Consider the following 57671-nt stretch of genomic DNA (forward strand, 5'->3'; position numbering starts at 1 on the left):
ACGTTGTTACCACAGTTCCGGCTTCAGGTACATTTAACGGAATAACATTGTATCCGGTTGTTCCGGGACATTTGCTGTAAGCTACCTGGTAGGTTCCATCTTCGAGCTTATAAAATTCATAAGTGAACTGCCCGATGAAATTACTTCCAATCGATCGGATCGCATCGATATCCCAGGTTACCAAGTGAGCCGCAGCATCGTACAGTTCAGCATTCATATCATCAACCGACATGCTGTTTATGCGCATGTATGCCTCAATCGGATCTTCCGGCCCTTTGGCTTCACGCCACAATTTTCCGATAAAATCGATCCCGTGTTTATCGGTCCAGTAGCAATGCAGCCAGTAACTTGCATAGCGTTGCCATTCGTGATTAAAATGACGGTGATAGTTATCCATGTATACCCCAAAATTGTAGGAGGTAAAAGCTTCATTAGGATAAGATTGAAACGACTGCCACTGAGCACACTGCTCCCAGAATCCGTTTCCGCCATTCCCGCCAAAACCATATCGGAAGCCACGCGTGAAGTCATTCTCAATTCCTCCGTAAGCCAACAAATCGGCGTACACCTGGTACTGAAAACTGTGACCAATTTCGTGTGCGATGGTAGATCCAACGGGTTTACATGTACTCGGATTTACCCAAAGGGCACCGATGACGTCATCGTAACCACTTCCGGTAGCTAACCACTCGGTTTGATACAAGAGGTAGATTTCCATTTTGTACTTGTCGAGGTTCGATTTTCCGGCGCCGACTTCGGCAAAGCTAAGTGTATTCACGTTCACGTTGTAAAACTCTTCGGCTTTCACCAAAAGGTCATCAACATCAACACGGAGTGCCTGTGGCAAGCTGTCGGCATTAGGATTTAATCCAAAGCCGGGTTCCCAGAATACAACGAAATGTTCGGATTGCCTGCTTCGAAAAAACGACCACTTACTGTCGGCACGCAGGAAATCCATGTTATTGAATTCCCTAGGTTTATAAATTTTTTCAAAGTCAACAACATCATCTTCCGTTAAAACATTAAGGTCAGGTGTTTTTGTAGTGTCCTCAACCGGGTCCGGATCGGGCTCAGGATCGGGTTCAGGAGTTACTTCATCGTTTCCGCATGCAGCAAAAACCAGTGTTGACACGAGTAAAAAAATAAACGGAAATAAAAAGTGGCATAAGCCGGGTTTCCCCGGCTTATGCTCTTTCAACTGTGATTTAAAACTATTCATTAATCAAGTTAATCTATGCTACTATATATAAGTAGTATTAAAAGAATTCTTTAATCGATGGTAACGTTAAAGACAAAGGTTACCAGATATTCTACACCGTCTTTGGTATAAACAAATGCTTCTTTAATGGTGTATGTATCTCCGGCAGTGCTCTTACCCGGGAACTGACCAATATTGAATGTAAAGTCAGTTGCCGTGAATTCAGAGAACAACTTGCTGTCGTTATCTCCTCCCCAACCGATTACAGCGCCATTGCTATCGAACCAGAAACCAAGTCCGTTTGCGGTAGTCGCATAATTTAATGTCTCGTCGGGTTCAACCGCTGCAAAAGCAATCATACCTTCCTGCGGTGTTTCCTGCGCTGCCAGCAAAGCTCCTTCAATAGCTGATGCATCCAGCATTAACGCTTCTGCTACCTGGTCGATATCACCATTGGCAGTCAAACTAACTGATGTGCCCGAATAATTTATTGAATCGGCAGGGAACGAAATATCGTAGGTCAGCGTAAGATCCTGAGGACCTTCAGTACTTTCCCCTTCAACTTTAAAGGTAAGGTTGATCGTTACCGAACCTCCGTTGCATGTTGCAATGTAAGTTGTTGTAACCGTCGAACCTGCAGCAGCATTATCAGGATGATTACCACCGTACAACCACAAAGCAGTTTCGCTGTGGCCAACACTTGTCCAAACAACGCCGTCAGCCCAACCAACAGCAGTACCGTCGCCATCCAGCCAGTAACCCGGTGCATCCGCGGTATACTCAGGATCAGTCTCACTAATCGCTCCCTGGTACAGTTTGAAAGTACCGTCACCAATTGCCTGATGAATCTGGTAAGTCGTCATTTTAAAGGCCTGACGGAATGTTTCCTGGATATCAGCTGTTACATTGGCGTAATCGTCGCTGTATGGTTTACTTAACTCAATATCGATCGTTACATCTTCAGGATCACCTTCTGGTGCTGTTTCCGGATCGATATATCCTGCTACCGTAATGGTAATGTTCAACATTACAATTTTATTGTTAGCCATAATACCATACTTGATATTATAGGTTTCACCGGCAGCTAAGTGATCGGGATATTGACCGATACCAATATAACCATCTGCAAACACTCCATAGTTTGTATAAACGCTTGCATTATCACCCCATCCACCAACAAAACCGTTCAAGTCGTACCAGTATCCCGGAGGATCAGCAGTGTACTCAGTAGCGTAGCTACCATCTTCATTTACACCTATGAAAGTAACTTCATCCATTGAACCAACACCAAGATCAGTAAGTGCCTGAGCAAGGTCAAACTGCAATGAATCAGCATCGTACGAACTTTTCGCAGTTACTTCAATAGACAGATCCTGTGTACTAACTACTGTTGCAGTAATCTCTCCGGCAGCTATAGCATTTACTGTAATTTTTACAGCAACGCGAATTTCGTTGTATTTTAAGGCTTCTATGAAAGTTACCTCCTGACCGGCAGTCAGGTGACCCGGATACTGCCCAATTGTAAAGTAACCATTATCGGGATAGAATTCAGCAAATACCATGGCTGAGTCGCCCCATTCGGTTAAGTCTCCACGGCGATCCCACCAGTGTCCCCAGGGGGCATTGGTGTTCGATGCACCGGCAATATCGGCATGAGTACTTCCGGCAATGGCAAATCCTTTTACTTCAGGTGCTCCGCTTTCACCGGCGATACCGGCAATCAGTTCTTCTTCGGTGATGCCAAAGATCTCGGCAATCTTATCCAGTTCAATTTCCAGGCTTCCACCATCGTACGAGGCTGCACTAATGGTAACATCCAAAGAATATTCAAGAACCAGATCGGCATTGATTCTTTCTTTTTGTGCTTGCGCGATCGAATCCTGACGAGCGATCTCTGCAATCTCGTCTTCGGTGAGATCATGCATGTTGCTAAAACCTTCGTTGTCTTTGCAACTGAATAATCCAACCGTAATGATCAGCGACAGAATTAATAATATACTTATCTTTTTCATTTGTCTAAATTTTAATTTTCAGCAGTAAACAACTTCTTAGTTTGAAGCACTTTGATAACCTTCATTTTGTACTAATGAAATGTTGGCATCCAAAGCAGCCTTCGGAATCGGGTATACATCCCAATGTGTTTCGGTAGTTGCATCTTTACAGAACCACGATTTTCCGTTGAACACGTTTCTTCCGTCTTCCATTTTAAAGCGAATCAGGTCCTGACGACGATGATGTTCTCCAACAAATTCCCAAGCCAGGTCATCGAGTAATCCACCCAAAATAATGTCGTCGCCACCTTCGTTTGTTACAATATACGAAGCCGGATCGAAATTGGCGAATCCTTCGCTGGTATATTCACGGTGTCCGTAATCATATACACTTCCACCTTTAAGGTCTTCAACCGAGCGAATGGCAGCTTGTGCCGATTCGAAAGAACGGCTGCGAACTTCGCTGATCAGATCGGCAGCGGTTTGCTCATCCTGTCCAAGACGCAATAAACATTCTGCCTTAATAAACATGGCATCTGCCAAACGGAAGAAAGCCACATCGTTTCCGTAAGTTCCGTAGTCTCCTGCTTCAATTTCACTTTTTACAAAACGGTAACCTTCCTGCTGATAAGCACCCGGATTATCGATAGAGTGGACGCGCAAAGAATAATTCAGGTATCCTTCGCCGGCCCAGTCGTCGGTACTAAAAGGAATCGGGTCGCCAGACTGAGGAATTACATTACCATTGGCATCTTCGGTAGCAAAACGTTGTACGCCACCTGTCCATGTATCAGTCAAACGCTGGTCGCCTTCCTGGTAACTTTCAATAAACTGCGGTACAGCACAACTTCCGTTCCAGGGCGAACCGTTGTAACCGTATGCGGCAGCACCGGCACCTACCAGACATTTATTTACTAGATAATTGTGTCTGGCATTGGTTTTATCCAAAGGAAGTGCAAAAATTACTTCAGGAGACGAAGCAATGCTCACCCTGAAATTATCGAGGTAATTCGGTGCTAAGGAGTAACCTCCATTGGTAAGAATATCATCAACCTCAGCCAACGCCTTTGTGTAATAGCTGTCGTCATTGGTTCTGAAATAGGCATTGTAATTCAGGTACATTTTTGCCAGTACCATATCAGCGGCAAAACGGTTGGGGTAACCAAAAACCTTGTCGGTTCCCAACTCATCCTTAATGGCTTGCAATTCTGTTTCGCAGAAATTGAAAATTTCCTGAGCCGATTTTTGTTCAGGCAAATAACCTGCTTCCACATCCTGGGTCGTTTCCAGGGGTACATTACGGAATGCATCAAGCAGCACATAATAGTTAAGGGCACGCATAAAACGCATTTGTGCTTGTTCCTGACCTGTTTCAGGCAGTACATCAAGCGTTTTATTGGCATATCCAATTCCAACATAAGCGTAGTACCATAGTGGATCGATATGGCCCTGAGTTTCATTCCAGGCATGCTTGTGCATCGGTATGTACAGGTCTCCCCATCCAATTCCAAGACGTTTTGGAGTCATGTAAGTATCTGCACACTCTTCATTTACATCAAAATAACCGTTCCACCCCCAATACAGGAATCGGAACTGGGCATAAACCTCACCCATCATGTATCCCAAAATCTCGGGATCGTTTACATCAATAGTTGAGTCCGTCAGACCGGAGTACATTGTTTCGTCCAGGTCGGTACATGCTCCGAACAACAACATGGTTGTTACAGCAAGACTAAGTATAGAGTTTTTAATGAATTTCATAATCCTCAAATTTTAAAAGTTAACAGAAAGTCCAAACGTGTATGAACGAATCGTTGGATACTTATCGCGGTCGTCGATACCCGGTGCCAGGAAGTAGTTTGATACTTCAGGATCCAGACCGGAGTAACCAGTAATACAGAAGAGGTTCTGTCCACTTACATAGAAACGCATATTTTTAATGTATTTCTCGAAGTTGCCCGAAATTGGTACGGTGTACCCCAGTGTTGCGTTAGTCAGCTTCACAAAATCGCCATTTTCGATATGATCGCTCCAAACACCCTGCGGCATCGATCCCGACAAACGGACCATCATTTGCTCGCCGGTAGCTTCGTCAATAACCGGAGCACCTGATGCGTCAATCGCTGGATGCAGGTCACCGGCAGTTTTCAGACGGTTATAGGCAATTGAATTGTTTTCGTAGAAACTGCGCTGAACATTTAATATTTTGTAGCCAAACTGGCCGGTAAACATCAGGCTCAAATCAAAATTATTATAGCGGAAGGTATTGTTCCACCCTGCATAAACCTTTGGAAGTCCGTTTCCTACACGCTGACGGTTAGGTTCCAGGTTGTAACTGGTATCAAATTCTTTGTACGACCATGTATCTGTTGCATCGTCGTATACTTCTACCCAAACAAATCCGTCTTTGCTTACACCTCGCGATTTCAATACCCAGAAATCACCCAAACGGTGACCAACTTCCATGGCGTGAGTTGGTACAGAGATAGGATCGCTTACACCACCAACTTGCCTGAAGTTATCGGTTTCGTAAAGATCGTTTGATAAGGTAAGCAGTTTGTTCGCATTGTGTGATAAGGTTAAGGTCGATTCCCATTCGAAGTTTCCGGTTTTTACCGGAGATCCGGAAACCATTACTTCAATACCCTTGTTTTCCATTTCGCCAACGTTAGCGAGTGTGTTTCCGTACATGTTTGGTGGAACCGGAACGGCATAGTTATACAAAAGATCGGAAGTTTTTTTGGAATAAAGATCAATGGCTCCACTCAAACGTGAGTTAAATAAGGTATAGTCAATTCCAACATTAATCTCGCTGGTTGTTTCCCATTTCAGGTTGGGGTTTGGATTCTGCGCCACCCTTAACGATGGCTCCCATTTACCGTCCTGGCTCAGATGTTTTCCGTAAGCATCGTAATCAAATGTTGTTAACGATTGGTAGGAACCTGTCGGAATAACACCGGTAACACCATAACCTGCGCGCAACTTCAAATTATCGATCCAGGTAGTGGTATTCATAAATTCTTCGTTGCTGATGGTCCATCCCAACGAAACTGATGGGAAAGTACCCCACTTGTAATTCTCACCAAATTTTGAAGATCCCTCGCGGCGCACACTTACCATGGCATTAAAGCGGTTATCGTAACCATATGAAGCACGACCAAAGAAACCAATAAGTTTATCATCACCTTTATAAGATCCCATACTTGCCGTATGGTCTTCATCAGTAAGATACAATCCCTGAGCAAGGTTATTGTACAAATACGACTCTGAGGGGAATTCGGAGTTTCCTGCACTAAAATTATCATTTACATTATACAAGTAACTGTAACCTACCAATGCTGTTACCCTGCTTCTTTCAATCGTAAAATTGTATTTCGAAGTCAGTTCCAGGTTGTCGCTTTTGCTGTTGCTCGAATATTTCGAAGCACTACCTCTGACCTTTGGAATCGTACGAAACTGATCTTCCGGATCAACTACACTTTGTGAATAGTGTTTGCTGGTGTAGTAATTTTGCGATGTATTGCTGATCTCTTTGCGAGATAACATCAGGTTGGTTTGCCATCCTTTAATTGGCTCTAATGTGATATTACCGATTACACGGGCGTATTTTGAACGGTAATCACCAATTTGCTCGTCCTGAATTTCGCGTGGGTTATAATACTGAAAACGGTTAAATTCTTCGTAATAAGCTCCATCTTCGTGATACACAGGTGATGAAGGATTGTGTATAAGCGCCTGACGATACACGTAATTGTTGTTGTTATTTGTATTCTGATTGGTTGAATACAACACATTCAGATTCAGTTTAACGATATCGTTTAATGCATACTGACTAAAATCGAGTTGTGCTTTCAGGTTCTCCCTGTCGCTTTTACGCATAATTCCTTCTTCGTCGGAATAAGTAACGTTGGCTGAATAGGACGATTTCTGAGAACCGCCTTCGAAACTCAGCGAGTGGTTTTGCGTGTAACCGGCTTCGCGTGTTACTGCAGCTAACCAGTCGGTGTCGTAACCTTCGTAATCAAAATTAGTTAAACCGTAGATCACATCGTGTGTGTCCATAAATTCGGCTGTTTTGTACCAGTCCGACAATGATGCGTAAGCAGAATACGTAGCGTTTGAATACGAACCGCGTTGTCCTGATTTAGTAGTGATAAGGATAACGCCGTTGGCACCACGTGTACCGTAAATGGCAGCTGCTGAAGCGTCTTTCAGTACATCGATCGACTCGATATTTTCGGGAGCCACAGTTGTTAACGAACCTTCGATACCGTCAACCAGTACCAGTGGTTCAACACTTCCATAAATTGTGGTGATACCACGCAGCATGATGCTTGAAGTTGCATTCGGGTCACCCGATGCTTTGGTGATGCTTAACCCGGCAATTTTACCTTTTACCAGTTCGGCCGCATCGTTGATTTTACCAACACTAAAATCTTCCGATTTAACACTGGCAATCGCACTGGTTACATCGCCTTTTCGCTGGGTACCGTAACCAATGGCAACCACTTCATCGATACCGATGGTTGCAACTTCCATAGTAACGTCAATAGTAGTTTGGTCTGCCACCTCAATTTCCTGGGTGGTGAAACCAATGTAAGAGAACTGTAAAGCGCCGCCGGCATCGACACTGATGGCATATTTACCATCCATATCGGTAGTGGTACCAGTTATTGTACCTACCACCATTACCGTAACGCCTGGTAAAGTTACTCCTTGTTCGTCATAAACAGTTCCGGTAATTCTTTTACTTTGACCGAATACTGTAAACGGAACGATAAGGAGAAACAAAACATAGCAAAACATTTGTGTTTTTCTTGATTGAATAGATTTCATTTCACATCGTTTTTAATTTAGTAACTGTTACTGTCAGGTTAATTATGACTTTCTTGACAGATGGTGATTTTCATTTTTCTTTCTGGGATATTACCCGGGTAGCTGAAGGCTACCGTGATAGATTCTGTGGAGATTTGGAAGTACTAGTTTTCTGTTACGTTTCTTTCATATGCACTAATTTTAGTCAGGTTATTCGTATAAAATTGAATTTGAATTGATGATCTTTATCTTCCTTAAGTTTACTCAGAGCAAGTAATTGCAATTTCACAAAACTTACGATAACGGATGTTCAAAAAACTTATACGAATGTCAAGGTGTTCGTTGGATATCAGTATTTTAGACATATTCTAAACGAACATGCAAAGTACATTCCCTTATCTAACAGAGAATTACCTAGTTTGAATACAGCAATTGCACAAAGTGCAATACCGTTTACCTGAATAACTAGTGACTAAAATATTCCTTGGGTGAAACCCCAAAATATTCTTTAAACCTTCGGCTAAAATAAGCCGGGCTCGAGAATCCTGTTCTGAAAGCTGCCTCCGAGATGTTGCATTTTCCGTCGGCAATAAGTTTTACTGCCTCCTTTAAACGAATAGAACGAATGTATTCGGTAGCCGAGCAGTCAGTAAGTTTTTTTAGTTTGGTATGCAGCAACGATCGACTGATTCCAACCTCCTTAACCAGGAAAGACACATCCAGTTTTTCGTGATCGATATTTTCCTGGATCAGTTTGGTTATTTTATGAATCAGATCTTTATCCGACTCAGAGAAGGCAATATCGGTCGGTAACATGTTCGCATCCGATTTAAAACGCTGAATCAGGTTTTTGCGGGTGTTCAGGATGTTCTGAATCTGCTTTTGCAAAATGTGCGGCAAAAACGGCTTTTCGATGTAATAATCGGCTCCACTCTGCAAACCCTCGTATTCGTTTTCCTGACCACTTTTTGCGGTTAAAAGAACTATCGGGATGTGCGAAGTATTGATTTCGTTCTTTAACTTTCGGGTCAGTTCAAAGCCATCTATTCCGGGCATCATCACGTCGCTGATAATAAGATCGGGTGTGGTTTTTGTGAGAATTTCGAGCGCCTTATCACCGTCGAGTGCGGTGAGCACTTTATATTCTTCTGAAAGTGTTTCTGAAATAAAATCAAGCAACTCACGGTTGTCGTCAACCACTAGAACTATCGGCTGCTTGCTCAATCGTTCCCCCTCATTATTGAAGAGCGGATAAAACCTGGTGTCTTCCACCGGATCGAGATGCGGCAAATACTGGCCATCGCCAAGCACGAGTTCTTTATCCTTATAATCGTTGCGTGAAACCGGAATTGAAACCGTAAATACCGATCCTTTGCCTGGCTTGCTCTCGGCCTTTATTGTTCCTTTGTGCAGTTTAACGAGGCTTTTTACAAAGGCCAACCCAATTCCCGATCCCGTATTACTGCTGGTTTCGGAAGTATCGGCACTGTAAAACCTGTCGAATATTTTATTAAGTTTCGATTGTTCGATGCCAATTCCGGTATCGGAGATTTTGGTTACAAATGTTTTTTTGTTGCCTGAATCGTCGGTAATCAGTTCGGTCCTCACTTTAACCGAACCACCTTTGGGAGTGAACTTGAGTGCATTCGATAAAATATTTACAAAAATGTACTCATATTTTCGGCAATCCAGCCAGATTGATTCCTCCATATTTATTTTTTCGAACTCCAGATCAACCTCCTTTAATCCTGCCGATTCAGAAAACGATTCTTCAATGTCTTCCAGGAAGTGCGTAAGATTCTGGTGGCTCACCTGCAATTTTTCTTTACCGCTTTCAATTTTTCTGAATTCGAGCAACTGGTTGATCAGGCCCAACAAACGCTGGGCATTGCTTTTAATGCCCCGCATTTTTTTACTTAGTGCCGGAGTTAGTTTTTCCTCCTGCATAATTCGTGCAATTGGACCTAAAATCAGGGTTAACGGTGTGCGCAGCTCGTGTGAAATGTTGGTAAAAAACTCGAGCTTAAAATTATTTATTTCGTTGAGGTATTCCTTTTCACGTCGTTCCATCTCAGCCAGAGCTTTTGATTTCTGAATACGGGTGGATACCATAAATAAGGTGAACAACAGCAGAAGGACCAGAATAAAATAAATCAGAAAACCCCATTTTGACAACCAAAACGGCGGCTCGATGACGATCTTAACGGTTTTGAAATCATCTCCCCATTGGGTATTGTCGATGGAGGCTTTTACGTGAAAATAATACTCTCCCGGACTCAGGTTGGTATAAGTGGCGAAATCGCGCGTGCCTACATAGTTCCAGCCTTCTTCAAAATTTTCGAGGTAATAGGCGTACTGGCAATTTCCCCTGTTCTGAAAATACAAGCCCGAATACTCAATGGTAAAAACATTTTGCTTGTATTTAAACTTTACTTCCGGGTTGACGTTAAGCGATTGTTTGAGTGCTGATTTTTCGCCGGGAACAAGCGGTTGATTAAAAAGTTGCATTCCCCTGAAAACCACTTCAAGCGACTTGTTCTCATTTTGATGCCTGTTCTCGTTGAACGAAACAAACCCGTTGTTACTTCCAAAATAAATATTGCCTTTTCGGTCTTTGTACGATGCTCTGTAATTAAATTGCTCGAAAGGAAGTCCCGATTCACGGTTGTACCAAACCTGTTCGCCGGTTTCGGGTATTAAACGTACCAGTCCTTTATCTCCGCTTACCCACAGCGCACCGTCTTTTCCTTCTTCCAGGCTAAATATCCACGAAAAAGGAAAACCGTTATTTTCGTTAAAATGGATCAGTGAATCGCTTTCGAAATCATAGCCCCACAATCCTTGAAGACAGTCTCCCGCCCAGATTCTACCTTTCGAATCAGGTTTCACAAAATTAATGTTCTTCAGGTGAAGAAACTGATCAAATTGGCCAAATCGATTCTGATTCTTGTCGTAATAATAAGTTCCCAAATACGATGAAAACCAGATCTTGTTTTTACCCTCATACATGTAATCCACCGGCATTCCGGCCAGGGTTTGTTCACTAACCCTCGTGATTTTGTCGTTTGCCGGATTATAAATTGCCACTCCCGACGAACTGGCAATAAAAATGGAATCGCCAACCATCAACAGATTGTAAATGTCGTTGGAGGGAAGATCGGGATGATTTTCCTGGTTAATGTATCTAAACGATTTGGTTTTAAGGTTGTATACATTTATACCTCCTGTATATGTTGCAATCCAAAGCAGGTTCGGAGTTTCAAATAACAGGTCGTGCACATTGTTAAACGACAGTCCGTTTTCTTCGTTTATAACTTTGGTGATGGTTCCTGTTTCACCATCGATGCAGTTAACTCCCATGTCCTCCATCCCAATCCAAATGTTCCCGTTCTGGTTTTGGGTGATGCAGCTAACGGCGCTCCCGGTAATGTGATCTTTACTCGTACCTGTTTGCCAAACGTTAAAAAAACTGCTTGAACTACTCCACAGGTTGATTCCGCCGAAATAAGTTCCCAACCACATATTTCCTTGCCTGTCGCAAAAAATATCGTAGATAGGATTTGTATTCAGTCCCTCCGGGTTGTTGATGTCGTATTGATAATAATCGAACGATTCGGTGTAAGGCGACCAAACACAGAGACCATCTTCCGTTCCTATCCAAACCCTGTTTAACTGATCCTCGCTTATGGTATGTACCAAATTATGCAGCAACCTGTATTTAGCGTTTTGCTGAACCGAAAAACGTTGTGCTTTCCCGTGAGTCAGATTTATCCGATAGAGGCCATTCCCAGTTGTGCCCAACCAAAGATTTTTATTGTTATCGAGGTAGAAATGTTCCAGAGTAACTCCCTGCAAACCTTCAGGATACGCTATCTCGCGTTGTAGTTTTTGTTTCAAATCGAACACGATCAAAAGTCTGTCGGAAGTAAGTGCAACAAGAAAATCATCTTTTTCACTGACATTAATTATGTTGGTAGTATTGTCAATCTGCGAAAATGATACTTTCTCCTGAAAGCTTTGCAGCTCATTTTTCCCCGAACTCAGAAATTGAACATTACCATCGCCAAATATCCACAAGCCATCTTCCGAAGGAATAGCATTCAAAACAGTGTCCAAGGCGGCAAGCACCGGATCGAGTTCAAAACGCTCCAGTTTATAGTTAAATGAATAAAACTCATTCGTGGTAGACTGCGCAATGAGAACCGAATCCTGCGTTAAAAATATGTTCTTGCTCCAAATGTCGAAGGTATTCCCCTGGCCATCAACTGTCTTAAACGTTTCGAAATACTTGCCATCGAAACGACAAACAGAACTTCTGGTTGCTGCCCACATAAATCCGTACTGGTCCTGGCAAATACTTTTTATGTAGGATGAAGGAAGACCGTCTTCGTTGGTATATTGTACAAAGGTTAATCTTTCAGAATTGGCGTATCCCGAAGAATAGTGAAAGAAGAAAACGACGAGTAAAATCCACTTAAATGTTAACCTCATTTAATATTCCGTTTAACTGTTTCGACCCGGCATCATGTAAAACCTGCTTGTGCAAACAAATATATTCTTTTGAAATTAATATTTGCTATCTGAATAGAGGAACTGTCCGAGTCAATAACATTTAATTACCCCAGACAAGCCGGATAATATCCGCAAAATATTTCAGATAATTGTCACTAAAAAGAATGAAAACTGTATGATTTGGGATTACCTTTTGCCCAAAAAACGAATTTTATAATGAAGGAAGGACGTCGCAAACCCCGTCTTCCATTAAATCAAAAAACAACATCGATAAGGAAATGACAGGGAGGTTTAACCTCCCTGTCTTTTTACATGCGCTCGGGCATTTCTATTCCCAACAGGTTCATTCCGCTTTTTACTACTTTACCAACTGCCGAGGCAATTACCAGTCGGAAGTTCATTACAGCAGGATCATCGACACCCAATATTGAATGATCGTGATAAAACTGGTTAAATTCTTTAACTAACTCATAACAATAGTTAGCAATGACAGCCGGACTGTAATTTTCGCCCGCCTCTTTAACCACTGCAGGATATAAGGATAAACGTTTTAGCAATTCTTTCTCCTTTTCCGAGACAGTTTCGATTTCAAGTTTGCTATCGATCGCAATTTGTTTGTCGGCTGCTTTGCGCAATACCGATTGGATACGGGCATAGGTGTATTGAATGAAAGGACCGGTATTCCCGTTAAAATCTATGGATTCTTCAGGATTGAACATCATATTTTTACGAGGATCAACTTTCAAAATGAAGTACTTCAAGGCCCCTAATGCAATCATTCTGAATGTTTTCTCGGCTTCTTCGCCCGAAAGTGATTCGAGTTTACCAAGTTCTTCCGACATTTTCCGGGCCACTTCCGTCATTTGATCCATCAGGTCGTCGGCATCAACAACGGTACCTTCCCTCGATTTCATTTTCCCCGATGGCAGTTCGACCATTCCGTAAGAAAAATGATACAGGTCTTTTCCCCAGCTGAATCCCAATTTATCCAATAAAATGGCCAACACCTGGAAATGGTAGTTCTGTTCATTCCCTACCACATACACCATTTTATCGATGGAGTAATCGTTAAAACGCATTTTTGCCGTACCAATATCCTGTGTCATGTATACCGAAGTGCCATCGCTGCGCAACAGGATTTTCTGATCCAATCCATCTGCACTCAAATCGGCCCAAACCGAGTTATCCTCTTTTTTATAAAAAACACCTTCAGCCAGTCCTCTTAGTACTTCTTCTTTTCCAACCAGATAAGTCTCCGATTCGTAGTAAATTTTATCGAAATCAACTCCCAGGTTTTTATAGGTTACATCAAAGCCTTCGTAAACCCAGCTGTTCATGGTTTTCCACAACTCAACGGTTTCGGGATCTTTAGCTTCCCATTTTCTTAACAATTCACGGGCAGCAACAATCGACGGTGCCTTGTTTTCAGCTTCCTCTTTTGATAAACCTTTCTCCAACAGCTCGGCAATTTCAGCTTTATAATGTTTGTCGAACTCCACATAAAATTCGCCAACCAGGTGGTCGCCTTTCATTCCCGAGCTTTCCGGAGTTTTTCCGTTTCCCCATTGCTGCCAGGCGTACATCGATTTGCAGATATGAATACCGCGGTCGTTTACGATATTGGTTTTTACTACTTTTTTCCCGTTGGCCTTTGCAATTTCAGCTATGGAATAACCAAGCAAATTGTTTCTGATGTGCCCCAGGTGCAAAGGTTTATTGGTGTTTGGCGATGAGTATTCCACCATTACTAATTCCGAGTTTTCTTCAGCAAGGGCAGTTCCAAATTTACCGTCGGTATACACTTCCGAAAGCGTATTGAGCCAATAATCCTTATTAATCACCAAATTCAGAAAACCTTTTATCACATTAAAAGCTTCAACAACATCAACATGTTCTTGCAGATAATTTCCGATTTCCTCAGCAGTAATTTCCGGCGATTTCCGGGAGAGTCTCAGAAACGGAAAAACAACAAGTGTTACATCTCCGTCAAAGTCTTTCCGTGTGTTTTGAAGTTGCACCTGCAATGGATTCAATTCGGCATCGTATAATGCTTTTATGGCTTCTAAGACTGCTTCCTGTATAATGCTTTCAATTCTCATATCAACTCGGTTTTAGGCCGCAAATATAATACTTTACACCTTAAGAATTGGGTACATCAATCCACAAAAAAAGCCCTGCCTTCCGACAGAGCTTTTTCCTGATTATTTTAATTATACTATTTTCTAGCTTTTGCTACTTCGAATTCAACCCTACGGTTTTTCTGTCTGTTGTCTCTTGAATCGTTAGGTACAACTGGTTTAGATTCACCATAATTGTTTGATCCAACATAAGCATTGTTTACACCTTTTTGCAACAAGTACTTAACAACAGCCTGAGCGCGTCTTTCTGAAAGTCCCATGTTATAGGCTTCGGTACCAATATTATCGGTATGACCACCAACAACAATTTCGTATTCTTTAGAAGCATCCAATGTTTGAACCAGTTTATCCAATTCAGCCTTAGCTTCAGGTCTCAAAGCAGATTTGTCAAAGTCGAAGAGGATGTTTGAAAGATCAAGTTCTACCCAGTCAGGACATCCGTTGTTCGATGCAGGACCAGCTTCCTGAGGACAATTATCTTCACAGTCGATTACACCGTCACCGTCTGAATCAAGCGGACATCCATCAGCATCAACCGGGCAACCTTTTGGTGTATTCGGACATTTGTCTTTTGGATCCGGTACGCCGTCTTCGTCAGAGTCAGGACAACCGTTGAATTTTGCTAAACCGGCAACATCCGGACACTCATCGTCTTTGTCAGCAATTCCGTCACCATCTCTATCAGGGCAACCGGCCAGAGAAGCAGGACCAGCTTCATCAGGACATTCGTCTTTGTAATCCGGTACACCATCACCATCGCGATCAAGCGGACAACCTTTTTCATCCACCTGAACTCCCGGAGGTGTGTCAGGACATTCGTCTTTTTTATCTTTTACTCCGTCACCGTCAGAATCTTTGGCAGCTCCCAAAGCGAACTCAAGAATACTTGTTACCATGATATGGTCGTCAGTTACTTGCGGTTCACCAGCTCTTTCTCCTTCGATTCCTTTGACATAAAATCCGGAAACGAATAAAGAAGTACTTGGACTAACCGGAAATTTCAGACCGGCACCACCATCAAAGTTTACGCCGGATTCCTGGTTGTCCCACATGTATCCAACACCACCAATCAGATAGGGTTGAATCGCCATATCTTCATTAAACAATTTCAGACGCAGGTTCAACAAGGTATTGAAAACGTCGATTCCCGGCTCATCGAATGACATTCTGTTGTCCAACATCAAGTCGAATCTAGGACTCAGATAGCGGCTAATGTATAAATCAGCCAGAATGCCGGTATTTTCACTTTCCAGATTGTAGTCAATTCCAGGTCCAAGACCTATTGCCCACTTCTTATCTGAATTTTGCGCTAAAGCAGCTCCTGCTGTTAATACCAACGCGAAAAAGAATAGAGTAAATTTTCTCATAATGTAAAGTTTATTTTTGTTTTCTTAGATTCTAGAGGCAATTTAAAAATTAATTTTCATCTTTCAAAACAGCTTTATTGCTGGAAAATGTAATTTTACAAAAACTTTTTTAACAAAATTAAACAATTCTATCAATTAAATTCAATTTACCTTAATTTTTGTTTTCAATAATTGACATAGAAACAACAGGCAACCGGTTTAAGTACGGAAAAATTACGGAAATAGCTATATACCAGCATAACGGCCAACGTATTACCGACTCTTACTCTACACTTATAAATCCTGAAATAGATATCCCATTTTTTATTACCGAGCTTACCGGTATTAACAACGACATGGTGAAAAATGCCCCGAAGTTCTACGAAGTAGCCAAAACCATTGTTGAAATGACCATGGGACGCACATTCGTTGCGCACAACGCACAGTTCGATTACAAGTTCATTCGCGAAGAATTCGCACGCCTGGGCTACAATTACCACCGAAAAACCATGTGTACTGTGCAACTCTCGCGTCGATTACTCCCCGGTCATAAATCTTATTCACTGGGACGCTTATGTTCCGACCTGGGCATTGTTATTGATGGCCGTCACCGGGCTGCAGGCGATGCGCTGGCTACAACAAAACTGTTTGATATATTAATAAAGAATAATGAACAAAACGGAAGGCCGGAGAACCGGGACAACCTAAAACTGTTTTAGGCTCTATTTTTCCTTATCTGCCGACTGATCTTCATCTGTTTCTTCCTCTTCGGAAAAATCAAGCATTTGGTTTTCCTGAAGTGTATTGTACCATAACAACACCTTTTTGATGTCGGAAGTATAAACCCTGTCCTGATCGTAATCGGGAAGCACTTTTTCGAAATATGATTTTAATTCGGCACCTGAGGCTTTGTGTGAAATGGCCGGGCCACCCTCTTCTTCCTCCGAAATGGCTTTAAAGATTTCTTTTAAAGGGGTATCACCCTCGTACGTATAAATGGCTATATCTTCCAGGGCCGATACCTTTGCAGTGGAGTACACCGGTAATCTTTTTTTGGTTTCGATCGATTCTACTATGATATTATTTTTGCTTTCGGCAACTAATTTGAATAGTCCCGATTGTCCTGAAATTGCTAATATTCCTTTTAACATGACTTATTCTGAAGTTTGATAAATGTTTTGACAAATCCCTTCATAAAACAAACCTAAAAACAACAGGTTTATTTTTCGCGAAGATACAACTTTTGCAAATATTAAAAAGCCGGAAGTAAAAAGACTGCGAACTTGCTGAATTTCTTCTTCCGGCCATAATATTGTTTAATGCATTTATTTACTGAAATCGATTTCCCAGGCAACGCCGGCTTTTAACCATCTGCCGGGTTGAATAACGTTACCGATGTCGTTGTATTCTTGATCGAAAATATTGTTAACCGAAGCAAAAATTGTCATTCCCTTATTCTTATACGACAATTTCGCATCCATCAGCCAAAACGGATCATACGGCACTTCGCCTATCGGGTTGGTATCTTCGAAACGGGTATAACTTCCTTCACGATCCTGAAATACAAGTTTAACATCGAAATAAAAGTTACCAAGAAACTGTTGGTTGGCGGATATCACCAGTTTATGCCTCAGGTTATCAAGCACATAATTCGAAATAAAATCAGACTCACCTTTTTCAACATTATTAAATAGATAATTTAGCTGAAGATTGGGATAGCTTATCCCGTAGTATTTCCGAAATAGAAACTGCGTCTGCGCTTCAAAACCGATACTATTAATTTCAGTGAGATTTTTTGGTTGCCAGACTTCATCATCCACATCTGTTTTTACCCAGTCGATAATATCCGTTCCATTTCGGTGGAAAACAACCAACTGTCCTTTTAAAAGTTTTCCGTTTAATTTGACTCCACCTTCGAGTGTTGCCGATTTTTCAGGTTTCAGATTGGGATTTCCGATGTTGGTTGGCCCCTCATAGTGCAGGTCGGTAAATGTTGGCATGCGCAATGAAGTGTTATAACTGGCAAACAGTTTCACCGGTTCATTCACATGATAACTTACATCGATTCCGGGAAAAATATGTAATCCGATATCGCTATCCGAAATGTAGTTAACCATCAATCCCGTTGTAATTGTCCAATCATTAAAATATGCGGCATGCTCAATAAACCCTGAAAAAATATTTCTTTGGTCCGATTTGGTGAACCGGGCATCTTCACCGGGTACATCTTTGGGATTATCCAATGGCTCGCCCAAAACATTACTTAATATGTTTTCTGAGCGATGTTCAATGCCAAAAGCGGTCCTTCCCCAGTTCCATTTAAACCAGGAATTTATATTGGTTCCATAAACGTTTGTTAAGTGATAATTGTGTCCGGAATACCACGAAGCCGGATCGCTCCGGAACAGCTCAAACCTGTCCTGATGTCGGCGATAATAAAACACCGGAGTAATATGTAAAGGACCTTTCCCCTCCCATTTTATTGAAGAAAAAAGTGTTTTAGTGGCTTCATACTGGTTGGGATATTTAGGCGTATAAAAACTATTTGCTCCAAATCCTTTTTTAGAAGCGCCCAACTGAAATTTAAAAGTTCCCCGTTTCGCATCAAGCTGATTGGAGTAAAACCCATTAAATTCCTTAAAGTCGGTGTTGTTAATATAGCCATCGGAACGTTTTCCGCTAAACGCAAGCAAATGGCTCATCTTGCCGGTTTTCATGGTACCGGCTGCATTTCCGTCGAAATACCCAAAACTTCCGCCCGATGCCAAAAGACTCAAGGTGTTTTTTGGGTCCTGTCGGGTAACAATATTAATGGCCCCTGAAAATGCATTCGGACCATACACCCGAGCTGCGGGTCCTTCAAGGATCTCGATGCGTTGAATTTGGGATAAACTAAGGGGAAGATTTAAATTGTGATGACCGGTTTGAGGGTCGGTGATGTTGATACCATTTAGCAGAATCAGGGTTTGATCGAAGGTTCCGCCGCGGATACTAACATCGGCCTGAACACCTTCGGCGCCTCTTTGTCGTACGTCGACTCCCGCAACATACTCCAAAAGGTCTTGTACACTCTGGGCCGCTACCGCCTCAATTTCTTTTCTCTCAATCACGGATAAAATCCGTGCCACCTGTGAATACATCACAGGCGATCGTTGTGCACTAACCTCGATCTCATCAAGGTCGAACTCCATTTTAACTTCAGAAGTATCCTGTTCAATTGCCAGTGAAACTACAGGTGTGGCAAGAAAATACACCACACTGAGCACGCCAATTACAACAGTTCTTTTTAATGCCAGGAACAAAGAATAATTTTTGTTCCCCCATTTTCTGAAAGTTAAAACAGATTGTGCATCTTGTTTAAACTTATTTGAATTCATAATATAAAAATCGTCCAGCAAAGATAACATTACTCCCTTATCAGCCACGTCCTATTGCAAAATCAGGTGGTACCAAGGGTTTCGTAAAACCTGCTCTAACAAAAACGAAATCAACGGCATACGACCAATAAAGAATCTTTATTGTGCATAGACAAAATCAACTGACATTTGTCATGCTATATTTGTTTTTGGACGCTGGTTTTCGTTAAATTTGTTTAGACAAATTAAAAATAAGCGCCATGACTCAAGTTCAATTTACCAACGCATTACTCGGTTTAAGTGAAAAACTGCATTATTATGCACTAAGTTTAACTTCTGATTCTGAACGGGCAGATGACCTGCTCCAGGAAACATTCTTGAAAGCGTTAACTTATCGTGAAAAATTTACTCAGAATACCAATTTCAAGGCTTGGATCTACACGATAATGAAAAATACCTTCATTAATGATTACCGTAGAAAAGTTAAAACTAAGAATACATTCGAAGGTTCAAACAACGACTTTCACTTAATGTTTACAAAAGATAAAGTTTATCCGGCACCGGATTCATTTTACAGCTCAAAAGAGATCAACAAAAGCATTGATGCGTTGGAAGATGAATACAAAGTTCCTTTCACCATGTTTTTGGAAGGATACAAATACAAAGAAATTGCCGAAGAGCTCGACCTCCCTTTGGGAACAGTAAAGAGCCGCATTTTCTTTACCCGCAAGAAACTCGAAAAAGCGTTGCATGAATACGCTGAGAATTAATGATAAGAAAGATTAGGTAGTAAAAGGTTTTCATTTTTTGAAGACCTTTTTTTATTTTTAGTCAAAAAGCAAATCATGAAGAATATTGCAGTGCACTTAGCCGAAGGTTTTGAAGAAATTGAAGCGATTAGTATTATCGATGTTTTGCGCCGTGCCGAATTTGAGGTGACTATTGTATCGGTGATTGATGATCTTGTGATCACCGGATCACATAATATAAAAGTTACGGCCGATAGTCTGTTTGAAGAAATGGATTACTCCACCATCGATATGATCGTTTTACCCGGAGGAATGCCCGGTGCAGCCAATTTGAAAGCGCACAGCGGATTACGCGAACAGATTTTAAATTTTAGCGACAGTAACAAAGCACTTGGTGCCATTTGTGCTGCACCGATGGTATTGGGTAACCTCGGCTTATTAAAGAACAAAAATGCCACCTGCTACCCGGGTTTCGAAGATGAATTGCATGGTGCCATAATCACAGGCAATAATGTGGAGGCGGTTGATAATATTATAACCGGGAAAGGGGCTGGAGTCGCCATTGATTTTGCACTTAAAATTGTAGAACTGTACAAAGGTGAAAAAGCGGCTTTAAAACTGGCGAAAAAAATGATTGCAGAACAGGAATAAATCCCGTTGCAAATCATAAAAAACCGCAAACCAATCGATTTGCGGCCATGAATAATTCAAATTATTCTCTTATTTCGTTTTCTCTGCGATCCAGTTTTTCGCATTTACAAAAGCCTGTATCCAAGGTGCCAGTTCATCGGCTTTTCTGTTGGCCGGATAAATGCCCCAATGCCATGGTTTGAAAGCACGTTCGAGGTGTGGCATCATCACCAGGTGGCGGCCATCATCAGAACAAAGTGAAGCGGCACTAAAATGCGAACCGTTTGGATTACCGGGATAACCTTCGTATGAATATTTCATCGGGATGTTATACTGGTTCTCGTTGAAAGGCAGGTAAAATTTGCCTTCGCCATGTGCCACCCAAATCCCGAGCTTCATTCCAGTCATATTTCCGAGCATCACTGAATCGTTCTCCAGAATATCAACATTCAGGAACGAAGATTCGAATTTATGCGATTCGTTGTGCAACATCTTCGGTTGAATGCTGTGTTCGGGAACAACTACACCAAGTTCCACCATAACCTGGCAACCGTTACAAACACCAAGGCTTAACGTATCATTGCGACGGTAAAATTTCTCCAGCGCAACTCTGGCTTTTTCATTGTATTTGAAAGCACCGGCCCAGCCTTTTGCCGACCCCAGTACATCGGAATTTGAAAAACCTCCTACAAAAACGATCATGTTCACATCTTCCAGGGTTTCCCTTCCTGCGATCAGGTCAGTCATATGAACGTCTTTTACGTCCATTCCTGCCAAATACATGACATAAGCCATTTCACGGTCCCCGTTCACACCTTTCTCGCGGATAATGGCAGCCTTGATCCCTGAAGTTGTACGACGTTTCAGGTCGATACCCAGATCTTCAGCTTTTCCTGAGAAGTCTTTAAAATCGAACTTCAGATCGCAATTTTTGTAGTTCTGGAAACGCTCAAGGGCTTTTTTCTCACCACTCTGTTTGCGATCGAGCAAGTAGGAAGTTTTGAACCACATGTCGCGCAACGAATTGATATCAAAATCGGCTTCAACAGTGTTGTTTATTACTCTCACTTTACGGTACGGAACCGGGAATCCAAGAGCAATAAAATCTACTCCGGCTGCTTCCAACTGTTTCTTCACCTCATCATTATCGGCACATTGAATAACAATTCCGGGATTTTCTGCCAACAGGATTTTAGCCATATCCTCTTCTTTAAAAGCAGTGACATCGACTTTCATACCCCACCTTGGATTGCTAAAACACATTTCGAGCAATGAAGTGATCAAACCTCCGGAACCAACATCATGTCCGGCCAGAATTAAATCCTGCTCAATAAGTTTCTGAACGGTATTAAATGCGTTGATGAATTTATCGGGATCGGCAACTGTTGGTGCTGTTTTTCCGATTTTGTTAACCGACTGCGCAAATGCACTTCCTCCTAACGCCCGCTCCATAAATGACATATCGATGAAAAGAATTTCCTTGCTCTCGTCGTTTACAAGCACCGGCTCCACCACTTTTTTCACATCCGAAACTTCGCCCGATGCAGAAATAATAACCGTTCCCGGAGCATAAACCACATCACCTTTGTATTTCTGTGTCATCGACATGGAGTCTTTACCTGTCGGAATATTGATTCCTAATGCACAGGCAAAATCACTTGCAGCTTTAACTGCGTTGTAAATACGCGCGTTCTCTCCGGCGTTTTTAGCCGGCCACATCCAGTTGGCACTCAATGAAACACTGCGCAAATGATCAGTCATTGGTGCCCAGATAATGTTAGTCAGCGATTCGGCAATTGAAAGCACCGAACCTCTTTCTGCATCAATTAGCGAAGCAACGGGTGCATGACCAATCGAGGTTGCCAGTCCGGCTTTTCCCTGGTAATCAAGTGTGATCACCCCAACATTATTTAGCGGCAATTGTAGTGGCCCGGCAGTTTGCTGCTTGGCGATGCGTCCAGTTACCGAACGGTCGACTTTGCTGGTTAACCAATCCTTACAAGCCACCGACTCCAATTGTATAGTTTGTTCAACCAGGTCGTATATTTCTTCCCAGTTGTATTCCAGTTCATCAAAATCAGGAACTACCGTCTCGTCTTCCAAAACTGTTTTTGGCGGATTTCCGAACATGTAGCCCAATTGCCAGTCGATCGGTTTTTCGCCGGATTCTGAATTTTCAAAAGTAAACTGCATGTCTCCGGTAGTCTCTCCAATCTCATAAATCGGTGCACGCTCGCGTTCTGCAATTTTCTTCAGCAATTCCACATGTTCAGGTTTCATGACGAGCCCCATTCTTTCCTGCGACTCGTTACCAATAATTTCCTTTTGAGAAAGCGTTGGATCGCCCACCGGCAATTTAGCTGTATCGATTTTTCCACCGGTAACTTCCACCAGTTCAGATAAACAATTTAAATGACCACCGGCACCATGGTCGTGAATGGAAATGATGGGATTATCATCAACTTCGCTGAGTGCACGAATGGCATTGTAAACACGTTTCTGCATTTCAGGATTGGCACGTTGAACGGCATTCAGTTCAATGGAGTTTTCAAATTCACCGGTCGCTACTGATGATACGGCACCTCCGCCCATCCCGATGCGATAATTATCACCACCGAGAAGAACAACTTTGTCGCCTTTTCCCGGATCGTCTTTTAAACTATGTTTCTTATTTCCAAAACCGATACCACCGGCCAGCATGATCACTTTATCGTAACCGTATTTCATAAAACTCTCGAAATGTTCGAAAGTTAAAACGGAACCGGTGATCAGTGGCTGACCGAATTTATTTCCAAAATCGCTGGCACCATTTGAGGCTTTAATCAGAATTTCCTCGGGTGTTTGATACAACCAATCACGTTCTTTTGTGGCTTGCTCCCACGAGCGCATAGCCTCGGTGCGCGGGTATGATGTCATGTAAACGGCTGTTCCGGCAATTGGCAGTGCGCCTTTTCCTCCGGCAATACGGTCGCGAATCTCGCCACCGGTACCTGTCGATGCTCCGTTAAATGGCTCAACAGTTGTTGGGAAGTTGTGCGTTTCAGCTTTTAGCGAAAGTACCGTCTCAATATCATTAATTTCGAAAAAATCGGGTTTATCCTGTGTTTTCGGCGCGAATTGTTCTACAACCGGTCCCTGCACAAACGAGCAGTTATCCTTATATGCCGATATGATCTTATTTGGATTTTGCTGTGACGTTTTTTTGATCATCTGGAAAAGCGATGATTCCATTTCCTTACCGTCGATCACAAAAGTTCCATTAAAAATTTTATGTCGACAGTGCTCCGAGTTCACCTGGGCAAAACCATAAACTTCGCTATCGGTTAGCGGCCGTCCCATTTCTTTGGAAACCCAATTCAGGTATTCAATCTCATCGGCGCTCAGTGCCAAACCTTCCTGCTCGTTATAGACTGAAATATCTTCAATGTTAATTATTGGATCCGGTTGCTTGTCAATCGCAAATATCTGTTGATCCAATCCCTCATAAATGGCTTGCAACATTGGATCGTAATCTGCCGTTTCATCTTTCACTTCAAAAAATTCCTCCATCCTGCGAATTCCTTCGATCCCCATATTCTGGGCAATCTCAACAGCATTCGTACTCCATGGTGTCAGCATTTCTTTTCGTGGCCCAACAAACCATCCTTGCAGCGTTTGAGTCTTCAGATACTCAGCATCGGAAAACAGCCAAACCAATTTATCAATGTTTTCCTGGTCAAGTGATTTTGCAGCGTATACTGCGATAATACTATTACTTTGAGTTTTAAAGAATTGAATCATTTTGCAGTGAAATTATTTTAACGAGCATGTTTTATAACACGCCACAAAGATAAAAAATTATATGGGGTGCTAATTATTAGTTTTCACCATACAATTGGAGTTTTCAACAGCAAAAGCGTTAAACTCTCTAAAATTAGAGTCGTTTTCAATAATTCTGATTTACTTTGGCAAAAATTTACAATTAATGTATCGGGTAATTCTTGCAGTTCTTTTAATTTTTCTTTTGAGTTGCAGCGCACAAAGAAAACTTCAGCGAACCTATATAGGGCAACCTTTATCGAGTTTTGAAGCAGATTTTGGTAAACCGGTTGCCATACTGGAAAGATCGGAAGGGAAGGTTTATGTTTATGAGAAAGTTGAAAAACTGAGAAGTACCGAAATAGGTCAGGCTAAAGTAACGCTCGATCCAATGGTATCGCCGGAAGTAACAAAAACTGAAAAATACTATGTTCGGCTTAAAAATGACCGGATAAGTCAAGTTAAACTAGAAAACGAATACAAACGCTAACGATATTTTCCGGAAGCGTATGCAGGTTAAAAAAATTTTATAGTTTTGCACTCACAAAATTTCAGGGTAACCTGAAAAACGTTCTAAACAAGCCCAGGTGGTGGAATTGGTAGACACGCAAGGTTGAGGGCCTTGTGGGAAAATTTTCCCGTGCAAGTTCGAGTCTTGTTCTGGGCACCTAAATAAAAAGCAACAATCTCAATTTCAGGTTGTTGCTTTTTTATTTTTACATATTTTTATAATTACAGCAAATTGATAAGGAGTGTAGAAAAAACTCAAAAAAACAAGATACGCAATTTCCTGAGAATCCATAAAAATTCACCATTTCAAGCTTATTATGCTTTGGTAACTTGAAGCCCTACGTTCGTTACCAATACACAACGACAACGGGATTAATAATCGAATTAAATTGAGTGCCCCTTTTGTTTGCAGCTAAAATTGCAACTTCAATATTTAATTACTTAACAAAAGAGGACAAAGCGGTAAGCTATCATCATTTTAAATACACCGGAACGACTTTATCCCTGATGCTCCTTCTTTAACAGATCGAGAACCGTTTTTACCGGGTTAAACGTGGTCATCGGAACTTCCACAAATACCGTATTCCAGTTACTCATGGCACCGTTCCATAGACCGGGCAGTTCCATGGCTTTTAAAGTTTTTCCTCCAGCTGATTTTTCAGCAATAAATCCGGTATCGGGATCACGAAACTGCATTAAATCAAATGCTTCACCCTGATAATTTTTAACGCCACACACCAGATCGGTAATATTTGCATAACAGGAGGCATTTAAAATAGCTACCTGATCTTCCTTCTTAAGATTTACCTGCGCCGTCTCCACCAATTGCAAAGTTTGAGTGCCATCTTTGTGCAACACCCAAAACGGACCGCCACCTGTACCGGAACTCTCCACCACACCGCAAATACGAATTGGTCGATTCAATATTTTAAACAGTAACTTCGGCTTCTCCATGTGTGTTTTCTCGGCAAAGGATTCAGGCATCTTGTATCCTAACTGCTCTTCAATGAATACAAGAAGTTCCTGCTCCATATCCTCATCTATAGTGTTTACATTTTCCAACAGTTTACAGTATTCAAAAACTTTGTTTTGCGCTTCAACCAGAACACCGCCTAATGCCTTTTTATAATCGATGGTATCCTTTATGAGCCATTGAGCCGCCACATTGTCAATATTTTTTATGAAAACGATATCACCTTTAATGGCATTAAGGTTTTTCAGCAAAGCACCATGCCCACCCGGACGAAAAAGAAGTTCACCATTTTCTTTACGGAATGGAGCATTATTTAAATCCACTGCAAGTGTATCTGTAGCTTTATCCTGAATTGAATAAGTTATTTCATATCTCTTGCCAAATTCTACTTTATAAACCGGCTTAACCCTGGCAATATGTTCTTTTATTAAATCCATATGCTCGCTTGAAACCGTAAAATGAAGTTTAACCACTCCATCTTCATCTGCTCCATAAAAAGCACCTTCAATTAAATGTTCATCAATCGCTTTGGTAACTTTACCATCGGCATATTTGTGAAAAGTTAAAAGCGCTTTGGGCAAAAAACCGTAGTTCAAACCTTTTTCCGTCAGCAAAGCCGTCACAACTTTTTTATCCCTAACCTCAACAGCGTTATTTGCTTCTGAACCTAAAGATTCAAGCAACTCATCGTAAAACGCAAAATTGCTTAATCCGTCATAAAATTGCTTCACATCGTTATCATCAACAGAAATTGCTCCTTCTAAGAAATTATACAGCATTTTAAACATCCGGCTGGCGGCACCTGAGGCAGGAACAAATTTAACCAACTCATTTTTTATGCCTTGCTCTTCAAAAAGGCTAATATATGCATCCACTTCTTTCGGTGTTAGCTTTCTCAATCCATTGCCCGGTTCAACCGGAGCAAATAAATTTAAATCGGGAAAGCCATTTATATAACGGCAAATCTGACTTTCTACTTCTTCAACCGATATTCCCAGTTCTGCGATTTGGTGTAAATCCTTATGATTGAAATCCATTGATTTTTGTTTATGAGTTGCAAAATACAACTTTTAGTAAATCTCCATTAGTCAACATCATCTGAGCTAACAGGAATTAAACTTACCGGCCCGATCAACCCTGATTTAAACGGCTCCCAGTTGGCTGCCGTAAAGAGTCCGTCCGGCCCAACATTTTGCCGTTCATGTGCCGCAAAGTTGATGTTGTAGAATTTTTTGTATACCACCCCGTTTCTGTCCATATCAATGATACGGTTGGCCATCAGATTCGAAACTTTAACTTCCAGCTGATTTGTTTGTTTCAACTTGCCAGTATTGATCACGACTTGATAAGTTGGTCCAAGCAGTGTTGCCACTTTTTCACCGTTTAAATACACAGCTGCTGATTCATGTACCTCACCAAGATTAAGAAGATAGGCATCTGCTTCATTTTCCGGTTTATCAAATGAAATGGAATAGCTCGCTGTTCCTGAGAATTTCTTTAGTTCATCCGATTTTTCGGTCCACGAGTTTAATGCGATTGTTGTAAAAGTAGCAGGCAATGTTGGTCCGCCTTTTTCAAAGTTTACCACCCACTCTCCTTCCAATTCTATTTTCTCATCAGTAGGTTTCAAAAGCGGGTATTCTTCCAAGTCGATCTCAGTTTTATAAAACTGTAAAATCATGCTTTCGCCCGGTTTCAATTGCACATAAACTTTTGACTGATTTTCAGTTTCAGTTTTCATATTTGCCTTGCCTTTTTCGCGGTTCATGGGATTGAACCAGCCTGCACTTTTCCCGAGGCTTTGAAGATTCACCCACTGGTCAATAGTTTTGTTGGTCCAATTACTGATAAAATAACAGGTTCCGTTTTCGCGATTTACCCGGTTGAACCAAAGGCCGGATTCTGCCAAAGCTTCAGGATATACATTCACTTTTGCCAGCATCTCCTCAACATTCTCCCCTACCATTATTCTTTCATTTTCGGTTTGAGTTGCAAGCAAATCCCGGTATTTCTGCTGGCGTTCTTCCAGGTCAAACATTCCGGGAACGCTTTCCGGCAGCTGATCCTCAAAAATAACTGTCGCTCCATTTTGCGACAACTGCACCAGCTTTTCCATCGTTTTAAGCGGAATAAATGTACAAGCCGGAACGAGGATCGTTTTGTAAGTTGCTCCGGGAGCAATTACCGTTACACCTTTGTTTTCAAGCTGCTGAATTTGTTTGTCGGAAATGTAATCGAAAGTGTATCCCTGGCTTAACAGGAATACACTGATTTCCTGCGTCAGTGATTCTCTCGACGCTCCAAAATGCCGCAACATTTCTCTACCTCTCTCCGACCATGCATCATAGATGGGGAAATACAGCAAAATATCGTTATCAGGAGTAGAGTTCTGCATAAACGACTGGCAGTTGGCCACATAGTCGTTCAAAGCTTTCATATCGGGCCACAAACTGTTGGTAGGCGCAAAATGAACCGCAGCATAAAACATCCAGCCCGGCCATTCGGATTCAACCGGAGAATATGGTGTTCCGTGATAAACAATGTGATTGACGCCATGCGACAGATAGCGGTCGAAATTTTGTTTGGCATCAGCCAGATTTGCTTTAAAATGCTCATCGAGCCAGGTGGCGGCTTCACAGGCGATCAGCGGTTTACCGGTAACATGCCCGGCCGAAGTGGCCATTTTGATGCGCATCGGATTGGTTCCTTCCGTCTCGGGAATGTGGCTGGCAGCATACAAATCCAGAATATTTGCAGGTGAACCATGTGCCTGGTTGCGAATAACTGCATTGTGCGATTCGGACCAATCGGCCCACACTTCGGTAAATTTTTCAAGCAATAAATCAGAAATCGTTTCGCGGTAATCGCACAATACACGGTCGTTTGTTTCTTCGGTATCGTTTCCAAACAGGGCCGGTAAATAATTTCGCAGATCATAACCACGACGTGTTTTGAATTCTTCAAAAAAGTGCGGTGTCCAATTGGCCTGTCCAGAAGCGTCGTCCACTTCGTACGAATCGTTGAAAAAGGCTCTTAATCCCGACAAATCGATGTTTCCGACATTATCATCAAAATCTTTTAAAAATGTTTGGGTTGCTTCTTCCGAGAAATGATCGATCACATTCCCTTCTCCCCCGTCGCCGGCACGTTCCACCATTTTTCCGTGCCAGCCCTGAAACATGGCATAAATTTTCCAGTTTCCTTCCGGAGCCGTCCAGTTTAGGGTTCCATCTTCTTCAACTTTGTTCGTAAGATCCAGAATTTCATTTTTATCGCTGTAAGCCATCAGCGTTTGAAGCGGCAAAGGTTTTTCAAAGCGCACCTGATCGAGTGCCAGTTCGCGCAAATCGGAATTACTGCTCACAGGAAATTCAACTTCAGAGACATCCACCCGATGACCAACAGCTCGTACAAGTGGTCTCTGAATAAACTCTATTTTCTCGTTTAACCGTTGGCCACCTTCCAAACTGTAAACTTTGTATTGAATGTTCTTACATGCATTATCCGCCTGTATCCATGGGCCTCCAAAAGGCCAGCCCGATGCATTGGCGAGATCGATTCCAAGGTCCAGACGTTTGCCTTCCTTTAAGGTATGCTCCAAAGCTTTCATCCATTCTTTCGATTGAAACTTCAATGCTTCACTTTCATGCCCTTTTACGCCGTAAATAGGTGTGATCTCCAGCCCACCAAAACCGGCTTTCTGACATACTTCCATATTTTGAGTCAGCCCTTCAGGTGTTACGGCACTATCGTGCCACCACCAACGAGTCCACGGCTTTGTTTGAGCAGTGATTTCAGGCCAGTCGGCCTGCGTTTCTTTTTGTTTTGAAGTAGTGCACGACTGTGTAAGAAAAGCGAATGCAACAAAAAGTAGAAGATGAAATTTTTTCATAATTAATTCAGTTTATAAACTTCTGATCCTGCCAATAAAAAACAACCTAAACCGTAATCTTCAAAATCGGGCTTGCTTGTGTAAGTGACCGGTTGTCCGTCTTTGGGTTCTTTTCCGGTGCCTTGTACATAACCCAGAAATCCATTTTCGTGCACGGCTTCATTAGCCATCGCATTCCAGCCTTTGACAATAGCAGGCATGTATTTCTTCGCCTTCAATATCCCTTTGTTCACTCCCCATGCCATGCCATAAACAAACATGGCAGTTCCAGTCAATTCTTTTCCTCCAAAATGGTTTGGATCATGCAAGCTGACATTCCAAAAACCATCTTCGCGCTGAAGCAGCAACAAGGCTTTCATCATTTCCTTATACGTTTTAAGGTATTCCTTTTGGTGTGGATCGTCTTCCGGCAAAATATCCATTACCCGAACCAGGGCAGCCACCACCCAGCCATTACCGCGACTCCAGTAACAATCCTCGCCGTTTGGCTCGGTATATGGAGGTAGAAAATCTGCATCGCGCCACCATAAACCTTCCTTTTTATTGTAAAGGCCCTGAGTTACTTTGGTGTCCATGTACATTTCATACATTCGTTCTGAATACTTATCATCGCCGGTAACTACAGCAAGCTTGGCAAAAACCGGCATGGCCATTTGCAGGGCATCGATCCAGTCCCAGTCATCTATTTTATCAGTCGTCAGCATGAGATCAATCGAAGCTTTGATGTCTTTTATTCGTTCCGGTTGAGGATCGATGTTATAAAGGTCGATGTAGGTTTGACCCGCGCAATGGTTATCAGCATGTCGGGTTTCGTAACCGTTTCGCAAGCCCCACTTGTGCGATTCACCCCAGTCGACAGCATATTGAAGGTATTTATCATCCGGTTTAATTCTATACAATTCCATCAATCCTTCGTAATAAACCGCCCGTGTCCAAAGGTTACTCGGACGCTCTCTGTTGGTAATCACATTTACTCCTGGGTCCGGCCATTTCTTCATAAAGTAAATGTTGGTAAGTATCATTTTATCAAGCACCTCTTGCTTAGATGGTAGCTGCTGAGCTGAGGATTCAAACGATAACAGCAAAATAACACTAATCAGAAAGTTAATTTTTGTTCTCATTATTTATCTGGTTTTTGTTTCTTCTCCTAAATAATATGTGGTTACAGGCGACTGAAAATATCCCATTGACCGATGTACAACATCCGACCGATAAAGGGGATCCTGCATTAGACAAGTACGCCGGTCGGTTGCAGGAATGGTTGTCGAGTAAATTCTAAGTTCTCCCGGCATCACTGTAATGAGTTCCTCCCGCCAGTCGCCATACAGATCCGCCATCATCATAATGGATCCCTGAATTTGAGTCGATAAGGTATCCGTCGGGTACTTCACGATTGAAAGCCTGCGAGGCCCTCTTCTTCCAAAACCGGACCATTCGATGGACTCGCGAAGTTTATCGGCATCCCAAAATATCCAGTTCGTACATTGCGGCACCCCAAGATTACGTGCCAGGTAATCGCCCGTCGCCGACAGCATGTATTTGTCGTGAAGTCCGGCTTTTGAGTCTTCCGACGCAAAACATTCGAGCCCGGGGACATCAGGCATGATATCTGCAACCATTCCGTTTCCAACGTGGCGCGTATAATGGTCGATGTTCCATATTTGCTCGCCGTTAGCTGCATCGATCATAGAAACTCCGGTGGTATCTTGCCACACTTCATTGGCAAAAAATATTTCCATACCAGGGCGATTCGGGTCAATATCGGTAACAAAACATTTATCGGGATGTCCAACACCGGCAGAATACAAAAGCGTTCCATCGTCGTCAAGCACTGCTGATCCCAACACGATTTCATCACGTCCATCCTCATCCAAATCAACCGTGTGCAGGCTATGGGCACCCTGCGAACGAATCACCGGATTTTCCTCATCGCCATCCCAGCGCCATAGTTTTTCAAGTTTTTCTCCGTTCAATTGATAAGCGTCAACCATCATTAAACGGTAAGTTCCACGTGCTACAAGCAAACAAGGTGTTTTCCCATCGAGGTAAGCCATGCCCATTTGGTTGCGGTTATTCCGGTTGTAGCGGCCAAAACGTGGATTACGAGCGGGCCAGTCAACCCGGTCAATCTCTTCACCTGTCATTCCATCGAGTACCGAACAATACTCCGGTCCGTCAAAAACACGTCCGTCCTCATCCCTGTAATCCGGTTCTAAGGGTGCAGTTTTAACAGCAATTTCCGCTTTACCGTCGCCATTAAAATCGTACACAACAAATGGCGAATACCAGATGCCCAGTTCGATGTTCCAGCCCAGATCTTTACGCCATAAAAAAGTTCCGTCGCTTAAGTAGGCTTCCAGTTTAAAGGTATCGGGGCTTTTCCGCCAAACTCCCGGATCCACTCTACCACCCGGTTGCTTGATCACAAAATCATACTCGCCGTCGCCATTCAAATCACCAACGGCCACACGGTCGGTCCAATATTCTCCTTCAAAAGCAATGGATTTGTAAGGCAATTCTCCCATATCGAAAGGAACCACTTTTTCTGAAATTTTTTCTTCTCCATCACTGTTCAAACTGATGAAATATTTTGCTGACTCTGCATCCGAATTAAGCATGAAATCCGTCGTTTTTATGAGCGGTTCATCACTAAGTTTTCGAGCTTGTTGTCCTTCTTTTTCTTCATAAACATCGAAAGCTACATTTTCAGGATCAGTGGCCAACAATCGCCAACTTAAATAAACACCATCATTAACTTTAAAAGCCACCAACCCCCGATTAATATCTTCTGAAACACGCTGATCGGCCCAGCCATTAACTTTTGGTTTGGATGTATGATTAGGTTTCAAAACCTGATAATTATAAAGTCGTTCAGTCGGGTCCTGGGCATTTGAATTCAACGCTCCAAAAACTATTAAAATTGCAATTACAATACTCCAAAATTCTATGTTCTGAAGGTGGACACTCTCTTTTTTCTGCTGATTCTTTTTGAAAAAATTCATAGGATTAAAATAGTTTGTTCATTAAGTTATGGTGCAGGACTCGCTCTTTAATCTGTTTCGTTTGTGAAATCAGAAGGTGAAAAATTCAGGTTCGTTTCACAACACCTAGCTTCCGTCAGGTTTTAGTACATCGATAGCCGGACTGTCGGGCCAGAAAAAATTCTGCCAGTCGTCGGGATGATTCGGATCAAAATCAATCCAATCGCCCACGATAAAAGTACTGATTTCGTGGTTCATTTCAACAAGGCCCTGCACCACACATTTGGCCAGTTCGTATGCTCCGTATGGACTGAAATGTGTATTGTCGGCCAACGGCTGACCCTGGTTGGGATACGAATTAGCCGGATAATGCACAAAGGCTTTTTTTGAGTTTTCCACGCCTAAACTTTCGTAAAACTGCTTGCTCATCCGATTCAGATCAACCAGTGGTATATTTTCTTCACGAGCCAACTGGCGCATCGCCTCAGGATATTCTTCCAGCGTATTTACGATCTTTCCGTTTTCATCAAAATTGCGTCGGTTTGTTGAAGTCACCAGAATGGTCTTCCCACCTTTTTCTTTAGCTGACTTGATAAAATAACGCAACTCGTCCTGATAGGTAGTAAAAGGTTCAACGTGGTTCCCCCCCGGTTTCTGATCGTTGTGAGCAAATTCAATAAACAGGTAGTCGCCGGGTTTCATCAAACTCAAAATCTTTTTCAGGCGATTCTCGCGGCGAAAAGCTTTTAATGTTTCCCCCGATTCGGCATAATTGGCTACTACAATTTCAGGCTTTAGAAAGCGCGGAAACATTTGGCCCCACGATGCCCAGGGTTCGTATTCCTGGTCGACCACCGTTGAATTACCGGCCAGGTAAATCACGGGCAGATCGTTCGCTTCTTCAATTTGAAGTGATGAAATACAAGGTCTGGGTCCACCAAATTCCAGTGTAAGTTGATTGTCCCAGTTGAGATAAACCAGCTCACGGGATTTGCGCCGAACTTCGGTGCTATCGTTAATTTTTGGAGTTCGTACATCAACCACAATCGTTTTTTCAAGCACCTCACCTTTTTCAGTTTGAATATTTTCGAGCATTAAACGTCGTGATTCCGCTTTAACGGTCGTCGCCGAACTGCCTTCAGGATCACCCAGAGTCAGTGTAATTTTATAGCGGCCTTCGGGAAGTTTCACGGTAAAATAAAAAGGTTGATCACCGCTTATAAAGTCACCGGTTAATGCATCTTCATTTTTAGTAGTTACAGATTTGATTTTTCCATCATACAAAAATCCAAATTCACGATCGGGATTAAAAACTGTATTTTCATCCACAGCCAGGTATCCGGGTTCTGTTTTACCATTCCCGAAGTCAAATTTTAAGGGAAAAGTAATTTCTTTTGAATCAGAATAGTTTAGGCTGCTAATCAGCATCAGCAGCACGAGCAGAAATTTATTTATCGAACGACTAAATCTCATTATTTCTTTTGATTCTCTATGATTAATTCAAATACCTGCGCAGCGAACATGCCCGCAATGCTTTTATCTGTTCAGCTAATGTTTTTGCATTCAACTCAGCTCCTTTAGCATTGGTATGTGTATGATCGCCGGGGAAAAAAGTTTTTACTTTTTCGGGGCCCATTTTCTCGTATTTCTCAGCAATAACATTATTCAGATCTATAAAAAAAGCACCGTTTTGTTCTGCCGATTGTTTCGCCCATAATCCGTAACTGTCGTCAACACGCTGTACTTTACCCGCATCCCAGATATTGCGCGGAATCATGGAAAGTACAATTACCGAAACACCTTTTTCTTTTGCCTGAGTTATGTATTTCCCCATGTACCAACCATAGGAATGAACAGTTTCCGGGATCGTATCATTCCGTAAAATATCCTGCGTTTCGTCGCCCATACCTTTTAACGAACCCCGATATTTAGGTTGGTCGATATGCCCCCCGTCGTTATGTCCAAACTGGATTAACAGAAAATCACCGGCGTGCATTTTTTGCAACACCTCATCCCAAAGTCCTTCGTAATAATATGTGCGACTGCTTCTTCCGCCACGTGCTTTGTTGATCACTTCAATCCGGCTGGTATCCATAAACGCCCACAACTCACGCCCCCAGCCAACTATGCTGTCGTTTCCGTTGGCAACCGTTGAATCGCCAATGATAAAAACTTTCTTCTTTACAGGAAACTTAATCTTCGGATCATCGAGTAAATAATTCTTTAGCTTGCATTTGTCCAGTTCCTTTAATCCCTCGGCAATAAGCGATGCCGCCAGCACTGCTCCTTTTGCTGAAGTGTGTGTGTGATCGCGACTAAAAAACAATTTATCGGTCACATTTTCTTCACCCCGTTTTTCCATTTCCGAGGCCATCTTTTCATTCAGATCAATGAAAAAAGCACCTTCTTCTTCGGCTACTTTCCTGGCCCATCCGCCATAAGAATCCTTGTTGCGCGGCACCTGACCGTCATTCCAGTCATTTCTTGGAATAGGTGACATAACGATTGGAATGGCTCCTTTTTCTTTTGCCTCACGAATGTATTGCCGCATGTACCAGCCATAAGAATGTACGATCTCGTGTTTTCCGGTGAGCATGTTGTCAATCTCCTCGGTTTCCTCACCTGTTCCTTTTATAGTTCCACGCGCTCGTATCGTATCATTAACGGGGCCGGCATCATTGTGTCCAAACTGCATCAACACATAATCGCCGGGTTTAAGTTTATCCAGAACAGGCTGCCACAAACCTTTATCGCGATAAGTTCGGCTACTGGTACCTCCCAGCGCATGATTTTCAACACTTACTTTGCTCGTATCAAAATACTGAACCAGCGGATCGCCCCAGCCCCACAAACCATTGGCGCCGTCACCCTGTCCGTTCTTGACAGTTGAATCACCAATGGTATAAATGGTAATTTCATCTTCATTCTGTTGATTCTGACATCCTAAAAACAGCCCCAAAAGTACTACAAAGGCATATACTAACTTTTGTTTCATATCTATTAATCTTTTCCTCTATTTTACTGCAACAAGCCAAAATAAAAGTAGAGTGTTCGTTTTACCGGTTCTTCCATTACATTTAGTTTGCCTTCCGGTCCCAGGCTCCAGGTATTATTGCTGATTCCCATGGCCAGCTTCGTACCTACAGGAGGAATTCCATCGAGGAAAGAAATGTTACCCACCGGAAGTTGAGGGTAGTTTTCAGGACCTGAAATACCGTAGAAATCGAACAAGCGCAGAAATAAATCGGGTTCCTGTGCTACAACCGTGAACATTCCGTAAACGGTATTAAATTCAACCCACGAAACATCGCTGTAATAACCTTTGAACTGTGGATAATCCCAGGTATTTGTAGCCGGAAGTACATTGTTGTACAGCCGTTCAAAAACATCGAGTCGGCCTCCTTTCAGGCGGTTTTTCCAAACGTGCGACGGACCCTCGCCCAGCCATTTTGCACCAATTATATCCGACTCCGGAAAGTCGAAGCTGACGCCTGTAAAATACTGTTCACCTTCTACCTGGTACTCATAATCGAGTTGCAACCAGCCGCTACTGAACATGGTCCATTTTACAAATTTCAAATCGCCGTCAAACGAAAATTGCACTTCGGTTCCATCACCTTTTTCTGTAATAGTGATATCATTTAATGTCGATTCGCCACTCACCAAAACCGGTCCGTTGCTAAAAGGAATCGGTAGTCCAAAATCATTGAAAATCCGAAGAATGGTTCCGTTTTCTTTGTTGAAAACAACGGTTATCCCCGAGGCTTTCAGCGAAATGCTTGTTTCATCTTCTTTTACTTCCACATTTGAGCTGATATTCTCGTCACCCTCTTTGGCAATAATGGGCAGAATATTGTCTTCCTCTATTCCCTGCGCTTTAAGTTTTTTAAGTTGCTCCTCTTCCTCTGCCGAAAGCGTTTTTTCCACCAATCCGAGTACCTGGTTGGTGTTCTCGTTGGTTTTCCAACTCCAGCAGAAAATTTCTTCATCATAAGGATCAAATGCATGCAGGTATAGTGCATCATAGTTCTTGTAATTTTCGGGTAGTGTTAAATGAAGATTACCCTTCTGCCCCGGCAAAATATTCGGGCTATCCGTAGTTCCCTTTTTCATGATCTTGTGTCCGGCGCCACGTTGTTGCGGCCAGCTAAACGAAACCAGTTCCCAGGCAAATCGAATCTGATTCAGGTTGGTGAAATGGTAACGGTTTTCAAGCTCTATATTTCCATCGAAATCTTCAGGCAGCTTTTCCATGAAAATTTTTACCGGCGAATAAATTTCGCGCATAGCATAGACACTGCCCTCCTTTTCGCGGTGAGGTCCCAGGATTCCATCGGGTGCATTTACCCGGTTTACATCGATCCTGTTCCCCAGATCGGTGCGAACCAATCCTTCATCGGAGAATACCCATGTAAAACCACCTGCCGATCTTTCCGAACTCCAGAACAATTCCCAAAAATCGCTTAATCCGGCTGCTCCGCCACCATCGTCCTGCGCATGAAGAAACTCGGTTGGCATGTAAATCAGTCCTTCGTCGAGTATTTTTTGCGAACTGTAATACGTCTCGTAATGGTTGCAATCGATTCCGTTATAATCGTTTCCGGGGCGGTGATGTGCATGAATTACCGGGCGTTTCGACGGATCGTAAATGTCATAATCGTCGTCCAGTTCTTTGTTTGTTCCACCTTCGTTTCCGTTGCTCCAGAAAATAATGGAAGGATGGTTCACATCGCGGATCACCATTTCGCGAACCAGCTTTTCACCCGACTCGGTGTCGTAAGCATTTTGCCAACCGGCCAGTTCGTCGAGTACATATAAACCCAGCGAATCACAGTAATCAAGAAAACTCTGATCGGGAGGATAATGGGCGCAGCGAACAGCATTCATGTTCATTTCCTTCATCAACTTAACATCCTGAAGATCGAGGGCCGGATTTACACAGCGACCTGTTTCCGGCCAGAAAACATGCCGGTTGATTCCCTTCATTTTTATTTTTACACCATTCAGGTAAACTCCATCGCCCTCGTGAATTTCAATGGTTCGAAAACCAAATTTTTGATCAAGTTCGAAAACCGCTTCATCGTCATCCTGAAGACTAACTTTTACGGTGTAAAGATCAGGAGTTTCCGAGGTCCAGAGTTTAGGATCATCGACCCGGCACGACAAACGAACCAGCGAATCACCTTTATTTATTGTTGTTTCGCAGGATTGTACTGCATTTCCTGCAGCATCCATAATTTCAGCTACAACAGTTTTTTTATTGTCAATTCCCAAGGGGAAAATATCCATAACGAAGTTTCCGTCGGCACCGGCATTAATTGCAACACGATCGATGCTTTCCTTTGGCAACGCTTCCAGATATACCGGACGGAAAATTCCGCCAAATATCCAGTAATCGGCATATCGCTCAGCGCGGTTTACCGAATGATTTGCCGACCATTTATTCACGGTAACCTCAAGCATATTCTCTGCATTGTATTTCAGTTTATCAGAAATATCGTAACGAAAGCGGTAGAACGATCCCTGATGAATTGGTCCTACCGGCTGTCCGTTCACTTTCACCTCTGTATCTGTCATCGATCCTTCGAAAACAATAAAAACCGTTTTGTTTTTCCAGTTGCCGGGAACACTGAAATTGTGTTTATAAAGTCCGCTTTCATCCGAAAAACGATATTTTTTCCCGTAGGTTCGGTAGTTGCGGCCATAATCGTAGTTGCCATAGCCTTGTTGTTCCCAATGCGAAGGCACTTCGATTGTTGACCAGACTCCACTGTTTCGTCCACCCGTACAGTAAAAATCCCAGGTTTTGGTGTTTTCGTTATCCGTACCGGATAAATATTGAACCTGCTTTACTTCAGGCTGGGCATCGGTGCTAAAATTGAAAAAAGTAAATAACAGCACCGCAAGAATAGTTTGCATTCGAATCATAGTTAGGCTGATTTTGTTTTTTTAATTGATCTGTATTTTAAATGATTTTCCTTTTTTTTGAATAAGGACTTTTTTTTGATCGGCATTGAATTCCCAATCATCCGCTCCTGTTACATTTTCAGGCTTCTCATCGCGGCTCACAATAAAAGAATACACATGTTCTTTCTGACCTTTAATTTCAAAGGTTGCCCCGACATTAATTACCGAAACCTCAACCGGCGTTTGATAAAAACCATCTCCCAACGGTTCGTAATAACTCAGTGTGGCATTCTCCGCTTTTAAAATGTAAATATTCATTGTTTCTGAGAAATCGGTGGTATCGCCATTAGTAAGTGCTTGATTGGCTTCCGGGTTAACGGGAATGATCACTGCATCGGCATTTCTGTTAATGGCACCCATCTGTTGATCGAGGCTCAGTTCCTCTTGTTCTTGCGGTTGCGATTCACTTGTTTTTACAATTTCAGGTTGTTCAATATTTTCGCAGTCCTGCAATTCAATAGGCCGGCCTGTTTCCGTTTTCAACAAAACATTCTCCATGGTCCAGTTGCTGGCATAAGTCAGTTTTCCGCTTTCTTTAGCTTCAACAGAAACATCTTTCCAGTGAATATCGTGAATCGGTTTTTCGGGATAGGCATTGGCATAAAATGCGCGTTGTGCATTTTCCACTTTTATATTGCTCAAGCTAATATTTTTAAATTCCGGAATGCCTTTTTCTTCCGGTTCAACACGTTGACTTAACACCCGCCACCTGTCTTTTATTTCTTCTTCAGGAATATTAACCGGAATGGTGCAATAGCTGTACTCGGGATACCAGTTCAATTCAAAATGAAAAGGATTGGCCACGTCTTTCATTTTCATGTCGTGGAAAGAAATGTTTTCGATAACTCCACCACGAACTTTAGCCGATTTAAAACGGATGCCGATGTTGGTACCAATGGCTTCCAGACCGTAAACTTCGATATTTCGCATGCCACCTGATGTTTCGCTGCCAAGGGTAATTAATCCATGCCCAGCACGCGTAATACAGTTTCGATAAACAATGTTTTCGGCAGGCTGGTTTACGCGAAGTCCATCGGCGTCTTTCCCGGCTTTTATGCACAGGTTATCGTCGTTGCAGTCGATATCGCAATTTTCCACTAAGATATCTTTTGATGAATCGGTATCTATTCCATCGGAACTCGGACCGTGACCGCCAATGTTGTTGCGTACAACTACCCCGTCGACATGCACCCTGGTACTGTAAGTCAGCGAAACCGTCCAAAAACCGGCGCGTTTTACGGTAAAATCTTTCAGCAAAACATCTTCCGATTCCCAAATTACAACAGGCCGCACGCGCTCGCAATCGTAATCAACTGCCCAGCGAATTCCTTTTTCCTTGTATTCGCCCCACATTCCTCCGGTATATTTCGGATCGCCCCAAAACTTATCCCACCAGTATTTCCCGTTGCCGTCGATCACTCCTTTCCCGGTGATACGCACATTGCTTTCGTCGTAAACATTGATCAGTGCAGCCGGCCATTTCATTTCAATTCCGGCAATACGCGTCCATAACCGTGGATAATGATCGTTATCCTGAATGGCCTGAATGACCACTCCTTCTCCTATATTCAGTTCGACGTTTGATTTTACAAAAAGTGCTCCCGACAAATAAGTTCCTGTTGGAAAAATGACTTTACCACCACCGGCCTCAGCCGCTGCATCAATGGTTTTTTGAATGCCTTCTGTTGCCAGAGTTTTCTCGTCAGCAACAGCACCGTAGTCGGCTACATTAAATTCCTTATCGGGAACTTGTGCGAACGATTCATCATAAAAAATGCCTTCGAGTCTTTGAACCAACTGGCTTTCGTTTTCCTGTGTACAGGAAGCGAATAAAACCAACAGGAAAATAACGGGCAGCGAATAAAATACTTTTTTCATGCGTTTAATACGATTTTCTTTCATAAGCTTATTTTATGCCGAAACAAAGTTTCCTTCAGACAGCGGTCCGGCTAAAACTTCAATTTAGTCAGGTTTCAACGTTTTAAAATACCCAAAAACATTCAAATATCGGGTTTCTATTTTCAAAATCTAAACGAATATTCAATGATCTTAAAATTTAGTCAATTTATAGCACCACAAATCTTGCATTGTATAGTAACAAACAAAGCTTTTTTATATTTAGATGAAAAGAATTGGAATCATTGCTTGCGAAAGATGCATTTCTGACCGGATTTTTAAAAGAGCAGGATAGCCTCGAAACTACCTTTCGAAATCATTACCATATCAAAGTTGAAATTCAATCGAAACTGAATTTCTGAAAGAAATGGATATATTGCTGTCCGTTTTGAATAAAATGCTAAACAAATAAAATGCAATTACCTGTAACCGATCTTGTCGTTTTTATCATCATAACCGTTGGAAATGTAATTTTTGGTGCCAGCTTTTTTCTGCGCAACAGAACTTCGAGCCAGTTTACCATTGGAGGAGGCAAGATACCAGCGTGGGTAGTCGGGATGTCGATTTTTGCCACATTTGTCAGCAGTATAAGTTTTTTGGCCCTGCCGGGTAAAGCATACATGAGTAACTGGAATGCACTGGTTTTTAGTTTTGCCATTCCAATCGCCGCAATTTTGGCTTCAAAGTTCTTTGTTCCCTTGTATCGCGGTCTGGGAAGTGTTTCGGCATATAATTATCTTGAGGTTCGTTTTGGAGGCTGGGCACGGATTTATGCTTCGTTGTGTTACATTTTAACACAACTGATGCGCACCGGAGCTATTCTGCTTTTACTGGCTCTGCCACTCAACGCATTGTTTGGCTGGAATATAAAAACCATTATTATTGTTACCGGAATTGCAGTTACGGTGTATTCTATGATGGGCGGTATTCAGGCCGTTGTATGGACCGATGCCATACAGGGAATTATTTTGATCGTTGGTGCACTGATCTGTGCTGCCGTGCTTACTTTTTCGATGCCCGAAGGACCGACACAGGTTTTTGAAATTGCCGCGGCTAATAATAAGTTCAGTTTGGGAAGTTTTGGTGCCAGCCTTTCAGAGTCCACTTTTTGGGTGGTTCTGATTTACGGTTTGTTCATTAACCTGCAAAATTACGGCATCGACCAGAATTTTGTGCAGCGTTATATGACGACTAGTTCGGAGAAAAAAGCCAAGTCTTCTGCTTTATTTGGTGCATTGCTTTATCTACCGGTGTCGCTGGTTTTCTTTTACATCGGAACCGCGCTTTACTCTTATTATACTGCTCAACCCGAATTACTGCCAGCAGGCGTTGACGGTGATAAAGTGTTCCCATATTTTATAGTAAACGGTTTGCCAAAAGGATTAACGGGGTTACTGATCGCCTCAATCTTTGCCGCGGGAATGAGTACCGTATCAACCAGTATTAACAGCACGGCAACCATTGTTTTGTCGGATTACTACCAGAAATATTTCAATAAAAATGCCGACGACAAATCATCGATGAAAGTCCTATACATCGCGTCAGTGATTTTTGGAATTCTTGGCGTACTCATTTCACTTACACTTGTGGGTGTTGAAAGTGTACTAGATGCCTGGTGGTCGCTGGCATCGATTTTTAGCGGTGGAATGCTGGGATTATTTCTGCTTGCCTACCTTTCGAAAAAAGTACGGAATATTGACGCAGCAATCGGAGTAATAGTTGGCGTTCTTGTTATTGGCTGGATGAGTTTGTCACCGCTTTATTTTACCGAAGGCAAATGGCTCGAATTCAAAAGTCCGTTCCACAGCAACTTAACCATCGTTATCGGAACAATGACCATTTTTCTTGTTGGATTTATTTCCCTGAACCTTTTAAAAAAGAAACGGAAGACATAAACGATATTACGCTTTTTTAAGTGCTGCCAGAACCCGTTCCGGCGTCATGGCCATTTCCAAAAGCCGCGCTCCCGTTTGGTCGTAAATGGCGTTGGCGATAACCGCTCCCATGCAAACAATAGCCGGTTCGCCTCCACCTTGCGGCGATGTATGGCGTTCCAATATTTTAGTTTCCATTTCCGGGATCCACGAGAATCGCGGAATTTCGTAGGTGTCGAAATTTTTTGTTTTAACCTGACCACCTTCAAAATCAACTACTTCTTTTAAAGCGTACCCCAGTCCCATATTTATACAACCTTCCATTTGAATGGTGGCTCCCTGCGGATTCACACAAAATCCCATTTCCTGCGCCACCCAAACTTTTAGCACTTTTACTTCACCGGTTTCTTTATCTACATCAATTTTTGCAATGTGCGCCACATAGGTTCCCGCATCTGATCCGATGGCCACTCCATAACCACGTCTGCTTGAAGAAACGGCAGGTTTCCAGTCGGCCATTTCAGCAACGGCGTTCAGCACATCCAAAGCCCGCTGATCCGTCAGGTTTTTCAAACGAAATTCCACCGGATCAATTCCGGCTTTGGCAGCCATAATATCGACCTGTACTTCACGCGCAAAAGTATTGGTGCTGTTTCCCGGTCCACGCCATGCTCCTGTTGCGAAAGGATGAATTTCCGGAGCCCTCCAGCCACGACCGTACACCGTTCTTTTCTGGTGAGGAACATTGTACATGGTTTCCGCGCCGCGGTCGCCAGCATAGTAAACATGATAATCCCAGAATTTTATTTTCCCGGCATCATCAATTCCTGAATTGATTTGCACAACAGCCGCAGGCCGAAATGTATCGTAAAAAAATTCTTCTTCCCGGTTCCAGTCCACCATTACAGGCTTACCCGTAAGCTTAACCAGCCGGGCTGCTTCAACCGCCTGCTGATGTGCCGATTTCCCACCGAAGCCACCTCCAAGATAAGGTGGTTTCACTCGCACTTTTTCCTCATCCATTCCAAGGATTCGGGCAATATTGCTTTGTGCCGGAAAAGGTGTTTGCGTGCCTGCGTATACCGTCATTTTATCGCCGTCAAAATATGCCATCGCAGTGTGCGGTTCCATTGGAGAATGTGCCACATATCCATCATGAAATTCGTTTTCAAAAATTGTTTCAGACTCATTTTTACCGGAATCCAGATTTCCTTCATCTATATTTACATTCCCATCGGGAGCCTGATCGAGCAGGTAGAAAAACACATTTGAATTATTTACTTCCTTCTCGTCTTCCACTTCAAAATCGGCTTTAAAAAGCCAACGGGCCTTTTCTGCCATTTCCGGATCTTTGTGCAATGCAGCTACCAGATCATCGTCTTCAATAATCTGCACACCTTCCACTTTCTCGGCTTCAGAAGTATCAACAGAAACCAGTTTTGCTGCATGCGATGGTGGCCGAAGAATACGTGCATAAACCATTCCCGGCATGCGCAAATCGCCTGAATATTGGGCTTTCCCGGTCACCTTTTCTACGCTGTCGATGCGCATTTTGGGCGTACCCATTATTTTGTATTTCGAGTAGTCTTTAACTTTAGCATCTTTTTCCAGCACATGAACGATCTTCTTTCCATCGGTCAGCCGCTGATAACTTATACTTTCCGTTTTATTATTTCGGTTATAAACTATTCCTTCACTCACTTCCAGGTCAGCAACATCAACACCCAGTTCTTCTGAAGCCATTTCTAAAAGTACGGTTCGTGCTTTGGCGGCAGCGGCCAGCATCGATGGCCCGAACATCCGGGTAGTCAATGAACCAAAGGTTCCCATGTCCCAGGGACAAAGATCGGTATCACCCATAACCATCTCAACGCTTTCGAATGCCACATCCAATTCATCGGCCAGCATCATGGCCAGGCCGGTATTCGCTCCCTGCCCCATTTCAATTTTTCCGGTGTAACAGGAAACCTTGCCATCTTCGTGTATCCGCAGAAAGGCATTAAAATCATCGGGTAACTGACGCCGTTGTTCACCTTCACCAGCCAAAGCATCCATTACTGCACCGGAGTGGAAGAATACAAAAAGTCCGCCTCCCAAAAGTCGGATAAAATCGCGTCGTTTAACTCCAAATGACGAATTACCTTCATTTATAAATTCCTGATATTCTTTTAATTCATCCATGATTTACGTTTTTAAGATTGCGCTACCGATTTAACTCCCTGAATTTTTCATGGCTGAAGCGGCATCTTCAATAGCATCGAGAATTCGATTATGAGCCCCACAACGACAGAGATTATCTTCCATGCCAAGAATAATGTCTTCGCGCGTCGGATTGGGCATACCATTCAGCAGTCCAACTGCATTCATGATCATTCCGGACGTACAATAACCGCATTGCAGTGCATCGTGATCGACAAAAGCCTGTTGCACCGGATGTAGTTTATCGCCATCGGCCAGTCCTTCGATGGTCACCACACTTTTACCGGCCACTTCTCCAATGGTAGTAGCGCATGATCGTGTGGCTGTATCGTCGATCAGTACCGTACAGGCACCGCAGTAACCTTTGCCACAACCATATTTTGTGCCTGTAAGATCAAAATGCGTTCGAAGTACCCAAAGCAAGATTTTCGATTCTTCCATTTCAACCGAAACCTGCTTTCCGTTTAACGTGAATGTGATTTTTTCTTGCATGATTAGCTCTAATTTGAATTCAGTAAAAACCGGTAATGAATCACACACAAATGTGTTGTTCGTCAAAACCGAACCGGTTATATCTTACTAAATTAAAAAGAAAAACCTGATTTTCCCACTATAAAGGAAAACCAGGTTTCTATTTATGCTTCGTTTATTCTGAAATTATTCCGACGTTCCGCTTACAAAGCAAATGAAGTTGTTTTTTGCCCCGTCCTTCAGGTCGAAGATAATTACAAAAGTTTTAAGGCTTGCTCTGCCAGGCCATCTCCGGTGATACCATATTGTTCAAAAATTTCAATTTGTGAACCGGTAGCCGTATCCTCGTCAGGAATCCCAACAATCCGGAACGGTTTTGCCATCCCGCTTTGCAGCAACAAGGAAGCACAGGCTTCACCCAGTCCTCCGTGAATGCTGTGTTCTTCCACCGTGATTACAGCTTTGCATTTTTGAGCAGCTTTCAGCACGGCATTTTCATCCAGAGGTTTTACGGTATGCATACTGATCACCTCAGCACTTATTCCTTGTTCGTTTAGTTTTTGGGCAGCTTCATAAGCCGGGAGGACTGTTTCACCACAGGCGATAAAAGCCACATCGCTACCTTCACAAATGGTGCTTGCTGTACCAATTGTGAAAGATTGCGCCAACCTTGGTAAAAATGGCATTGCTTTTTTCCCAAATTTAATGAATACGGGTTTTGTTGCTATCGATGCTGCAATTATCGTCTGCTCGGTTTCAAAATTGTCAGCCGGAACAACAATGTCTACATTATTAATAGCCCGAAGAACAGCCACATCATGAATAGAATGATGGGTTGATCCCAATGCCCCGTAACTCACTCCTGCACTAATACCAACCAGTACAACCGGGAAATCGGAATAGGCGACGTCGTTTTTAATTTGTTCCAATGAACGGGCGGTTAAGAAACATGCCGGCGATACGGCAAAAACCTTTTTACCGGCCGATGATAATCCGGCTGCCACCCCAACCAGATCCTGTTCGGCTATACCAACTTCCACAATCTGATCGGGCAGTTTTTCGGCAAAAGGAACCAGTTTTCCCGATCCACGGGAATCGCTGGTAACGGCCATAATATCCCTGTCTTTTTCAGCAAGACTGATCATTGTTTCTGAAAAAACCTCAAGATTGGCTTTCCCTTTTTTTAAGGCTTTATTGCTATCTTTTTTATCAACTGATATTGTCATGTTTATCTCTTTATATTCGCTCGCGCTAAACTTTCTGTGCCGAAAGTCGCTCTAACTCTTCATTCAGTTCTTTCATTGCCAACTCATATTGCTCATCTGACGGTACGCCGTGGTGCCATTTCTTAACGTGCTCCATAAAACTCACGCCTTTCCCTTTAACAGTGTTTGCAATCACAAAAGTCGGTTTACCTTTTACCTCCGACACAGCATGAAATGTTTTTCGCAGATCGGCGATGTTGTTTCCATCCACTTCAACAACATGCCATCCAAAGGCCCTGAATTTCTCATCGATCGGGTACGGACTGTTCACTTCGCGGTTGGTACCTGTAATTTGCAGGGTATTATGATCGAGAATCGCCACCAGGTTATCCAGTTTATAATGTGAAGCCATCATGGCAGCCTCCCAATTCGAGCCTTCAGCTAGTTCTCCGTCGCCCAGAAGGGTAAAAACTTTATAAGGTGCTTTATCTTTCTTAGCTGCCAAAGCAATTCCTGCACTTATGGGCAATCCGTGCCCCAGTGCTCCAGTATTGAACTCGATACCATTCACCTTGCGTGTTGGGTGTCCAACATATTTCGATCCGCCTTTACACAAGGTTTCCAGGTCCGATTCGGGGTAAAATCCCTGATCGGCCAAAACCACGTACAAAGCTTCCACCGAGTGTCCCTTGCTTTGAATGTAGCGGTTGCGGTTTTTGTCACCGAAACTTTCAGGTGTTACATCAAGCACATCGTTATACAAAACATTCAGAATATCGGTACAAGACAAGCTTCCCCCGGTATGACCGGCTTTGGCTATTTTAATGTATTTCAGTAAAGCCAAACGGTACTTTACCGATTTTATCTGAAGTTCTTTATCTGTGAACTTTTTCATTTCTAAATTTTTTCTCTCAGAATTTAGAAGCTACAAGTTTCAAGCTCCAAGTCTGAACTTTAAACTTTATTCATGTTTGTAAACGTCCCAACCCAGGTAATTTCCAATCGCTTCTTCCAGAATTTCAGAGACATGACCGCGTACCATCGCAACGTGATGTTCGTAGCCGTTTTTGCACATGTATTTCATCAGGTTTTGCAAGTTTGGAATTTCGCAAACTGCAATTCCTCCATCCATTCCATACGGATCGTCGGTCATTTTTCCTTCGCCGAGGTAAGATTTTACCAGGCCTTTGTCATCGTCGGTTGAAATGCGGAAATAAGTCATTTTACCTGCAGCGACTTTTCCTTTTACCGCGCCAAAAGTGTCTTCGCTTCCAAGTACTGTTCCCAATACATCTAGACTACCAATTTCAATTTCGTTTTCGAAGAATGATTTCGGATAGTTACTGCAGTGTGTGCAAACCACTTTATCGCGATCTTCGCCAAAGTTGTTGTTCCAGTCGAGAATAGCCGAAGGAGTTTGGGCGGCAAGTGCCAGCGCATACATCGAAATTGTTCCGGCAACATCCACCTCACAGGCCGACGGCATGAATTTCTCGCCCATCATACTCATGGTTACACAGGCAGCACAGCCAAAATTCTTCTCGATGGATTCCCAACATTGCAGCGCCGAAATATCGATATCATTTTCTTTGATCCAGTTTTCAACGGCCAATCCAAAACGTGCTTGTCTGTAGATCTGTCCACGATGTAAAATATCGCAGCTTCCGTAATTTTCAATCGATTCCACCATTTTTGCTACTTCCGGCGATTTTTCGTCGATCTTTTCAGCAGCAGCCAAAATTTCCGACATATCAACAGGAACGATGGTTATGCCATATTTCTGCAGCAGTTTTTCGCTGAAGCGCATGGTTTGGAATCCGATCGGACGTGTTCCGATAGCACCAACACGCAGGTTTGTAAATCCTTTTACCACCCGGCAGATTCCGGCAAACTTGTAAATATCTTTTGTGAATTCAGCGCTATCGAGGCTGTAAGTATGGTAAACGGTATCGGTGAATTTGATTCCATACTGGTAGAAATTATTACAAACAGACAACTTTCCGCAGAATGCATCTCGACGACTTTTAACATCTACTTTGTCGTTTTCATCGTCAACTGCAACTACGAGCACCGGTACCTTTAAACCCGATAACTGTATCGAATTCACAACACCCAATTCGTCGCCAAAATTGGGAAGTACTACAATAATTCCGTCAATTTTATCTGCATGTTGTTTAAAGTAAGCGCCGCATTTTTTGGCGTCGTTGTAACCTTCGATATTTCCGGTTGGTGTTTCGCTTTCAGGCAAAATAACCGTATTAAAATCCATCGATGCGAGTTTATCCAACACCTTTTTCCGTGCATCAACAGCCAGTTGAAAATTGAAAATGTTTCGTGTGGCAATGATAACCCCAAATGATACTTCTAAATTTTTCATCCTATTGTATTTTTTAGTTTATAATCTTGATTTGTTTACTGCTTTTTTCCATCCCTCGTAGAGCTCTTCGGTTTTGTTTTCACCCATCTCAGGTTGAAATGTACGATCGGTTGAGCGCAGTGATTTTATATCTTCGAGGTCTTTCCAGAAACCTGTTGCGAGCCCGGCCATAAAAGTGGCGCCGAGGGCAGAGATCTCTTCGATATTTGCACGCTCCACTTTTCCCTGCAGCATGTCGGCCTGAAACTGCATCAGAAAGTTGTTTCGTGTCGGACCACCGTCAACCCGCAATTCTTTTAACTGCACCGAAGCTCCCGATCCCATCAGATCGGTGAGATCTTTAATCTGGTAGGCAATACTTTCGAGCGCTGCCCGAACAACATGGGCTTTTCTGGAATTACGCGACATGCCAATGATGCAGGCACGTGCTTCGTTATCCCAGTAGGGTGCCCCGAGCCCAACAAAAGCAGGTACCAGATATACGCCTTCGTTTCCATCAACCGATGTTGCCAAAACTTCTGTTTCCGCGGCATCGTTAATTATTTGTAACTCGTTCTTTAGCCAGTTTAAGGTATCACCGGTGGCATGTATATTTCCTTCAAAAACATAATCTATGCTTTTGGCTCGACCAAAACCAATGGAAGTTACCAATCCTTTTGGCGCTGTCAGAGGCTCGTTACCGATGTTCATCATCACCGACGACCCCGTTCCGTATGTGGCTTTCCCCAAACCGGGTTCAAAGCAATTTTGCCCGAACAAAGCTGCATGTGAATCACCAAGCAGACCGGCAATTGGAAGCGGTTCATCAAAAATCAATTCAGGATCGGTTGTTCCAAAAATTTCGTCACTAAACCTAACTTCCGGAAACATTGACATTTGCAGGTCGCAAAGTTCCGCAAGTTCCTTGTCCCAATCCAGTGTGTGAATATTAAAAATCATGGTTCTGCATGCGTTGGAATAGTCGGTGGCATGCACTTTCCCGCCACTGAGTTTATAAAGCAGCCAACTATCGATGGTACCTAACAGGAGGTCGCCCCTTGCTGCTTTTTCTTTTAAGCCGGAAACGTTGTTCATCATCCAGCTCAATTTACTGGCCGAGAAATACGGATCAATGATCAGACCGGTTTTATCCTGAACAAAGCCTTCCAGTTTCTTTGCTTTTAATTCGTTACAAAACTCAACGCCACGCTGACATTGCCAAACGGCGGCATTGGCTACCGGCACACCTGTGTTTTTATCCCAGATCACCGAAGTTTCACGCTGATTGGTAATCGCGATATTTTCGATCTCTTTCGGGTCGACTTTCGCTTCACTGACCACACGATTCATAACCGCAATGGTGTTGTTGAAGATCTCGATGGCATCGTGTTCCACAAATCCGGCCTGCGGATAAAACTGTTTATGCGGTATACTTACCCGGTGCAACAGCCTGGCATGCTTATTAAAAAGCATGGCTTTTGTTGCTGAAGTACTCTGATCGATAGCCAGTATGTATTTTTTTTCGGAATTCATTCTGAATTTAGTAATAGTTCAAGATGCAGACTTTCGTTTATTTTCGTTTTCAAATATAAAAGAAAACAAACGAAAACAAATCAACTTAATTTATTCTCAACGAACAATTAAAGATAGGTTCACAAAAACAAAAAAGATGCTTATTAATTTACGGATTTTTAAGCTGAAATATGGAATCTAAGCAATAATAAGTTTGACATCGTGACGCTGAAACAGCTCTTTAAAATCAGCTTCAATGTTTGAATCGGTGATCAAAAAGTCGATCAGGGATAAGGCTCCCAAACTGGCAAACGAACTTTTTCCAATTTTGGACGAATCGGCAGCCAGGTATACTACATCAGCCGATTCAATCATAGCACGTTTCACCACGATGTCGCTGATACTGGGATAAGTCAATCCCGATTTCAATGTAATTCCGGCCGTGGCCAGAAACAGTTTATCCACATGTAATCCTTCCAGCGAATCGGCGGCTTTTTGGCCGGTTAATGAAAGTGTTGGGGCTTTAAATTCGCCACCTGTAAGAATGAGATTTATTTCAGGATCGGCACCTAAAATCAGGGCAATATTCAGTGCATTGGTGATCACCGTCAGATTTTTAAAGCCGGAGATTTGCTTCGCAATTTCAGTAACAGTAGAGCCCGAATCCAGGATAATGGTGTCACCGTCGTTGATCAAAGCAACGGCTTTTCTTGCAATGGCTTCTTTTTCCGACATGTGCTCCTTGCTCAGCAGTTCGATATTGCGTACACTCATTCCAATATCCTTAAGATGCGCGCCGCCGTGCTCGCGCACAATCAATCCCTCTTCTTCCAGCTTTTCGAGATCCTGCCGAATGGTAACTTCAGTAACTTTAAAAATCCGGCTAAGGTTGAGCACTTTTGCATTTCCATCCTCTCGAATGAGTTCAAATATTTTTTGACGACGTTGCTTTGGCAGCATAGCTGGTGTTATAATTATTCGGATTGTAAAGATACACGTTGAGAGAATTTGAGCAAACTCACAAAAATAAAAAAGCCGGTATCACCAAAACGATGATACCGGCTGCTTTCTTTAAACTTTGTATGAACTTATTTGAGTGAAACTTTCTTTGTCAGTTTAATATCTCCGGCTGAAGCGCCAACCAATAGTTCGATGTCGCAGAGATCATCTTCCCAACTGTGGGTCTCTTCGTTCCAATAGCGTAAGCTTTGAACCGGAATTTCAAGCGAAATTGTTTTTGCTTCGCCCTGGTTCAGTGCAGTACGCGAAAAAGCTTTCAATTCTTTAAACGGCCATTCTACCGAAGGATTGATGCGGTGAATGTACACCTGAGGAACCTCGTCGGCAGCTACTGAGCCGCTGTTTTTCAAATTAAATGATACTGTAATTTTATCATCTGCACCATATTCTTCCTGATCGGTATTCAGCGCTGAATATTCAAAAATGCTGTACGTTAATCCGTGGCCAAAGGGATACATTACCGGTATTTGTTTGGTATCGAACCAGCGATAACCCACCAGCATATCTTCACTGTAATAACCTTTATTCGGATCGTTTTTATTGTCGCCCGTATTTTCTCCCGTAATGTCGCTATCGGTTTCTTCAACCAGCCCAACAAACACATCGCCTTTTTTCTGGCCCCGTGGATAATTGTCCAGTGCATATGCCGGTGAATCTTCGAGTTTTTTAGGAAGTGTAAAAGGCAAACGTCCACTTGGAGAAATGTTTCCTACCAAAATATCGGCCAGGGCATTTCCGCCTTCGGAGCCGTTAAACCAGGACAAAACCAGAGCTTTTGAGTTGGGCTGTACCACATTCAAGTCATTCGGAGCACCACTCACCAAAACAGTAATAATATTGGGATTAACAGCTGCAATTTTCTGAATAAGGCCATCCTGATCCGATGGAAGAAAAATATTCTCGCGGTCATTGGCTTCCGTTTCAACGGCACGGTTATCGCCACCAATAAACAGCACCATTTCGGCTTTTTTCGCCACGGCAACAGCTTCAGCATTTAGCTTTTTATTCAGAATTGCTTTCTCTCGTTCCTCTTTGTCAACCTCTTCCTGAGGTTTATTTCCAAAAATTCGTGCATAATCGAGCAAAACAGGAACATATCCCTGCGCATAAATAAGCTCGGCCTGATCGCCAATTCTGGATTTGAGTCCTTCAAGGGGCGAAACTTCATAGAGCGTTTTTACCCCGGCTCCAATTCCACCGGTAGCCATTCCTCGAACCGCATTGTCACCAATTACAGCAATCACCGGTTTATTTTCTGTTTTGATTGGCAGGATTCCGTCGTTTTTTAAAAGCACAATAGATTTTGTGGCGACCTCGTATGCAATTTTTTGTTGTGCAGGTTGTGAGGTCATGATTTGATTGGCCTCATCTTCCGGAACGGGCTTGATCGCTTTTCTTACACGTAAGATCTCAAGTACCCGTTGATTGATCACATCTTCAGAAACAGCACCTGCTTTTACCGAGTCGAGCAGTGCCTGCCCGAGGTACGTTCCTTCGGGCATTTCAACATTAAGGCCATGTTCTACCGATTCAACCGTCGAATGAGTTCCGCCCCAATCGGAAACGACCAGACCGGCAAAACCCCATTCATCGCGCAATATTTTATTTAAGAGCATATCGTTTTCAGCACACCACCAGCCATTTACCTTGTTGTAAGCCGACATCACTCCGTATGCATCAGCTTCCTGAACGGCCGCTTTGAAAGGCGGCAAATAGATCTCTCGCATGGTACGTTCATCAACAATTACATCCACTGTTCCCCGGTTATTTTCCTGGTTATTTAGCGCAAAATGCTTTAAACAAACGGCTGCATCGTTATCCTGAACTCCGTGGGAATATCCTACGGAAAGTCGTGAACTGAGGTACGGATCTTCGCTGAGGTATTCGTAGGTGCGTCCACCGGTAGGAATTCGCTGAATATTTATAGCCGGTCCCAGGATCATGTCTTTACCGCGAATTCTTGCTTCGCGGGCCATTCCTGTTCCGAACTTGTAGGCAATTTCAGGACTCCAGGTAGCTGCCAGCGCCGAGCCTGTTGGAAAAAAGGTTGCACTGTCATTTGTCCATCCAAGCGGTGCCCAACTGTGAGGCTGGAGCTCTTCGCGAATACCAAATGGACCATCGGCATATTTCATGTCAGCAATTCCGAGTCGTTCAACACCTGCTGAAGAGAACATGGTATTTCCATGCAACATATTGACTTTTTCTTCCAGGTTCATCTGTTTGATTAATCCGTCAATTTCGGCATCGTATTGCAATAATGATGATGTAAAAGATTTTTCTTTTTTACTTTGCTGTATACATCCGAAAAACAGGAATGTAAGGATGACTGCGGTCAATAATCTGTAGCTCATGGTCGATTGTAATTTTTATTTGTTTAGTTTTTTGTGATTTGGAAACGTTCAATGCTTTAACCTGCAACACATTGAAAGCTCCTTCAACATAAATCAGATTCAAAAATAACACTTACTTTGTAAAAAGTACAATTAGAAACAAGAATCTTTCCCGGTTACCCTGATTTGTAGTCTGTCTTATTAAGAATCAAACCAAATATTTTTGAAAGTGACGGTGCAATTATTTCGAACAATAGGAGAACAATATTAAATTTGGATTTATGAATTCAAAAAACGATTATATTCTCTGTTTTGGCGAAGTACTTTGGGATCGCCTGCCAACGGGTGCAAAACCGGGCGGAGCTCCTATGAATGTGGCGCTGCATTTGCGTGCAGCCGGTCTGAATGTGAGCTTCGCAAGTTGTGTTGGACAAGATGAACCGGGAGATCGCCTTCGTGATTTTTTGCAAAATTCGGGCTTGAAAACCAATTTGATCCAGGTTGACAAAACCCTGCCAACCAGCGAAGTTTTGGTAAAACTCGATGAAAATAGAAATGCCTCTTATGAAATCTGTGAGCCTGTGGCCTGGGACAATATTTCCCTTGATAACTCCTTGCTTCAAGAAGCTCAAAATTCCGGATTACTAGTTTATGGTTCGCTGGCATCGAGAAACAAAACTACCCGCGAAACTTTGTTGCAATTACTGGAAACCGATGCCACAAAACTAATCGATGTAAACCTTAGAGCCCCTTTCGATAAACAGGAAGTTGTTGAACTTCTGTTGTCGAAATCCGACATTGTTAAACTAAATGATGATGAACTTGATATTATTGCCCGGTGGTATAATCTATCGACAAAGGATGAAGAACAAAAAGTAAAATGGATGGTCAAACAATACGGAATAAAGATGCTGTGTGTTACCAAAGGCGCAAATGGTGCATTGCTGTGCAGCGATAATGAGTTCTTCCATCATCCGGGATATAAAGTCCACACCATCGACACAGTTGGTGCCGGCGATGCATTTCTTTCAGGTTTAATAACTGCCCTGTTAAAAAAACAATCACCCGGCTCTGCATTAAACCTGGCTTGCGCTACAGGAGCCTTTGTTGCCTCTAAAGCCGGAGCTACGCCTAAATATAACTGGCAGGAAATTCAAGAAATTATAAACCAGAAGTAATTATTGTACAATACATTGCATCAAGATTACACTAAAATCGGGCTCAATAATTAAATCTCATCAGAAGCAAATCCCCTTCCCCGGTAGCATTGCTCAATCATATAGCAATTAATCGGACAAATAATTCTTTTTTTATATTTTTTTTTGTAAATTGTGGTTTGAAACAAAAATGATAAATCTTAAGGGGTAGAACTCTGTATCTTGATTGGTTTTGTGTTTAGGGGTTTGTAAATTATCAATCATCTTCAAAAAGCGTCCATAGGTTCTACCCTTTTTTCTTTGCTTAATTTTCAACAAAAAATAAAATTTCCTCCATGTATAATTCATTCATAAGAAAGTATGAAGAGGAGATAGTTGAAGTGGATTAAACATTTCAACCCAAGGTTAATTTTGGACAGATTTTTATGAAAAGAATATTAGATCAGGAGAAATCAAAATAATAACTGTAGCACCAGTAATGTGTTCATTGAGTTTGTTAAACTAAGAACGATTGCCTCTATTTGCAGGATTTTAAAAAAAGAGGCAATTGGTGGAAAAAGACAATTTGAGGTACGATGTGATTACAAAAAGTCACTGGTTACCAATCCTAAAAAATTTATAAGTGCTGTAACTAAAAAGGCTACCAGTATTAACAACAAAAAGTAAAAATCAACCAATAACAAATGTTCACCCACCCAGGTGAGGTAATCAGTAAAATACGAGGCTTCCATATCTTTTTGTTTTTAAGTGACTTATTCAAGTTACGAAAAAACAACTTTAAATACTAGCAGGTATTTATATATTTTATTCCCAATCATTAAGAATGTTTACAGGAAAGAGCTTACTCTCTGCAATCAAAGTGTCTAAAGTCGAGCAAATGATTTATTGGAATTTACAAGATCTATTATGATGCTGAAAGCTTTTCTGATATGGATTCTCCACTTAAATAACCATCTTTTAACCGAACAATACGGTTTCCGTATTTTGCATTTTCTTCAGAGTGCGTTACCTGGATGATTGTCATTCCTTCGTCATTCAAATTTTTCAGGAGTGCCATAATCATTTGTCCCTGCTCACTGTGCAGGTTTCCGGTGGGTTCGTCGGCCAGTAAAAGTTTCGGACTACCAACAATTGCACGTGCAATGGCCACCAGTTGTTGCTGACCACCCGACAACTGACTCGGGAAAAGGTCTTTTTTGGCTACAATATTAAAACGGTCGAGCATATCGGCAACCATGGCTTTGCGCTCTTTTCCTTTCACCCCACGATACACTAATGGCGTTTCGATGTTTTCGTACACGTTCATTTCTTCAATCAGGTGAAAAGCCTGAAATATAAAACCGATATGACTGCGATGATATTGCACCTTCTGTTTTTCTTTGAGTTGGTTGGCCGGTTGACCCAGGAAGTGGTATTCTCCTTCACTCGGTTCATCCAGAAAACCGATGATATTCAGCAAGGTTGATTTACCGGCACCACTGGGGCCCATTACCGAAACAAATTCGCCTTGTTCAATATCAAGGTTCACTCCTTTTAATACAAAGGTTCGCTGGAACTTTGCATCGTAGTATTTGTCGATGTTTTTTAGTTGTATCATAAAACTAGCTTTGAGCAGAGAGCAACAAGCTACTAGCCCTCCTTCTATTCATATTTCTTATTTTCAATCTTAACTTTTCAATTCAATCCTAAATCCACTAGAAGGGACTTCAAGACAGTACCTAATCATTTTCAAAACATTCATTACTCATATCTGAGTGCTTCAACCGGATTTAACAGTGATGCTTTTAATGCCTGGTATCCACTTGACACTAAAGTTACAATAACTGAAATTCCCAACACCAGCAGCAAATCAAAAACTGTAAATTGATACTTAAAATGGCCGGGAGTTACGTTTTTTAGGAAGTTGGCAAGTGGGTAGACAATAATATTTGCTGCCACAACAAGAATAATAAACTGCCGGGTAATAAGCGGCAATATTTGCACCGCTTGCGCTCCCTGAACTTTGCGAATTCCGATTTCCTTTACACGACGTTGAGACGCAAAAACGACCAACCCGAACAATCCCATTGCAGCGATCACAACTGCCATAATGGTAAAAAAGGCAAATGTATTTTTAGCGCTGGTCCAAATTTGCAACGCCAGCCGATAGGTTCCCACATCATACCCGTTTACTTCAAAAAGAATGTTTGGGAAAGCCTCGTTTAAAACCGAGTTGATATGCTCAAGGCTGCTTGTCATTGTATTTGAATTCACCTTAAAAGTGAGATCGTTGTTGCTTGCAAAGCCTTCATTGCGATACAACATTACATAAGGAATTATTGGATTATGTACATCGTCGCTGTTAAAGTCTTTTATTACTCCGATTACCGTAAAATGACCACCATTCATTTCGAGCCACTTGCCTATTGGTTCGTCCCAGCCAAATTGTTTTACTGCAGTTTCGTTGATCAAACATGTCTTGGTCTCGGCAGAATAGTTGGTTGAAAAGTTGCGCCCTTTCACCAAAGTCATACTCATGGTATTCAGGTAGTTTTCGTCAGCCTGATTCCATCTAGCATAAGCGTGATCGTCGGTCGGGCCATCTTCGTATTGAACACGCGCCCCCCAATTTGAATGTAGCGGCGAATTAATCGATATGGACATGTTCTCGATTCCGGGATTTTCAAGAATCCGCTCGCGAACCTGCCGGTACGAAACCGTGGTATTAACACTCGGTAACTTACAATACAACAGGTTCTCTTTTGTGTAGCCAAGATCTTTGTTTTTCAGAAATGTAACCTGTTTGTACATCC

At 42.5% G+C, this 57671-nt stretch carries 35 protein-coding genes and 1 tRNA gene (2 of these 36 cut by a window edge); 7 read left to right on the plus strand and 29 right to left on the minus strand.

The features are described from left to right. The 7 genes from WFY05_RS20960 to WFY05_RS20990 all read right to left on the minus strand — a co-directional run. Nucleotides 1-1219 carry the 5' portion of a DUF4859 domain-containing protein gene (locus WFY05_RS20960; protein ID WP_340114894.1) on the minus strand. Its footprint begins 845 nt before the window's first position, so 1219 of the gene's 2064 nt are visible here — the first part of the coding sequence; it begins with the start codon at nt 1217-1219; its stop codon lies off the left edge, out of view. A gap of 50 nt (nt 1220-1269) precedes the next feature. Further along, the gene (locus WFY05_RS20965; RefSeq protein ID WP_340114895.1) at nt 1270-3210 is read right to left on the minus strand and encodes a DUF4859 domain-containing protein; all 1941 of its coding nucleotides are present in this window, start codon (nt 3208-3210) and stop codon (nt 1270-1272) included. 36 nt (nt 3211-3246) lie between these two features. Continuing rightward, nucleotides 3247-4950, minus strand: a complete 1704-nt coding sequence (locus tag WFY05_RS20970) for a RagB/SusD family nutrient uptake outer membrane protein (RefSeq protein WP_340114896.1) — start codon at nt 4948-4950, stop codon at nt 3247-3249. A 12-nt stretch (nt 4951-4962) separates the two neighbouring features. Further along, the gene (locus WFY05_RS20975) at nt 4963-8025 is read right to left on the minus strand and encodes a SusC/RagA family TonB-linked outer membrane protein (RefSeq protein WP_340114897.1); all 3063 of its coding nucleotides are present in this window, start codon (nt 8023-8025) and stop codon (nt 4963-4965) included. Between the two features lie 444 nt (nt 8026-8469). Continuing rightward, complete coding sequence (locus tag WFY05_RS20980; RefSeq protein ID WP_340114898.1) at nt 8470-12495, minus strand: hybrid sensor histidine kinase/response regulator transcription factor; 4026 nt, start codon at nt 12493-12495, stop codon at nt 8470-8472. A gap of 329 nt (nt 12496-12824) precedes the next feature. Beyond that, nucleotides 12825-14615, minus strand: coding sequence for an arginine--tRNA ligase (gene argS, locus WFY05_RS20985; protein WP_340114899.1), 1791 nt, complete (start codon nt 14613-14615; stop codon nt 12825-12827). A gap of 116 nt (nt 14616-14731) precedes the next feature. After that, nucleotides 14732-16021, minus strand: a complete 1290-nt coding sequence (locus WFY05_RS20990; RefSeq protein ID WP_340114900.1) for an OmpA family protein — start codon at nt 16019-16021, stop codon at nt 14732-14734. A 158-nt stretch (nt 16022-16179) separates the two neighbouring features. Between WFY05_RS20990 and WFY05_RS20995 the strand changes: the two genes are divergently transcribed. After that, nucleotides 16180-16719, plus strand: coding sequence for a 3'-5' exonuclease (locus WFY05_RS20995; protein ID WP_340114902.1), 540 nt, complete (start codon nt 16180-16182; stop codon nt 16717-16719). 3 nt (nt 16720-16722) lie between these two features. Here WFY05_RS20995 and WFY05_RS21000 read toward each other — a convergent pair whose 3' ends face one another. Both WFY05_RS21000 and WFY05_RS21005 read right to left on the minus strand, forming a co-directional pair. Then, nucleotides 16723-17151 (minus strand): DUF5606 family protein, encoded by a 429-nt coding sequence (locus WFY05_RS21000; RefSeq protein ID WP_340114903.1) that lies wholly within the window; start codon nt 17149-17151, stop codon nt 16723-16725. A gap of 174 nt (nt 17152-17325) precedes the next feature. Then, nucleotides 17326-19377 carry a TonB-dependent receptor plug domain-containing protein gene (locus WFY05_RS21005; protein WP_340114904.1) on the minus strand — a complete coding sequence of 684 codons (2052 nt, stop codon included), beginning with the start codon at nt 19375-19377 and terminating at the stop codon, nt 17326-17328. 239 nt (nt 19378-19616) lie between these two features. On the opposite strand from WFY05_RS21005, the gene WFY05_RS21010 reads away from it, so the two are divergent. Further along, entirely contained in the window at nt 19617-20126 is a 510-nt protein-coding gene (locus WFY05_RS21010) for an RNA polymerase sigma factor (RefSeq protein WP_340114905.1), read from the plus strand. 75 nt (nt 20127-20201) lie between these two features. After that, nucleotides 20202-20756 carry a DJ-1 family glyoxalase III gene (locus WFY05_RS21015; RefSeq protein WP_340114906.1) on the plus strand — a complete coding sequence of 185 codons (555 nt, stop codon included), beginning with the start codon at nt 20202-20204 and terminating at the stop codon, nt 20754-20756. A 69-nt stretch (nt 20757-20825) separates the two neighbouring features. Here WFY05_RS21015 and purL read toward each other — a convergent pair whose 3' ends face one another. Beyond that, on the minus strand, nt 20826-24515 hold the full coding sequence (purL, locus tag WFY05_RS21020) for a phosphoribosylformylglycinamidine synthase (protein ID WP_340114907.1): 3690 nt from the start codon (nt 24513-24515) through the stop codon (nt 20826-20828). A gap of 184 nt (nt 24516-24699) precedes the next feature. Here purL and WFY05_RS21025 point away from each other — a divergent pair, with 184 nt between their 5' ends. Further along, nucleotides 24700-25023, plus strand: coding sequence for a hypothetical protein (locus tag WFY05_RS21025; RefSeq protein WP_340114908.1), 324 nt, complete (start codon nt 24700-24702; stop codon nt 25021-25023). A 91-nt stretch (nt 25024-25114) separates the two neighbouring features. Continuing rightward, nucleotides 25115-25200 (plus strand) — tRNA-Leu (locus tag WFY05_RS21030). A 341-nt stretch (nt 25201-25541) separates the two neighbouring features. Here the strand turns inward: WFY05_RS21030 and WFY05_RS21035 are convergent. From WFY05_RS21035 to WFY05_RS21070, 8 genes are all read right to left on the minus strand, one after another. Beyond that, entirely contained in the window at nt 25542-27053 is a 1512-nt protein-coding gene (locus WFY05_RS21035; protein WP_340114909.1) for a DUF4301 family protein, read from the minus strand. Between the two features lie 47 nt (nt 27054-27100). Beyond that, nucleotides 27101-29908, minus strand: coding sequence for a glycosyl hydrolase (locus WFY05_RS21040; RefSeq protein ID WP_340114910.1), 2808 nt, complete (start codon nt 29906-29908; stop codon nt 27101-27103). A 2-nt stretch (nt 29909-29910) separates the two neighbouring features. Beyond that, nucleotides 29911-31029, minus strand: coding sequence for a glycoside hydrolase family 88/105 protein (locus tag WFY05_RS21045; RefSeq protein ID WP_340114911.1), 1119 nt, complete (start codon nt 31027-31029; stop codon nt 29911-29913). Nucleotides 31030-31032: 3 nt separating this feature from the next. Then, a complete protein-coding gene (locus WFY05_RS21050) occupies nt 31033-32910 on the minus strand; it encodes a rhamnogalacturonan lyase family protein (protein ID WP_340114912.1) in 1878 nt (625 codons plus the stop codon). A 105-nt stretch (nt 32911-33015) separates the two neighbouring features. Continuing rightward, entirely contained in the window at nt 33016-34362 is a 1347-nt protein-coding gene (locus tag WFY05_RS21055; RefSeq protein ID WP_340114913.1) for a rhamnogalacturonan acetylesterase, read from the minus strand. Nucleotides 34363-34384: 22 nt separating this feature from the next. Next, on the minus strand, nt 34385-35884 hold the full coding sequence (locus WFY05_RS21060) for a rhamnogalacturonan acetylesterase (RefSeq protein ID WP_340114914.1): 1500 nt from the start codon (nt 35882-35884) through the stop codon (nt 34385-34387). 23 nt (nt 35885-35907) lie between these two features. After that, nucleotides 35908-38808, minus strand: coding sequence for a glycoside hydrolase family 2 protein (locus tag WFY05_RS21065; RefSeq protein ID WP_340114915.1), 2901 nt, complete (start codon nt 38806-38808; stop codon nt 35908-35910). Between the two features lie 30 nt (nt 38809-38838). Then, complete coding sequence (locus WFY05_RS21070; protein WP_340114916.1) at nt 38839-40734, minus strand: glycoside hydrolase family 28 protein; 1896 nt, start codon at nt 40732-40734, stop codon at nt 38839-38841. A gap of 431 nt (nt 40735-41165) precedes the next feature. Between WFY05_RS21070 and WFY05_RS21075 the strand changes: the two genes are divergently transcribed. Continuing rightward, nucleotides 41166-42647, plus strand: coding sequence for a sodium:solute symporter family protein (locus WFY05_RS21075; protein WP_340114917.1), 1482 nt, complete (start codon nt 41166-41168; stop codon nt 42645-42647). A gap of 6 nt (nt 42648-42653) precedes the next feature. Here WFY05_RS21075 and WFY05_RS21080 read toward each other — a convergent pair whose 3' ends face one another. The 8 genes from WFY05_RS21080 to WFY05_RS21115 form a co-directional block, all read right to left on the minus strand. Then, complete coding sequence (locus tag WFY05_RS21080) at nt 42654-44807, minus strand: xanthine dehydrogenase family protein molybdopterin-binding subunit (protein WP_340114918.1); 2154 nt, start codon at nt 44805-44807, stop codon at nt 42654-42656. A gap of 30 nt (nt 44808-44837) precedes the next feature. Further along, nucleotides 44838-45317 carry a (2Fe-2S)-binding protein gene (locus WFY05_RS21085; RefSeq protein WP_340114919.1) on the minus strand — a complete coding sequence of 160 codons (480 nt, stop codon included), beginning with the start codon at nt 45315-45317 and terminating at the stop codon, nt 44838-44840. Nucleotides 45318-45550: 233 nt separating this feature from the next. Continuing rightward, on the minus strand, nt 45551-46522 hold the full coding sequence (locus WFY05_RS21090) for a transketolase family protein (RefSeq protein WP_340114920.1): 972 nt from the start codon (nt 46520-46522) through the stop codon (nt 45551-45553). A gap of 25 nt (nt 46523-46547) precedes the next feature. Beyond that, nucleotides 46548-47396, minus strand: coding sequence for a transketolase (locus tag WFY05_RS21095; RefSeq protein WP_340114921.1), 849 nt, complete (start codon nt 47394-47396; stop codon nt 46548-46550). Between the two features lie 66 nt (nt 47397-47462). After that, on the minus strand, nt 47463-48878 hold the full coding sequence (locus WFY05_RS21100) for an L-fucose/L-arabinose isomerase family protein (RefSeq protein ID WP_340114922.1): 1416 nt from the start codon (nt 48876-48878) through the stop codon (nt 47463-47465). A gap of 18 nt (nt 48879-48896) precedes the next feature. Next, nucleotides 48897-50390 (minus strand): glycerol kinase GlpK, encoded by a 1494-nt coding sequence (glpK, locus tag WFY05_RS21105; RefSeq protein ID WP_340114923.1) that lies wholly within the window; start codon nt 50388-50390, stop codon nt 48897-48899. A gap of 177 nt (nt 50391-50567) precedes the next feature. Beyond that, nucleotides 50568-51329 carry a DeoR/GlpR family DNA-binding transcription regulator gene (locus tag WFY05_RS21110; protein WP_340114924.1) on the minus strand — a complete coding sequence of 254 codons (762 nt, stop codon included), beginning with the start codon at nt 51327-51329 and terminating at the stop codon, nt 50568-50570. Between the two features lie 128 nt (nt 51330-51457). Continuing rightward, the gene (locus tag WFY05_RS21115) at nt 51458-53743 is read right to left on the minus strand and encodes a glycoside hydrolase family 3 C-terminal domain-containing protein (RefSeq protein ID WP_340114925.1); all 2286 of its coding nucleotides are present in this window, start codon (nt 53741-53743) and stop codon (nt 51458-51460) included. A gap of 260 nt (nt 53744-54003) precedes the next feature. On the opposite strand from WFY05_RS21115, the gene WFY05_RS21120 reads away from it, so the two are divergent. After that, nucleotides 54004-54900: a carbohydrate kinase family protein gene (locus WFY05_RS21120; protein WP_340114926.1), complete on the plus strand. Its 897-nt coding sequence runs from the start codon at nt 54004-54006 to the stop codon at nt 54898-54900. Nucleotides 54901-55460: 560 nt separating this feature from the next. On the opposite strand, the gene WFY05_RS21125 is transcribed toward WFY05_RS21120, so the two are convergent. The 3 genes from WFY05_RS21125 to WFY05_RS21135 form a co-directional block, all read right to left on the minus strand. After that, nucleotides 55461-55610: a hypothetical protein gene (locus WFY05_RS21125; RefSeq protein ID WP_340114927.1), complete on the minus strand. Its 150-nt coding sequence runs from the start codon at nt 55608-55610 to the stop codon at nt 55461-55463. A 173-nt stretch (nt 55611-55783) separates the two neighbouring features. Further along, nucleotides 55784-56476, minus strand: a complete 693-nt coding sequence (locus WFY05_RS21130) for an ABC transporter ATP-binding protein (RefSeq protein ID WP_340114928.1) — start codon at nt 56474-56476, stop codon at nt 55784-55786. Between the two features lie 143 nt (nt 56477-56619). Next, a protein-coding gene (locus WFY05_RS21135) for an ABC transporter permease (protein ID WP_340114929.1) crosses the window boundary here: on the minus strand, nt 56620-57671 show its final stretch. 1291 nt of this gene lie beyond the right edge of the window; the window shows 1052 of its 2343 coding nt (coding positions 1292-2343); its start codon lies beyond the right edge, outside the window — the gene reads right to left on this strand; its stop codon occupies nt 56620-56622.

The sequence above is a fragment of the Maribellus mangrovi genome, from assembly GCF_037646455.1.
Taxonomy (GTDB): Bacteria; Bacteroidota; Bacteroidia; order Bacteroidales; family Prolixibacteraceae; genus Draconibacterium; species Draconibacterium mangrovi_A.

Excerpts from the sequence above, each read along its gene's own strand:
- WFY05_RS20965 (WP_340114895.1), bottom strand. The coding sequence starts at position 3,210 with ATGAAAAAGATAAGTATATTATTAATTCTGTCGCTGATCATTACGGTT.
- WFY05_RS20970 (WP_340114896.1), bottom strand. The coding sequence starts at position 4,950 with ATGAAATTCATTAAAAACTCTATACTTAGTCTTGCTGTAACAACCATG.
- WFY05_RS20975 (WP_340114897.1), bottom strand. The coding sequence starts at position 8,025 with ATGAAATCTATTCAATCAAGAAAAACACAAATGTTTTGCTATGTTTTG.
- WFY05_RS20980 (WP_340114898.1), bottom strand. The coding sequence starts at position 12,495 with ATGAGGTTAACATTTAAGTGGATTTTACTCGTCGTTTTCTTCTTTCAC.
- argS (WP_340114899.1), bottom strand. The coding sequence starts at position 14,615 with ATGAGAATTGAAAGCATTATACAGGAAGCAGTCTTAGAAGCCATAAAA.
- WFY05_RS20990 (WP_340114900.1), bottom strand. The coding sequence starts at position 16,021 with ATGAGAAAATTTACTCTATTCTTTTTCGCGTTGGTATTAACAGCAGGA.
- WFY05_RS21000 (WP_340114903.1), bottom strand. The coding sequence starts at position 17,151 with ATGTTAAAAGGAATATTAGCAATTTCAGGACAATCGGGACTATTCAAA.
- WFY05_RS21005 (WP_340114904.1), bottom strand. The coding sequence starts at position 19,377 with ATGAATTCAAATAAGTTTAAACAAGATGCACAATCTGTTTTAACTTTC.
- WFY05_RS21010 (WP_340114905.1), top strand. The coding sequence starts at position 19,617 with ATGACTCAAGTTCAATTTACCAACGCATTACTCGGTTTAAGTGAAAAA.
- WFY05_RS21015 (WP_340114906.1), top strand. The coding sequence starts at position 20,202 with ATGAAGAATATTGCAGTGCACTTAGCCGAAGGTTTTGAAGAAATTGAA.
- purL (WP_340114907.1), bottom strand. The coding sequence starts at position 24,515 with ATGATTCAATTCTTTAAAACTCAAAGTAATAGTATTATCGCAGTATAC.
- WFY05_RS21025 (WP_340114908.1), top strand. The coding sequence starts at position 24,700 with ATGTATCGGGTAATTCTTGCAGTTCTTTTAATTTTTCTTTTGAGTTGC.
- WFY05_RS21035 (WP_340114909.1), bottom strand. The coding sequence starts at position 27,053 with ATGGATTTCAATCATAAGGATTTACACCAAATCGCAGAACTGGGAATA.
- WFY05_RS21040 (WP_340114910.1), bottom strand. The coding sequence starts at position 29,908 with ATGAAAAAATTTCATCTTCTACTTTTTGTTGCATTCGCTTTTCTTACA.
- WFY05_RS21045 (WP_340114911.1), bottom strand. The coding sequence starts at position 31,029 with ATGAGAACAAAAATTAACTTTCTGATTAGTGTTATTTTGCTGTTATCG.
- WFY05_RS21050 (WP_340114912.1), bottom strand. The coding sequence starts at position 32,910 with ATGAATTTTTTCAAAAAGAATCAGCAGAAAAAAGAGAGTGTCCACCTT.
- WFY05_RS21055 (WP_340114913.1), bottom strand. The coding sequence starts at position 34,362 with ATGAGATTTAGTCGTTCGATAAATAAATTTCTGCTCGTGCTGCTGATG.
- WFY05_RS21060 (WP_340114914.1), bottom strand. The coding sequence starts at position 35,884 with ATGAAACAAAAGTTAGTATATGCCTTTGTAGTACTTTTGGGGCTGTTT.
- WFY05_RS21065 (WP_340114915.1), bottom strand. The coding sequence starts at position 38,808 with ATGCAAACTATTCTTGCGGTGCTGTTATTTACTTTTTTCAATTTTAGC.
- WFY05_RS21070 (WP_340114916.1), bottom strand. The coding sequence starts at position 40,734 with ATGAAAAAAGTATTTTATTCGCTGCCCGTTATTTTCCTGTTGGTTTTA.
- WFY05_RS21075 (WP_340114917.1), top strand. The coding sequence starts at position 41,166 with ATGCAATTACCTGTAACCGATCTTGTCGTTTTTATCATCATAACCGTT.
- WFY05_RS21080 (WP_340114918.1), bottom strand. The coding sequence starts at position 44,807 with ATGGATGAATTAAAAGAATATCAGGAATTTATAAATGAAGGTAATTCG.
- WFY05_RS21085 (WP_340114919.1), bottom strand. The coding sequence starts at position 45,317 with ATGCAAGAAAAAATCACATTCACGTTAAACGGAAAGCAGGTTTCGGTT.
- WFY05_RS21090 (WP_340114920.1), bottom strand. The coding sequence starts at position 46,522 with ATGACAATATCAGTTGATAAAAAAGATAGCAATAAAGCCTTAAAAAAA.
- WFY05_RS21095 (WP_340114921.1), bottom strand. The coding sequence starts at position 47,396 with ATGAAAAAGTTCACAGATAAAGAACTTCAGATAAAATCGGTAAAGTAC.
- WFY05_RS21100 (WP_340114922.1), bottom strand. The coding sequence starts at position 48,878 with ATGAAAAATTTAGAAGTATCATTTGGGGTTATCATTGCCACACGAAAC.
- glpK (WP_340114923.1), bottom strand. The coding sequence starts at position 50,390 with ATGAATTCCGAAAAAAAATACATACTGGCTATCGATCAGAGTACTTCA.
- WFY05_RS21110 (WP_340114924.1), bottom strand. The coding sequence starts at position 51,329 with ATGCTGCCAAAGCAACGTCGTCAAAAAATATTTGAACTCATTCGAGAG.
- WFY05_RS21115 (WP_340114925.1), bottom strand. The coding sequence starts at position 53,743 with ATGAGCTACAGATTATTGACCGCAGTCATCCTTACATTCCTGTTTTTC.
- WFY05_RS21120 (WP_340114926.1), top strand. The coding sequence starts at position 54,004 with ATGAATTCAAAAAACGATTATATTCTCTGTTTTGGCGAAGTACTTTGG.
- WFY05_RS21125 (WP_340114927.1), bottom strand. The coding sequence starts at position 55,610 with ATGGAAGCCTCGTATTTTACTGATTACCTCACCTGGGTGGGTGAACAT.
- WFY05_RS21130 (WP_340114928.1), bottom strand. The coding sequence starts at position 56,476 with ATGATACAACTAAAAAACATCGACAAATACTACGATGCAAAGTTCCAG.